The sequence below is a fragment of the Fimbriimonadia bacterium genome, from assembly GCA_039961735.1.
Taxonomy (GTDB): Bacteria; Armatimonadota; Fimbriimonadia; order Fimbriimonadales; family JABRVX01; genus JABRVX01.
Genome location: JABRVX010000018.1, coordinates 1 through 57,671, shown reverse-complemented (window position 1 = coordinate 57,671; position 57,671 = coordinate 1). Strand labels below are relative to the sequence as shown.

Annotated in this window: 45 protein-coding genes, 2 tRNA genes and 1 pseudogene (1 of these 48 running past the window's edge); 26 read left to right on the top strand and 22 right to left on the bottom strand. The window is 61.7% G+C overall.

Annotated elements, in window-relative coordinates:
* A protein-coding gene (locus tag HRF45_06590; protein ID MEP0766195.1) for an ADP-ribosylglycohydrolase family protein crosses the window boundary here: on the bottom strand, positions 1 to 1,760 show its 5' portion. It extends 205 nt beyond the left edge of the window; 1,760 of the gene's 1,965 nt are visible here — the first part of the coding sequence; its start codon is at positions 1,758 to 1,760; its stop codon lies off the left edge, out of view.
* Positions 1,761 to 2,019: 259 nt separating this feature from the next.
* On the opposite strand from HRF45_06590, the gene HRF45_06585 reads away from it, so the two are divergent.
* The 4 genes from HRF45_06585 (at position 2,020) to HRF45_06570 (ending at position 8,306) form a co-directional block, all read left to right on the top strand.
* Complete coding sequence (locus HRF45_06585; protein MEP0766194.1) at positions 2,020 to 2,601, top strand: response regulator; 582 nt, start codon at positions 2,020 to 2,022, stop codon at positions 2,599 to 2,601.
* A 57-nt stretch (positions 2,602 to 2,658) separates the two neighbouring features.
* Entirely contained in the window at positions 2,659 to 4,368 is a 1,710-nt protein-coding gene (gene tadA, locus HRF45_06580; protein MEP0766193.1) for a Flp pilus assembly complex ATPase component TadA, read from the top strand.
* Between the two features lie 172 nt (positions 4,369 to 4,540).
* A complete protein-coding gene (locus HRF45_06575; GenBank protein ID MEP0766192.1) occupies positions 4,541 to 5,797 on the top strand; it encodes a hypothetical protein in 1,257 nt (418 codons plus the stop codon).
* 118 nt (positions 5,798 to 5,915) lie between these two features.
* The gene (locus HRF45_06570; GenBank protein ID MEP0766191.1) at positions 5,916 to 8,306 is read left to right on the top strand and encodes a glycosyl transferase family 36; all 2,391 of its coding nucleotides are present in this window, start codon (positions 5,916 to 5,918) and stop codon (positions 8,304 to 8,306) included.
* A 19-nt stretch (positions 8,307 to 8,325) separates the two neighbouring features.
* On the opposite strand, the gene HRF45_06565 is transcribed toward HRF45_06570, so the two are convergent.
* The gene (locus tag HRF45_06565) at positions 8,326 to 8,520 is read right to left on the bottom strand and encodes a hypothetical protein (GenBank protein ID MEP0766190.1); all 195 of its coding nucleotides are present in this window, start codon (positions 8,518 to 8,520) and stop codon (positions 8,326 to 8,328) included.
* A gap of 190 nt (positions 8,521 to 8,710) precedes the next feature.
* Here HRF45_06565 and HRF45_06560 point away from each other — a divergent pair, with 190 nt between their 5' ends.
* From HRF45_06560 to HRF45_06525, 8 genes are all read left to right on the top strand, one after another.
* Positions 8,711 to 9,739, top strand: coding sequence for a LacI family DNA-binding transcriptional regulator (locus tag HRF45_06560; protein ID MEP0766189.1), 1,029 nt, complete (start codon positions 8,711 to 8,713; stop codon positions 9,737 to 9,739).
* A gap of 19 nt (positions 9,740 to 9,758) precedes the next feature.
* Positions 9,759 to 10,505 (top strand): prepilin-type N-terminal cleavage/methylation domain-containing protein, encoded by a 747-nt coding sequence (locus HRF45_06555; GenBank protein MEP0766188.1) that lies wholly within the window; start codon positions 9,759 to 9,761, stop codon positions 10,503 to 10,505.
* 51 nt (positions 10,506 to 10,556) lie between these two features.
* Positions 10,557 to 11,882: a hypothetical protein gene (locus HRF45_06550; GenBank protein MEP0766187.1), complete on the top strand. Its 1,326-nt coding sequence runs from the start codon at positions 10,557 to 10,559 to the stop codon at positions 11,880 to 11,882.
* 97 nt (positions 11,883 to 11,979) lie between these two features.
* On the top strand, positions 11,980 to 14,478 hold the full coding sequence (locus HRF45_06545) for an extracellular solute-binding protein (protein ID MEP0766186.1): 2,499 nt from the start codon (positions 11,980 to 11,982) through the stop codon (positions 14,476 to 14,478).
* Positions 14,475 to 15,335 carry a carbohydrate ABC transporter permease gene (locus HRF45_06540; GenBank protein ID MEP0766185.1) on the top strand — a complete coding sequence of 287 codons (861 nt, stop codon included), beginning with the start codon at positions 14,475 to 14,477 and terminating at the stop codon, positions 15,333 to 15,335. The genes HRF45_06545 and HRF45_06540 overlap by 4 nt, the downstream gene beginning before the upstream one ends.
* A gap of 8 nt (positions 15,336 to 15,343) precedes the next feature.
* Positions 15,344 to 18,448, top strand: coding sequence for a discoidin domain-containing protein (locus HRF45_06535; protein MEP0766184.1), 3,105 nt, complete (start codon positions 15,344 to 15,346; stop codon positions 18,446 to 18,448).
* A 129-nt stretch (positions 18,449 to 18,577) separates the two neighbouring features.
* Positions 18,578 to 20,287, top strand: coding sequence for a hypothetical protein (locus HRF45_06530; GenBank protein ID MEP0766183.1), 1,710 nt, complete (start codon positions 18,578 to 18,580; stop codon positions 20,285 to 20,287).
* A gap of 199 nt (positions 20,288 to 20,486) precedes the next feature.
* Positions 20,487 to 20,563: transfer RNA gene (locus tag HRF45_06525), tRNA-Met, on the top strand.
* A gap of 5 nt (positions 20,564 to 20,568) precedes the next feature.
* On the opposite strand, the gene HRF45_06520 is transcribed toward HRF45_06525, so the two are convergent.
* Positions 20,569 to 24,351, bottom strand: coding sequence for a DUF4981 domain-containing protein (locus HRF45_06520; protein MEP0766182.1), 3,783 nt, complete (start codon positions 24,349 to 24,351; stop codon positions 20,569 to 20,571).
* A 202-nt stretch (positions 24,352 to 24,553) separates the two neighbouring features.
* Here HRF45_06520 and HRF45_06515 point away from each other — a divergent pair, with 202 nt between their 5' ends.
* On the top strand, positions 24,554 to 24,850 hold the full coding sequence (locus tag HRF45_06515; GenBank protein ID MEP0766181.1) for a hypothetical protein: 297 nt from the start codon (positions 24,554 to 24,556) through the stop codon (positions 24,848 to 24,850).
* Positions 24,851 to 25,195: 345 nt separating this feature from the next.
* Here HRF45_06515 and HRF45_06510 read toward each other — a convergent pair whose 3' ends face one another.
* A complete protein-coding gene (locus HRF45_06510) occupies positions 25,196 to 25,591 on the bottom strand; it encodes a hypothetical protein (protein ID MEP0766180.1) in 396 nt (131 codons plus the stop codon).
* 238 nt (positions 25,592 to 25,829) lie between these two features.
* Between HRF45_06510 and HRF45_06505 the strand changes: the two genes are divergently transcribed.
* The 3 genes from HRF45_06505 to HRF45_06495 all read left to right on the top strand — a co-directional run bounded on the left by HRF45_06505 (position 25,830) and on the right by HRF45_06495 (position 28,317).
* A tRNA-Ala gene (locus HRF45_06505) sits at positions 25,830 to 25,905 on the top strand.
* Between the two features lie 556 nt (positions 25,906 to 26,461).
* The gene (locus HRF45_06500; protein MEP0766179.1) at positions 26,462 to 27,907 is read left to right on the top strand and encodes a right-handed parallel beta-helix repeat-containing protein; all 1,446 of its coding nucleotides are present in this window, start codon (positions 26,462 to 26,464) and stop codon (positions 27,905 to 27,907) included.
* Between the two features lie 107 nt (positions 27,908 to 28,014).
* Complete coding sequence (locus HRF45_06495) at positions 28,015 to 28,317, top strand: NmrA family NAD(P)-binding protein (GenBank protein ID MEP0766178.1); 303 nt, start codon at positions 28,015 to 28,017, stop codon at positions 28,315 to 28,317.
* Positions 28,318 to 28,322: 5 nt separating this feature from the next.
* Here the strand turns inward: HRF45_06495 and HRF45_06490 are convergent, their stop codons facing one another.
* Both HRF45_06490 and HRF45_06485 read right to left on the bottom strand, forming a co-directional pair.
* Entirely contained in the window at positions 28,323 to 29,072 is a 750-nt protein-coding gene (locus HRF45_06490; GenBank protein ID MEP0766177.1) for a hypothetical protein, read from the bottom strand.
* Between the two features lie 1,586 nt (positions 29,073 to 30,658).
* Positions 30,659 to 31,078: a VOC family protein gene (locus tag HRF45_06485; GenBank protein ID MEP0766176.1), complete on the bottom strand. Its 420-nt coding sequence runs from the start codon at positions 31,076 to 31,078 to the stop codon at positions 30,659 to 30,661.
* Positions 31,079 to 31,257: 179 nt separating this feature from the next.
* Here HRF45_06485 and HRF45_06480 point away from each other — a divergent pair, with 179 nt between their 5' ends.
* Positions 31,258 to 32,646 (top strand): tyrosine phenol-lyase, encoded by a 1,389-nt coding sequence (locus HRF45_06480; protein MEP0766175.1) that lies wholly within the window; start codon positions 31,258 to 31,260, stop codon positions 32,644 to 32,646.
* 106 nt (positions 32,647 to 32,752) lie between these two features.
* Here HRF45_06480 and HRF45_06475 read toward each other — a convergent pair.
* Positions 32,753 to 33,660: pseudogene (locus HRF45_06475) on the bottom strand (pirin family protein).
* A 296-nt stretch (positions 33,661 to 33,956) separates the two neighbouring features.
* Here HRF45_06475 and HRF45_06470 point away from each other — a divergent pair.
* The gene (locus HRF45_06470) at positions 33,957 to 35,120 is read left to right on the top strand and encodes a hypothetical protein (GenBank protein ID MEP0766174.1); all 1,164 of its coding nucleotides are present in this window, start codon (positions 33,957 to 33,959) and stop codon (positions 35,118 to 35,120) included.
* Here the strand turns inward: HRF45_06470 and HRF45_06465 are convergent.
* The 4 genes from HRF45_06465 to HRF45_06450 form a co-directional block, all read right to left on the bottom strand.
* Positions 35,105 to 37,531 (bottom strand): alpha-galactosidase, encoded by a 2,427-nt coding sequence (locus HRF45_06465; protein MEP0766173.1) that lies wholly within the window; start codon positions 37,529 to 37,531, stop codon positions 35,105 to 35,107. The two genes, HRF45_06470 and HRF45_06465, sit on opposite strands and share 16 nt — an antisense overlap.
* Positions 37,532 to 37,659: 128 nt before the next feature.
* On the bottom strand, positions 37,660 to 38,112 hold the full coding sequence (locus HRF45_06460; GenBank protein ID MEP0766172.1) for a DinB family protein: 453 nt from the start codon (positions 38,110 to 38,112) through the stop codon (positions 37,660 to 37,662).
* 85 nt (positions 38,113 to 38,197) lie between these two features.
* Positions 38,198 to 39,964, bottom strand: a complete 1,767-nt coding sequence (locus tag HRF45_06455; protein MEP0766171.1) for a dynamin family protein — start codon at positions 39,962 to 39,964, stop codon at positions 38,198 to 38,200.
* 108 nt (positions 39,965 to 40,072) lie between these two features.
* A complete protein-coding gene (locus tag HRF45_06450) occupies positions 40,073 to 40,684 on the bottom strand; it encodes a hypothetical protein (protein ID MEP0766170.1) in 612 nt (203 codons plus the stop codon).
* 27 nt (positions 40,685 to 40,711) lie between these two features.
* Between HRF45_06450 and HRF45_06445 the strand changes: the two genes are divergently transcribed.
* Positions 40,712 to 41,128, top strand: coding sequence for a HEAT repeat domain-containing protein (locus tag HRF45_06445; protein MEP0766169.1), 417 nt, complete (start codon positions 40,712 to 40,714; stop codon positions 41,126 to 41,128).
* A gap of 8 nt (positions 41,129 to 41,136) precedes the next feature.
* On the opposite strand, the gene HRF45_06440 is transcribed toward HRF45_06445, so the two are convergent.
* The 3 genes from HRF45_06440 to HRF45_06430 all read right to left on the bottom strand — a co-directional run bounded on the left by HRF45_06440 (position 41,137) and on the right by HRF45_06430 (position 42,795).
* On the bottom strand, positions 41,137 to 41,778 hold the full coding sequence (locus HRF45_06440; GenBank protein MEP0766168.1) for a hypothetical protein: 642 nt from the start codon (positions 41,776 to 41,778) through the stop codon (positions 41,137 to 41,139).
* Positions 41,775 to 42,218 (bottom strand): hypothetical protein, encoded by a 444-nt coding sequence (locus HRF45_06435; GenBank protein ID MEP0766167.1) that lies wholly within the window; start codon positions 42,216 to 42,218, stop codon positions 41,775 to 41,777. The genes HRF45_06440 and HRF45_06435 overlap by 4 nt, the downstream gene beginning before the upstream one ends.
* Positions 42,219 to 42,351: 133 nt before the next feature.
* On the bottom strand, positions 42,352 to 42,795 hold the full coding sequence (locus tag HRF45_06430) for a DsrE family protein (protein ID MEP0766166.1): 444 nt from the start codon (positions 42,793 to 42,795) through the stop codon (positions 42,352 to 42,354).
* A 129-nt stretch (positions 42,796 to 42,924) separates the two neighbouring features.
* On the opposite strand from HRF45_06430, the gene HRF45_06425 reads away from it, so the two are divergent.
* Complete coding sequence (locus HRF45_06425; protein MEP0766165.1) at positions 42,925 to 43,533, top strand: YceI family protein; 609 nt, start codon at positions 42,925 to 42,927, stop codon at positions 43,531 to 43,533.
* A 6-nt stretch (positions 43,534 to 43,539) separates the two neighbouring features.
* Positions 43,540 to 43,971 (top strand): hypothetical protein, encoded by a 432-nt coding sequence (locus tag HRF45_06420; GenBank protein ID MEP0766164.1) that lies wholly within the window; start codon positions 43,540 to 43,542, stop codon positions 43,969 to 43,971.
* Positions 43,972 to 43,993: 22 nt separating this feature from the next.
* Here HRF45_06420 and HRF45_06415 read toward each other — a convergent pair whose 3' ends face one another.
* From HRF45_06415 to HRF45_06405, 3 genes are read right to left on the bottom strand one after another with little or no spacing between them, the layout of a single operon-like run.
* Complete coding sequence (locus tag HRF45_06415) at positions 43,994 to 45,283, bottom strand: hypothetical protein (protein MEP0766163.1); 1,290 nt, start codon at positions 45,281 to 45,283, stop codon at positions 43,994 to 43,996.
* 45 nt (positions 45,284 to 45,328) lie between these two features.
* Positions 45,329 to 46,675, bottom strand: coding sequence for a hypothetical protein (locus tag HRF45_06410; protein MEP0766162.1), 1,347 nt, complete (start codon positions 46,673 to 46,675; stop codon positions 45,329 to 45,331).
* Positions 46,676 to 46,729: 54 nt separating this feature from the next.
* Entirely contained in the window at positions 46,730 to 47,512 is a 783-nt protein-coding gene (locus HRF45_06405) for a histidinol phosphate phosphatase (protein MEP0766161.1), read from the bottom strand.
* 55 nt (positions 47,513 to 47,567) lie between these two features.
* Here HRF45_06405 and upp point away from each other — a divergent pair, with 55 nt between their 5' ends.
* The 4 genes from upp (at position 47,568) to HRF45_06385 (ending at position 52,911) form a co-directional block, all read left to right on the top strand.
* Positions 47,568 to 48,188 carry a uracil phosphoribosyltransferase gene (upp, locus tag HRF45_06400; protein ID MEP0766160.1) on the top strand — a complete coding sequence of 207 codons (621 nt, stop codon included), beginning with the start codon at positions 47,568 to 47,570 and terminating at the stop codon, positions 48,186 to 48,188.
* Between the two features lie 68 nt (positions 48,189 to 48,256).
* The gene (locus HRF45_06395; GenBank protein MEP0766159.1) at positions 48,257 to 49,885 is read left to right on the top strand and encodes a hypothetical protein; all 1,629 of its coding nucleotides are present in this window, start codon (positions 48,257 to 48,259) and stop codon (positions 49,883 to 49,885) included.
* Between the two features lie 132 nt (positions 49,886 to 50,017).
* Positions 50,018 to 51,940 carry a methionine--tRNA ligase gene (gene metG / locus HRF45_06390; GenBank protein ID MEP0766158.1) on the top strand — a complete coding sequence of 641 codons (1,923 nt, stop codon included), beginning with the start codon at positions 50,018 to 50,020 and terminating at the stop codon, positions 51,938 to 51,940.
* The gene (locus tag HRF45_06385; protein MEP0766157.1) at positions 51,940 to 52,911 is read left to right on the top strand and encodes a KpsF/GutQ family sugar-phosphate isomerase; all 972 of its coding nucleotides are present in this window, start codon (positions 51,940 to 51,942) and stop codon (positions 52,909 to 52,911) included. The genes metG and HRF45_06385 overlap by 1 nt, the downstream gene beginning before the upstream one ends.
* Before the next feature lie 51 nt (positions 52,912 to 52,962).
* On the opposite strand, the gene HRF45_06380 is transcribed toward HRF45_06385, so the two are convergent.
* The 4 genes from HRF45_06380 to HRF45_06365 all read right to left on the bottom strand — a co-directional run bounded on the left by HRF45_06380 (position 52,963) and on the right by HRF45_06365 (position 55,130).
* Positions 52,963 to 53,085, bottom strand: a complete 123-nt coding sequence (locus HRF45_06380) for a PEP-CTERM sorting domain-containing protein (protein ID MEP0766156.1) — start codon at positions 53,083 to 53,085, stop codon at positions 52,963 to 52,965.
* A 211-nt stretch (positions 53,086 to 53,296) separates the two neighbouring features.
* Positions 53,297 to 53,530: a hypothetical protein gene (locus tag HRF45_06375; protein ID MEP0766155.1), complete on the bottom strand. Its 234-nt coding sequence runs from the start codon at positions 53,528 to 53,530 to the stop codon at positions 53,297 to 53,299.
* A gap of 131 nt (positions 53,531 to 53,661) precedes the next feature.
* The gene (locus tag HRF45_06370; protein MEP0766154.1) at positions 53,662 to 54,210 is read right to left on the bottom strand and encodes a hypothetical protein; all 549 of its coding nucleotides are present in this window, start codon (positions 54,208 to 54,210) and stop codon (positions 53,662 to 53,664) included.
* A complete protein-coding gene (locus tag HRF45_06365) occupies positions 54,207 to 55,130 on the bottom strand; it encodes a PQQ-like beta-propeller repeat protein (GenBank protein MEP0766153.1) in 924 nt (307 codons plus the stop codon). Before HRF45_06365 ends, HRF45_06370 begins: the two co-directional genes overlap by 4 nt.
* A 381-nt stretch (positions 55,131 to 55,511) precedes the next feature.
* Between HRF45_06365 and HRF45_06360 the strand changes: the two genes are divergently transcribed.
* Positions 55,512 to 56,216 (top strand): type II secretion system protein, encoded by a 705-nt coding sequence (locus tag HRF45_06360; GenBank protein MEP0766152.1) that lies wholly within the window; start codon positions 55,512 to 55,514, stop codon positions 56,214 to 56,216.
* Positions 56,217 to 56,524: 308 nt separating this feature from the next.
* Here HRF45_06360 and HRF45_06355 read toward each other — a convergent pair.
* Positions 56,525 to 57,671: alpha-L-fucosidase (locus HRF45_06355; GenBank protein ID MEP0766151.1), on the bottom strand; the 1,147-nt coding region annotated here is incomplete at its 5' end.

The window sequence follows — 57,671 nt, the reverse complement described above, 5'->3', positions numbered from 1 at the left end:
TTCTCGCGGTTGACCCATAACACCAGGCCATCGTCTGTGGCGGCGACGATGCGCACCGGTCTCGCTTCTCCGCTAACCACGATGGTCCGGAGGTACACGACTCCGGGGCTATCGCCGAAGTCCTCGGCCAGCGGTATCCAAGGCCCTTCCACCCAGCGCGGCTGCCATTTGCCGGGCAGGTTCGAGCGAAGCATGAACACCTCGTCCCGACCGTACACGTCCTCGGCGCGATAGTGCTTGTCGAAGGCCGTGCCTTCGGGGTTCGGAAACGGTCCGACAACCATCCACCCGTTCGGACGCAGGAGTGTTGCCTCGAACGAGCAGTCCCCAATTCGCATCGCAAGCCTTCCCGGCTGCGGCGTGTGACCCGAAGGCGATTGCGCCACGACGCAGAACTCGTAGGCAGACCCGGGCCGCAGCAATGCGGGCTGTGGCCGGCAGGCCAATGTCCAATTATCCGGTGCCGTGACGTTGGGCTCGGCGCTGACGTCCTGGTCGCCCAGGTTCTCCACCGTTATCCTCGCCTTGTTGGATCTACCAGGGTACACGATGGGAGGCTCCTGGAAGTCGAAGACGACTCGCAACCCACAGCACTCGACGATCTGTGAATTCTGGTTCAACGACCATACGGGTCGGCACAGCGCGCTATCCTTCATGAGGGCCAGCGGATCGGGTCGCTCCGCATGTGGAACGGCCCTGTCACCGGTCGCCTCGTCTGTGGTGGCGGGCACAGACTCCTCAGCGGGGGCCTCTCCCACGATAGCCGGCGCTCCCTCGCGAACGAATCTCTGGGCAACCTCGTCCATCCGATGAGCAAAGGCCTCGAAGGTGATTGCATCTTCGGGTCGCTGCATGTCGGAAGTGCTCAGCAGGCGGTTGCCGAGTGGGCGTTTCCAATCGTCCGAGATGCCGTCTACGCCCACGAGGACACCCATCGCGCCGCCCACCGCCACACCGAGCGAAGCCGAGTCTCCGCCGAGCGAGGCTGCAAGGCACACGCTCTCGCCAAAGGAGCCTCCTCCTGCCAGTAGTGAGTAGACGAAAAACCCAGCGTTCAGCGGGCCGAATGCGTGATGGGGTTCTTTGGCTGCCGCTTGGATGCGCTTGCGAGCCTCAGCCGGAGCCGCGGGCACCTCGAGAGCCGCGTTGATCCCGGCCCGCACGCAGGCCGCGGTATTGGACTCGGCCGGCACCATTTTGAGCGCAACCCCCACCGCTTCCGACAACCGTTTGGTGGCGAACAGCGCAGAGCAGGTTGCCGCCACGAACATCGCGCAGAGCACCCCCTCGCGCGCGTGGTCTACCGTTGCTGCGAGTCCTGCAAGCCGGGCGGCCTCGGCCGGGTCGCCAGGGCAGAAGCAACCGAACATCGCACCCGAGGCAGCAGCACCGAAACCTTCAGCCAGAGCATTACCCACCGACCCACTCGCTGGGGCCGTGAGTCCCATTTCGAGGTTCCGGTGTGCAAACACCGCGGCTGATGCCCTCGTATTCACAGTGTCGCGATAACGAGTGCAGAAGGGATGCGGCGAGTTCGGCCTGCCGTGGTCGGCAAGAAGCGACAGCCATGTGAGTTGCAGATCGAGAGCAGGCAGCGGCCTCATCGTCGGCGGAATGGGGTTGAAGCCCCTGACAGGAAGGTAGTCGCCGCCTCCGGCTCGCTGTGCACCGAGAGTCCCGCCCGCCGCGGTTCCGTAGAGGAAGCCGAGACGGCTTTGCGAGACCTCTTCACTTGGAATGTAGAATACTGTGCCTACCATAGTAGTTCCAAGGCCATAGGGTCGTAGCTCGATGGGAGGCTAGCCAAGTTGACTTTGACGCCCGGCTGTGCCACACTTTGCCAGCGGAGCCTCATGATGCGATTCGTCATGATCCGCGGGCACCTCCACGCTCGTCGGAACGGGCGAATGAAGGCAGGTTACCTCGGAGGGTGATGAGCCTCCGGAATCTTGGGTCCGAATCCCCCCAGGGCACGTCATGGTGAGCCTCGGGGTACCACTGAGAGTGTGTTTATAAAGAATGGCCAATTGGAGAATTCTGATAGCGGACGATGACGAAGCCGTTCGTCAGGTACTGAGGGAACATTTGGAGAGCCTCGGCCACCACGTCGTTGCCGAGTGTCTGAACGGTCTGGAGGTAGTGGACCAGGCCGCACAAGTGTCACCCGACCTCATGATCTTAGACATTCGCATGCCCGAGATGGACGGCATCGAAGCGGCCAAGAGAGCTCAGCTCGTGAGCCCTTGCGCCGTGCTGTTCCTTACTGGCTATGTCGAGGATGAACTGATTCAGCAGGCGGGAGAAGTCGGGGCCGGCGGTTACCTGGTAAAGCCCATTCGGGGTGAGGAGATCCGCCCTGCCATCGAAATCGCCGTCAAGCGCTTCCGCGAGCGCGTGGCGACCGAGAAGGAAGCCGAGCACCTTCGCGAGGCACTGGAGGCACGGAAGCTGGTGGACCGGGCAAAGGCGTACCTCATGAACTCGAAGGGGATGACCGAAGAGCAAGCGTTCAAGACGATTCACTTCGGGGCGCGCAATTCGAGCCGTACGATGAGGGAAGTCGCGGTAGAAGTGCTCCAGCAGGCCGGAATTCCGATCTAGTTTCGGCACAACCTCCCTAAACTGACCGATAATCCCTCCGAGGAGTAAGGCAGTTTAATGATTGCACGACGGCGCCTGGGCGAAATACTGGTCGCGGCGGGCCGTATCACCGAATCGCAACTCGAGGCTGCGCTCGAGGAGTCGCGCAACTCCGGCCGACGCCTGGGCGAGGTGCTCGTTGCATCTCGGCTGATCGGCTTCGACGATCTTGGGCGCGCCATAGCCGAGCAGTTCGAGGTTCCTTACGAACCGATGTGCGATACCACGCCCACTCCAGAAGCCCTGGAGATGGTCCCGGCGAACACCGCCTCCGGTTTCCATCTCTTCCCCCTCAAGCTCGATGAGCATGCGTTTGTAGTTGCCATGTGCAACCCGGACGACTTGGAGGCTCAGGACTGGCTCCAAGCACGAACCGGCAAGCCTCTGGATGTTCGTTACGCTCTGCCTGAACGCATCGAGCGAGCGATCTCCTACTATTATGGCGTCGGCGGTGGGTGCCCGGAGGCGGCCGAGGCAGACGCGGCGCCTGTCGAGGAAGATTCCGACGGGTTCTCGGTCGAGAGCATGCGCAAGGCCGGGCAAGAAGCGCCGGTCATTCGGCTAGTGAACGACATCCTCGCGGAGTGCGTGCAAGCGGGAGCCAGCGACATCCACTTCGAGCCTCGTCGCACCGGATTGGAGGTTCGCATGAGGGTGGACGGCGTGATGCGGCGCATGCGCCAGCTCCCCAAGGCGCTTCGACCCGCCATCATATCGCGTTTGAAGTTGATGGCGGACATAGACATTACAGAACGCAGGAAGGCGCAGGACGGCCGCATCTCCATTCGTTTGAGCCAGCATCGAGTAGACATCCGCGTGAATACTCTGCCGACCCGGTGGGGCGAGAGAACGGTGCTTCGACTGCTCGACCAGGAGGCCGGCCCGCGTCCACTCTCCGAGTTAGGTATGACGCCGGAAATCGAGCAAGCATTCCGCGCCGCGCTTGCTCATCCGCACGGGCTGATTCTGGTGACTGGTCCCACCGGAAGCGGCAAGACGACCACGCTCTACTCCGCTCTGCGCGAGTTGAACGACGAGAGCATCAACATCCTCACGTGCGAAGACCCGATCGAGTACGAGCTGGAAGGCATTGGGCAATCTCAGGTCAACGAGAAGGTGGGCCTGACCTTCTCGGCCCAACTTCGTGCGGCGTTGCGCCAGGACCCCGACGTGGTTCTGGTCGGAGAAATTCGAGACCTCGAAACAGCAGAGGTCGCTGCCCGAGCCGCCATGACGGGGCACCTCGTGCTCTCGACTCTGCACACCAATGATGCACCGAGTGCCATCCCTCGTCTGATTGACATGGAGGTACCACCTTACCTTATCAACTCCGCGCTCATCGCCGCAACTGCCCAGCGCCTGCTCCGCCGCCTGTGCAAGGAGTGCCGGGTGGAGCGAGCCGTATCTCCGGAAGAGGCCGCCGAGCTCGGTCTGCCCTCCGGTGCAACGATCTGGGACGCTAAGGGTTGCAGTACCTGCATGAACTCGGGCTATCGGGGGCGCGTCGGCGTGCACGAGGTGCTCACGATGAACGACGACATCCGAGCGCTAACGCTGCGACGCGCCTCGGGCGCGGACATACGCCTCGCTGCCGTGCGCTCCGGGATGGTGACCATGCAAGAAGATATCCGCCGCAAGCTGATGGCGGGCGAAACATCTCCCGCCGAAGCCGGCCGCTTCCTCCTGGCGCACACGGAGGAAACCGAGACCGAGGAACTGGCAGCGTAAAAACGCAGGCTGGGCCTCATCCGGAGAACGGAGAGGTTATCGAGGGACGTCGCAACGCAATCCAGGTACAACGTGTTCGCGATACCTCCGAATGCCCGTTCGCGATGTCCCGGCCCGGGCTTGCCCCTCCGCAGCGGTGCTAATGCGCAGAACTTGCCGTACAATAGACAGTATGACCCTTGCTACGCTTCTTGTCTTCCTCGGTGTCTGCGCTCAAGTCAGCGCGCAAGACCAGGCGCTTCTCGACGAGCTGTCCTACAAAGCCTTCCGTTTCTTCTGGGAGCAGTCCAATCCCACCACGGGGTTCACGAAGGACCGGGCGGCCAATTTGGTCGGATCGGACCCTTACACCGTATCTAGCGTCGCCTCGACAGGCTTCGCGCTCGCAGCGAACGCGATCGGTGTGGAGCGCGGCTGGATCACGCGGAATCAGGGGCTGGTGAGGACGCGCATCACGTTGCAGAACCTCAACACCGTCGCACCGCGTGTCAATGGCTGGTTCTACCATTTCATCCACTGGCAGACGGGCGCTCGCATGTGGAGCAGCGAAGTCTCCTCCATAGACACCGCTATCCTGCTGTCCGGCGCGGTAATCGCCGAGCGCTACTTTAGGGACGCCACGGTAACGAACGAGTTCAACGCGATGCTGGACGCGGTGAACTGGCAGTGGATGCTGACAGATGGCGGGACGAAGCCCGGCTCCCTCTCGTTTTGCCACGGGTGGACCCCGGAGGCCGGCTTCCTGCCATACCGTTGGGACAGCTACGCCGAGCACATGGTGCTCTACATCCTTGCGCTGGGCGCATGGGAGGCGATGCCCACGGCTTCGTGGACGGCTTTCTCGCGGCCTGTGGTGAACTACTTCGGTTACAAGCTGTTCGGGGGTGGGCCGCTTTTTCTACACCAGATGTCGCAAAGCTTCCTCGACTTCTCCCGCACGCGGGACGTTCTGGGGCTCGACTACTGGACCAGCGGGAGAAACCACACGCTGGCGAACCGGCTGTACTGCATCAACAATCCGAAGGGATACGCAGGCTATGGACCCAATTTCTGGGGGCTCTCTGCGGGCGACACCCCGGACGGCTACAAGGCGCTCGGCGCGCCGGGATGGGGCGATGACAACGGTACGGTCATCCCGACTTCGGCCATTGCCAGCATGATCTACACGCCGACCGAGAGCATGGCGGCCGCGGAGCACTTCCGCAACAACTACGCCAACGCATACGGGCGCTACGGTTTCAGTAACGGCATCAATCCGTCGCGGTCGTGGGTCGGCCCGGACGTGATCGGCATTGACCTCGGCATGATGTTGCTGGCGCTCGAGAATTACCGCAGCGGGCTTCCTCATCGCCTCTTCCACTCGCACCCCGTGGTGGAGCGCGGGTTCAAGCGGGCGGGTTTCTGGCCACGGAGTCAGGTGCTAGATTGAGGCCGGCGTGGGCTACAAGACCGCCTTTCGGGCTACTGGATTGGTGCAAAGTCCATTCAGCGAGTAAACTGGCGGACGTGATTCCTGACCACTCTCGCGTGCCCCCCGGATAAAAGTATTGAGCAACCCCGTCCGATTGCTCCCAAACCACTACGGCCATTTCGACCCCGACACTTCGGAGTTCGTCATCGCGGACGTGCTGACGCCGCGCCCATGGGTCAACGTGCTTGCCAACGAGCAGTACGGCGCGGTGGTGAGCCAGGTCGGAGGCGGCTTCTCTTGGTTCGGGAACTGCCAGTTATTTCGGCTGTCGCGCTGGGACCAGGACCTCTCGACTGACGCGATGGGTCGCTTCGTGTACGTTCAGGATGCAGACAAGCCGAAAGCGATCTTCTCCACGACGTGGCAACCTACGAAGCTGTCGCTGCCGGGAGACAGGGTGAGACACGGACTGGGCTACACCGTGTACGAGCGCGAATTCGTCGGGCTGGCAACCTCGCAGACGGTGTTCGTGCCTCTAGACTCCGCCTGCGAGGTTTGGCTGATCGAGGTGCAGAACCGTGGAGCCAGTCCGCGCCGCGTGCGGCTAACAACCTACGTGGAATGGCACCTGGGCGGGGTTGGCGACTGGCACCGCGAGTTCCATCGGCTTTTCATCGAGACGCGCGTGCGCGGGAATGCCCTCATCGCACGCAGACACCCTGGTTTGCACCCCCACTCGCGCAACGTGGTGGACGGGTCGGTCGGCGCGGTGTCGGCCATTACCGGTGTGGGCGATGTGGAATGGCTGACCGACAAGCGCACGTTCTTGGGCAGGCGGGGCGACATGGCCCGACCCGAGGCGCTATGTGGCCCATCGCTTCATCCCGGTCCGCAAGGGCGGGGAGACGGATGCACGGGCCGCTGGGATGACCCCGTAGGCTGTGGGAGCGTTCTGTTCGAGTTGTCGCCAGGTGAGAGCAAGCGCGTGGTAGTGATACTCGGAGCCGGCAGCTCGGATGAGTCGAACCTGGCGATGGCACAGCGCTTCGACGCAGATGCCGCCGAAGACGCGCTCGCCGAAGTGAAGGCGCACTGGCGCTCGCTGTGCAGTGATGTCTCGGTGCAGAGCCCCGAGCCCGCGCTCGACGTGCTGTGCAACGCATGGCTTCCCTATCAGGCCGTCGCGGGCCGAATGCTGGCGCGGTGCGGCTATTACCAGCAGAGCGGGGCGTACGGTTATCGAGATCAGCTGCAAGACAGCCTTATCCACCTGCTCAGCCAGCCGTCGCGCTGTTTCGAGCAGATCCGGCTCCATGCGGAGGCGATGTACGAGGACGGGGGAGTTAGACACTGGTGGCATCCGGGGACCGACATCTACACCGAGAGCCGGCACAGCGACACAGCGCTGTGGCTTCCGTTTGCCGTTCTCGCGTATCTGGACGAGACTGGAGACGCCGAGGCACTAGACGAAGATCTCGGATTTCTGTCCAGAAATTCGTACGGTTGCTCGGGGTCGCTCCTCGAGCACTCCACGCGAGCACTGGACCGGTCCCTCGACCGGCTGTCGCCGCGAGGACTCCCGCTTATCGAGGCGGGCGATTGGAACGACGGCCTTAGCCACGCCGGAATCGAGGGACGCGGTGAGTCCGTTTGGCTCGGGATGTTCCTCTACACGATCCTCGAACGCTGGAACGGCTATCTGAAGCAGCTGGGCCGCAGCCAGGCGGCTGAGCGCTACGCCGGCTGCGCCGAGTCTCTGCGGCGCGCGGTCAATGAATGGGGATGGGACGAGGACCGCTACGTTGCAGGCTATCGCGATGACGGCAAGCCTTTTGGCGCGCGAGAGTGCACAGAAGGAAGTCTGTATCTGAACCCACAGACGTGGGCGGTAATCAGCGGCATTGCACCTCCGGAACGGGCACAGCGCGCGATGCGAACAGCCCGTGAGCAGCTGCTCAAACCTTATGGAGCACTCTTGCTGCGCCCCGCCTACACAGCACTCGACCCTTACATCGGATACATCACGCGTTATGCACCCGGTTTGCGGGAAAACGGTGGAGTGTACTGCCATGCGGCCATGTGGGCAGTGCAAGCCTTCTCAATGATGGGAGATGCGGACACGGCACTAGCTGTGTTCCGTTCGCTGTGTCCGCCGCTACGGTCGAGTGAAAACCCAGATCGGTATGCCGCCGAGCCGTACGTGATGCCCGGCAACGTGGATGGACCCGACTCGCCACACGAAGGCCGCGCCGGATGGACTTGGTACACGGGCTCGGCGGCTTGGATGAAGCGTGTGGCCTTCGACTGGCTATGTGGGGTCCGAGCAGAGCCCGAGGGACTACGGGTGCGCCCAATCCTGCCGTCCGGATGGGATAGGTTTCGGATCCGACGCCCGTTCCGCGGCGATGTGTTCGAGATCGAAGTGCGCAAGCCGAAGGGGTATGGGGGGCCGGCAGATGGTCCGATTGCCGATGTCCTGCTGTACTCGAGCGGAAGCGGCAAGACGCAGCATGTCGGCCTCCCCTAAGCGCCCTGCGTGTCCCCTCTCAGTTGCCCTGGCCGGATGGCGACGGGCCTTGGGGCGCGGTTCCGCCGCCCGGAATCGCGGGCTCGCCGATGCCTAGTTGTTCGGGCGTGCTGCCGCCGTCTCGGAAGAAAAGGGCCCAAGCGATTACCGCCAGGATAGCCAACACGATGGCGATAACGACGCCGGCCGTGCGTCCTGAGACTTGCATGCTCATCCTCTCTCACCGCCTTGCTGAAACGGTTATGCAGCAGGTTCGCGGGGGCGCCGGGGCCTTCCTGTCGCGTAAAGCAATCTAGGTCACTTTTTATACCCAGTAAAAACGCCTGATTATGCATCGGATGGCAGCTCGGCGTGCCAATCGAGACACAGTGTGTTACACTACTAGGTGAAAGGTTTCAGCAACGGTGTCGAAACGCAAGACCATCGAAGATGTGGCACGCCTGGCCGGGGTGAGCAAGGTGACCGTAAGCTATGTGCTAAACGGTCGAGCGGCACAGGCTAGGATCAGCGACGATACGGAAGTCCGGGTGTTAGCCGCGGCACGGGACCTCGGATATCGCCCGAATGCCCTCGCCAAGATGTTGCTGCGGCAGAGAACCGACTCGCTGGCCGTGGCGTTTCAGTACGCGACCTTCTTTTCGGCCTGGTCCAGCTTTACGTCGGAAGTGATGCGTGGCGTGTGCGACGCATGCGTGCAGACCGGTATGGACCTGATGCTGCATACGAGGGGAACCGAAGGTAGCAGTGCCGACGCCGATACCCTGTCGGACGGCCGGGTGGACGGTGCCCTCATCCTGCGTGATGCGGACGACCCGACCCTTCTCGAGTTGATTCGGCGCAAGTTCCCTTGCGTGCTGTTCTTCACGCGGTCCACCGACGCCGAAGTTCCGTTCGTGGACGCTGACAACTACGCAGGCGGGCGTATGGCAACGCAGCACCTGCTGAAGTTAGGCCACCGGCGGATCGGGATGATTCGAGGATCCGCGAGTTCCATCAGCTCGAATGACCGGTTCAATGGGTATCGCGACGCGCTCGAGATGAAGAAGATTGAGGTAGACCCTGCCCTTGTCCTCACACTCGAAACGCCCAGCGCCGACCCGACTGCATTCATGGACCTAATGCTGAGCGACGAGCGACCCACTGCCCTGTTCGTGTGGTCGGACGACGTCGCGTTCGCGTTGCTGCGGCGGCTATCGGAGCTAGGACTATCAGTCCCGGGCGATGTGTCCATCGTCGGCTTCGACAGCACCGAAGCCTGCGAGCGCGTGTCGCCGGCGTTGACGAGTGTGCGGCAACCCATTGTCGAGATGGCACGCGAGGCCACGCTGCTATTAGTGTCTCTCATTCGCCAGGAGTCCGTTCCGCGGACCCAGATCATCTACCCGCCGTCATTAGACGTACGGCAATCCACCGCGCCACCGAAGACGCGGTAGCTCAGTGCGGAGGTTACATATGAAGCAAACGAGTCTTGCGTTCACGTTGATCGAGCTACTTGTAGTCATCGCAATCATTGCCATTCTGGCGGGAATCCTGTTCCCGGTTTTCGCGCGTGCGCGCACGTCGGCACAGATCACCACGGCCCTCTCCAACATGAAGCAGATTGGGATCGGCGTACACCTCTACACCGAGAATCACGACGGTGTGCTCTTCAAGATCCGACACGAGAATGGCCGCAAGAGCTGGAAGCACGCCATTCAGCCGTATCTCAAAAGCGCCGACGTATTCCGAGACCCCATCAATCCTGCGGCCAAGTTGCCGGACGAGCAGGCTGCACAGACCAACCCTGTCAAGCCTACGTTCGTGAGGGGATACTTCTACTATCGCCCATTCTTCAAGACCGGTAACTGGCAGGACATCGCCAACTACACCATGCGCTCGGTTCACGAGCCGGCGAGAGCGCTGCTGATTGCCGAGAACAAGGACGTGTATCCGGACTACGGTCCGTGGATGCAATACCTGTACAACGGTCAGAACGGATGGAAGATTCCTAACTGGGGAGGCTTCAAGCTGGAGGACAAGAAGATGGTCGTGATCTTCATGGACACCCATGCGAAGATCACGGGCCTTCGGGAGACATGCCTTCCGGACGACGGCGAGAACATGTGGCAGTACACTCGTGGCAAGTATGTCTATCCGATCGACGGAAACGACACGAACATGCCGTGGCTCGACACGTTTTGCTCGACCCTACCTTTTTAGCCGGTTCGGCAGGACACATCGGACGTGTTCTCAGTCGCGTTAGGAGCAATCTTGTGGGCAAGCGTCGCCGGTGCTCGCGGCGACCTTGCCCTTCTCGATTCACTCTCGCACTCGGCCTTCCGATACTTCTGGGAGCAGTCCAATCCGGCCACCGGCTTCACTAAGGATCGAGCACGCAACTCGGCTGCAGGAGACCCGTACGATATCGCCAGCGTGGCTGCCACCGGCTTTGCGCTTGCTGCGTATCCTATCGGCGTAGAGCGCACGTGGGTGAGTCGTGAGGCAGCTCTTGCGCGCACGCTGCTTACGCTCAGGGCGCTGCGAGATGTAGCGCCCAAGGAAAGGGGCTGGTTCTACCACTGGTTCCATTGGGAGACGGGTGAGCGCATCTGGCAGTGCGAGGTTTCCAGCATTGACAGTGCCATTCTGTTTGCCGGCATGCTAGCCGCGGAGCGGTACTTCGCGGATGAGGCTGTCACGAGACTGGTAGAAGTCATCCTGGGTGATGTGGACTGGATGTGGATGCTTACGGACGGCGGCGAGAGACCGCAGTCCCTAACCTTCAGTCACGGATGGACTCCGGAGAAGGGGTTCTTGCCGGTTCAGTGGGGCTCGTACTGCGAGCACATGATTCTTTATATTCTAGGCCTCGGCTTCGATGACAGGGTGCCGACCGGCGTCTGGGAGGCGTGGACGCGCCCCGTGGTGTCCGTTGAAGGGTACGACATGCTGGCTGGTGGGCCTCTGTTTATGCATCAACTCTCACACGTGTTCTCGGACTTTCGAAACCGCCGCGACCGACTTGGGTACGACTATTGGGTGTCAAGTCGGAACGCTACGTTGGCCAATCGAGCCTACTGCGCCACCAATCCGAAGGGCTTCGTCGGCTACGATAAAGATGTGTGGGGCCTATCCGCGAGTGACCACCCCGACGGATACACATCGCACGGCCTTCCACCCTGGGGCGACGACAACGGAACCATAGCACCCAGCAGCGCAGTCGCATCGGTATTCCTGTGCCCAGAAGAGAGCATGGCGGCGGCACGCGCGATTGCCGAACGGTATCCTTCGACTATCGGCAGGTATGGGTTCACTATCGCATTCAACCCGACCCGCCGGTGGGTGTCGCCCGACGTGATAGGAATCGACCTCGGCATGATGCTTTTGGGAGTAGAGTGCTACCGCACCGGTCTTCCGCAGCGCCTGTTCATGAGCCATCCGGTCGCACGGTTGGGCATCGAGCGAGCTGGGCTGATGGTGACTGCGGAAGGTCCGGCAGCACTTCGTGCCTTGCGAGTTGCGCCCTCGGCGCCTGCCGGGAGGAAATCACCAGCCCTGCACCGCCTCCGACCTCGGGCGACCTTCGGTGGTTGGTAAGGTGGGCACCGGCGTGTCGGCTCCCTCGTGCACTCGACAGGGATGCTACTATCAGGCTCGCTACGATTCCGACACCACCATGCTAAGTCTGTCTAGAATGGCTGACCACCCGGTTCGGCCCGATTCCGTCATGCCGAGCCCGTCGAAGCATGGTATCCCGGGGCCGAAGGCTCAGAGCACACGGCAGAGTGCCCACCCTTCCACGTGCTTGGTTCTCAGGCTCCTCGCACTCGTCGTCATGTTGCTACTCGCCTGCGCAGTCGCCGCGGAGGTGGTGCACCTTCGACTCGTCGTGTACGATGGCGACCAGGGCCTGCGTGTGTTGCGCGAGGTGGTCCGCGAGTTCGAGAGGGCTCATCCCGGGATCAGTGTCAGCCTGGAAAACGTCCCCTACGGTTCGTATTTCCAGAAGCTGCTAGCGCAGTACGCTGCCAACGTCGCCCCCGACGTAGCGATGATGGACTTCGTCAACTTCCAAAAGCTGGCACGACGCAAAGCCATCCTTCCCCTCAATCCGTTCTTCGATCAGACGCCGGGGTTCGACATCCATGAGTACTACCGACCTATCGTGGAAGCACACTCGTTGCGGGGGCAGCTATACGTGTTGCCACGCGACATCGCACCCATCGGCCTGATCTACTACAACAAGAAGATGTTCGACGAGGCCGGCCTCCCCTACCCGGACGGGAGCTGGACTTGGGACTTCGAGCCCCGTCCGCAACTTCGGGAGAAGTGCTTCACCTGGACGATGCAGCACCTGACCAAGCGAGACGCACGTGGGCGCATCGTGCATTGGGGCTTCACGCCCGGATGGATGACGGCGTTCGCCGACCTGTGCACCTTCTCGACCGGCGGGCGATATGCCGATGACAACGAATCGGCCCGTCGAGTGCTCTACGACGATCCGAAGGTTATACGTGCTTACCAGTTTGTTGCCGATTGCGCACTGAAGTACCACTGGATGCCGACACCCACCGAGATCACATCGGTGATGCAGTCCAATGCCTCTCAGCTCTTCCTGAGTGGCAAGGTCGCGATGTTCCAATCCGGCATCTGGGAGGTGCCGCGTTTTCGCGAGGTGCTACGACCAGGGGAGGAGGGCTTCTTCGAGTGGGACATCACCCTCGCACCAGCCTTCAAGGACGGAACGCGCGCGGCGCCTACCGGCGGATCCGGATATTCGATCATGTCATCCACGAGGCACCCGAGAGAGGCTTGGTTGCTTGTGAAGTGGATGGCCGGAGAGCCTGGCATGGTAGCGATGGCGCGTGCCGGTCTTGCTCAACCTGCCATTCGTAGGTTGGCCATTCGCGAGCCATGGATACCAGGACCTAATACACCTCTCGAACAACGATACCCCGCTAACCGCATTGCCACCGACAAGGCAGTACCCTACGTCGTGTTTCCACCCACCTCGGACAAGTGGCCGGAGGTGAGCAGCTACGTCGCGAGCGAGATCGAGCGCATCTTCAATGGGACATCTACCGCAGAAGAGGCGCTGCGCCGTGGTACCGCACGGGCGCAGGCGCGACTGGATGCACTGCTAAGAGAGGAGCGTCTACCCAAACTCGACTGGTGGTGGGGAGGGGCTTTGTGCGTCGGGCTGCTGGGTGTCGCCATCGGCTGGGTGTACTGGCCGGAGCGGGGACATCGGCTGACACGTAGGGAGAAAGCCGACAACCGCGCCGGCTACCTGCTGATCAGCCCTTGGATCATCGGCATGGTAGTGTTCACCGCAGGGCCGATGGTGCTCTCCCTGCTGATGAGTCTGTCGGACTGGGACATCATCCAGCCTGCGAAGTGGCGTGGCCTACAGAACTACACCGAAGCTTTCGGAGCAGATCCTCGCTTCTGGATCACGCTGCGAGTCTCCGCAGTGTACACCCTGGTCTCGGTTCCCCTCGGCATCATAGGGTCACTGATGCTCGCGCTGCTGCTGAACACGAAGGTGCGCGGCATGCCGCTCTACCGCACCTGCTTCTACCTCCCTGCGCTTGCCAGCACGGTAGCATCGGCCCTCATTTGGAGACGCATCTTCCAGCCCGAGGGTGGATTGCTCAATCTACTCATCTACGGTGCAGACGGCAAGGGCAACTTTCTCGGACTGGCCACACTGCTGTCGCCGTTTTCATCCGACGGTCAGCCAGTAAACTGGCTGGGGAACGAGCACCTAGCGCTCCCTGCGCTCATCATCATGTCGCTGTGGGGTGTAGGTGGTGGAATGGTTATCCTCCTAGCGGGTTTGCAGGGCATTCCGGAGTTCTACTATGAGGCAGCGACCTTAGATGGAGCCGGCTGGTGGGCACGGTTCCGCGCAATCACCCTACCGCTCTTGAGCCCTTCCCTGTTCTTCACGCTCGTGACAGGGGTGATTGGTAGTTTCCAAGTGTTCACCCAAGCCTTCGTCATGACCGGCGGGGGGCCGAACGACGCTACACGTTTCTACATGCTACACCTTTACGAGCAGGCATTCGGCTCACTACGCATGGGATACGCCTCTGCTCTCGCGTGGGTGTTGTTCGTAGTGATCCTGGGCTTCACCCTACTGCAGTTCCAGCTCAATCGAATCGTTTACTACGAGGCGGGTGGACGATGAGCCGGCGACGCGACAAGCCACTGCTACTGATGTCGCACGTAAGCAGGCTGCTGGTGCTCGCGTTGCTCGTCGCGGGGTCGTTAGTGTTTCTCACGCCGTTCTACATCTCGGTGGCCATGTCACTCAAGTCCGCGGCCGAGCTGGCCCAGACATCGGTGTGGTCGTGGCCGAAGTCCGTGACACTGGAGAACTATCGGGAGGTGCTGGCCAACCCGAACGTCAGCTTCCTGCTTTTCCTCCAAAACACCGTAGTGATCGCGGGGTTCTCCACACTGGGAGTGGTACTCAGCTCCAGCATGGTGGCCTACGCGTTCGCGCGGGTACAGTTCCGAGGGCGCGACAGGCTGTTCATCCTCTTGCTCAGCACGATGATGCTGCCGGGCATCGTCACGATGATTCCTACCTACGTGCTATATAAGTATCTGCACTGGGTGAACACTTTCTACCCACTCACGGTACCCGCGTTCCTGGGTGGAGGCGCATTCAATGTGTTCCTGCTGCGTCAGTTCTTCCTCAGCGTGCCGGTCGAGTTGGATGAAGCGGCCAAGCTGGACGGCGCATCTCACTGGACGATATTGACTCGCGTGATCATGCCGCTGTCCGGACCGGCACTGGCCACGGTGGGTGTGTTCACCTTTATCGGCAGCTGGCGGGACTTCATGGGACCTCTCATCTATCTAAACGATGTGAACAAACAGACGCTGGAGCTCGGTCTCAGCACCTACGCGTCGCTGCGTGCGGAGCAGTGGCACCTGCTGATGGCCGGTAGCGTGCTCGTAACGATCCCGCTTATCATCATCTTCCTGATTGGCCAACGTTACTTCGTCAAGGGGATCGTGATGAGCGGCATGAAATAGGTGTTGTCATGCTCGCCTTCCTCCTCGCCTTCTCAGCCAGTGTAGTCGCACAAAGCACTCTCCTGCTCGATGACTTCGAGGACTTGTCGCCGTGGAAATCCATCACTTCCGAGGGAGTCTCACTTCGCATCTCTCATGCTGAAGGGCGGACAGGGAATGCCCTGCGCATGGAGTACGACTTTCAGGGTCGCGGCGGATTCGTGATTGCCGAGAAGCGAGTCTCGCTGCCTCTTCCGGAGAACTACGAGTTCAGCTTCTGGATACGTGGAGTGTCGCCTGCCAACAACCTCGAGTTCAAACTCGGCGACGAGAGCGGCGCGAATGTGTGGTGGAACAACCAAATCGGCTACGAGTTTCCCACCGAGTGGAAGCAGGTGCGCCTGAGAAAGCGACACATCCGCTTTGCCTGGGGGCCGCGAGGCGGGGGCGACCTGAAGACCGCTGCCACCCTGCAGTTCGTGGTTGCAGCTTACACAGGCGGCAAGGGCGAGGTGCTGTTCGATGACTTGCAGTTCCGCGAACTCCCACCTGTAAGGCCCTACGCCGGTATGCCCGTGGTTTCCGCATCGAGCGAGGTGCGAGGCTTCCAGGCACGCAGCATGGCGGGGGCTGGTCGGGGCTGGCGCTCCACCAAAGCAGGCGAGCAGTGGGTCGCGTTCGATTTCGGAGAGCCCCGCGAGTTCGGTGGCCTAGTGCTGCGATGGGATGAACAGAGATATCCCACTCGATTCCGAATCGAGGTCTCTGACGACGGAAGGGCTTGGAGCATGCTGGAGGAGGTAGCACAGGCGACAGGCGGAACGACCTACCACTATCTGCCCGACTCGGAGGCACGACACCTACGCATAGCGATGCTTGAAGGTCCCGGTGATTGCTACCACCTGAATGCGCTGGAAGTGAGGGATCTGCTCTTCGGTGACGGGCACAATGCCTTCTTCGGAGCAATGGCAAAGGATCAGCCACTAGGTCGCTTCCCGCGAACGATACGTGGCGAGGCAGGATACTGGACGGTGGTCGGCGCCGTGGGCGGCCACCGCGAGGCACTCATCAGCGAGGATGGTGCAGTCGAGCTGGACAAGCACAGCTTCTCGCTGGAGCCCATGCTGTTCGCAGACGGCAAACTCTGGACCTGGGCGGATGCACAGGTCACCCAGGGTCTGGACGGCGACACACTGCCTCTGCCCTTAGTAACGAGGCACCACGGATCGCTCGAGCTGCGAATCGCACCATTCATGACCGAGGACGGCAGCGAAACACTGTGTGTTAGCTATGAGATCGCGAACCGAAGCCCAAAATCTCGTAAGTGCACTCTTTACGTCACAATACGACCTTTCCAGGTCAACCCGCCATACCAGACGCTGAACGTGATAGGTGGTGCCACACCGATCCGCGAGTTGTCGCTCTCCCCCGATCGCGGGCTGGTCAACGACTCGGTCGGTTTGGTCTCGATTCCCTCGGCCACACGCATCGGCACCACCCCGTTCCATGCAGGCGACATCACAAAGTACCTCGTTAGTAACGCACTGCCCGAGAGCATGGAAGCGGCCGATAGCTTCGGATTCGCCTCTGCAGCTTTCGCCTACGACCTCGATCTGGGACCGTGGGAGCACCGAACCATTACTCTCGTGTCGCCTGGTTCCGACAAGCCGACGGCGCTTCACACTCAGAGAGACATAGACCTCCAACGCATGCGGGCCCGCGCCGCCTGGCGTGCGAAAGAGAAGACCGTAGCGGTGTGGCTGCCTGATGCCGTTCGCCATTACGAGCGGCTGCTAAAGGCCAATCTGGCTTACATCCAAGTGAACCGAGATGGTCCGGGCGTACAACCCGGCTCGCGCTCTTACGAGCGTTCTTGGATGCGCGACGGCGCGCTAACATCGGCCGCGCTGTTGCGCTGGGGCTGCACCGAGGAGGTCCGGCAGTTCATCGAGTGGTTCGCGTCGCACATCCCGCCGAGCGGCGCGGTGCCATGCGTGGTGGACCGCCGTGGCGCGGACCCAGTGCCAGAGCACGACAGCCATGGTCAGTTTCTCTACATCGTAGCGGAATACTACCGCTTCACCAAGGACCAGGAGTTTCTAACCCGCATGTACCCCACGGTGCGACGAGTCGTCGAGCATATTGTATCGCTGCGCGCGCAGCGTATGACTCCCGAGTTCCTCACAGAAGAGAGACGTGCCTACTATGGACTGGTACCAGAGTCGATCAGTCACGAGGGCTACTCGGCCAAACCGATGCACTCCTATTGGGATTGTTTCTTCATCGCGAGGGGACTGCGAGACGCCGTGGAGATCGCTCGAGCATTAGGAAAGCGCGACGATGTGGAGAGATGGGCGCAACTCGCAACCGACTTTGGCCAGACACTCCGTGCTTCGTTGGAGCTGACGATCCAGAGGCACGGGATCGATTACGTCCCCGGTTGTGTGGAACTAGGCGACTTCGACCCGACGTCCACCGCGATAGGGGTCTTTCCGTGTGCCGTCTCAGACGTGGTTCCCGCAGAGCCACTGGCGCGTACCTTCGATAGGTACATGGAGTTCCACCGTGACAGGGCAGCGGGCAGAAAGCAGTGGGAAATCTACACCCCTTACGAGATCCGGATTGCGAGCGCCCTCCTCTTGATGGGGCGACGGGACGAGGCGCACGAGATACTGGACTTCTTCTGCCGGCACGTCCGACCCCCGGCGTGGCTCCACTGGGCCGAGGTCGTGCGTCGCGATCCTCGGCAGCCGGGCTTCATCGGCGACATGCCACATACTTGGGTCGGCTCGGAGTTCGTGAAGTTTGTGCGAAACTTGCTGGTGTACGAAGACTACGAACGAGACGGATTAGTTCTCGGGGCTGGGATCTTGGCTACGTGGTTCGAGAATGGTCAGCGACTGGAGGTGAGAGGGTTGCCGACGCACTTCGGCAAAGTCGCCTACAGGGTGACCTGCGATGGTGACGCCATCGTTTTCACCGTGAGCGAGGCTCCCGCCACACCTGGCGGCATTGTCGTCGTGAGCCCGTTCGAGCAAACGGCCCGGGCCGTGGTGAATGGGCTTCCGGCAAAACTGCGTGACAACGGCGTGACGATAAGCGGCTCAGCGGAAGTGCGTTTCTGGCGCCGCTGATCCCTTTTCGCGCGGATTCTTTGCCGATATTGCCAACAGGCACTTGCCGTAGAGCGGAACCTGTGTTATCATAAGAGAGTGCTGCTGAAAGCATTCAGCAACCCAATCTAGACGTGGAGCGAGAGGACGATGAAGTCACGCATTCTGGGCGCTTTGGCCCTCGCCGCACTGAGCGCCACCTTAGCCAACGCCCAATTCTCGTCAATCAAGATTATCGAAAGGGTTTGGAACGACAATCCCGGTTCGGGGCTGACGGTCACGAACAATTACCCGGTCAGCGTTCAGTTCGCGGAGACCGGGCTCGACAAGTTTGCCAACCGCCATATTTTCTACTTCTCCGGAGATGGTGGGGCAACCGAGTCGACGTTCAACAACAACGACTACTGGCACATAGCCATGGACGTGAAGCTCGAGCCGACGCCTGCCAACACGCCACGACAGGAAGCCGGCATCTATTTCAACTACTCAGGGTGGGACGGCGTGATGATGGTGGCTTCGGATGGCGAGGTCGCCTGCTTCGGATACATCCTACCGTTCTGGTCGGTACCAGGGGCTTACACCGCTGGGACGACGATTCGCATCGGCATCCGCTACTTCTATGATCCGGTTGAAGGCAAGAACAAGTTCGAGTACTACGCGGGCAACAACCGTGTGATTCTCACGCCGGACAACCTCGAGCAGGGAATCATCGACGGCACCAAGCTCGGTGCATACGTCCAGCATCAGGGTTCGCTCGGCGATCCTCGAGACGTCACCACGACCTTTAGCCACATCGTGGCTGGCATGGACGACACCGACTTCTCTTCGGTTCGGATCATCCCGAGGGTTTTCAACGATAACCCGCTCTCGATCCTGAGCATTACCAATGAATATCCGAGCTACCTCGAGTTCCTGGAATCTGATTTGAACGTGTGGATCAACCGCCATCTGTGGTACTTCTCGCCGGACGCCGGTGGCACCGATTCGGCATTCGATAACAACGAGTACTGGAACATCGCGATGGACGTCACTATCGAACGCTTGCAGGGCTCGGTGTATCGTCAGGAAGCCGGCATGTACTTCAACTACTTCGGTTGGGACGGCCAGTTCATGGTGGCATCGGACGGTGAGGTGGCAGTCTTCGGTTACATGTTGCCTTTCCACACATTCGGTAACATCTACACCGCCGGAGACACCATCACCATTGGCATGCGCTACTTCTTCGATCCGAGCGATGGCAAGCGGAAGCTCGAGTACTACGCGGGTGACCAGGTCGTGGTGAAAGTTCCTGACAACGTCGAGCAGGGATTGTTGGATGGGACGAAAATCGGTGGCTACGTACAGCACTGGGGTTCGTCGAGCGATCCGACCGCGACGAAGACGACGATCAGCCATATCACGGGCGTGAAGCTGGATGCGCCGCCACCCGCGACGCTGGAGGGAACCGTGTTCCTGGACCTGTTCGTGGGCGATCCTGCCACGCAGTCTGCAAACCTGGAGCTTCGCTCGCCGGGGACGCAGACGGTCCTTTACAGCTACCCAATCACTCTGTCCGGTTTCAGCGGGTACTCCATCCCGAGTGTCGCGACGGGCACCTTCGACATAGCGCTGAAGTTCCCGCACTTCCTACGGTCGGTGGCGACCAACGTAGTGCTGGCTTCGGGCGCGAACTACCAGGACTTCACGGTCACTAATGGTGACGCCTTCCCCGACAACGAGGTTGGACTGTTGGACTTGAACGCCGTGCTGGTCAGCTTTGGCGGAGCGGATCCTCAGGTGGACCTCGACGGAGACGGCACGGTCGCCATCGGCGATCTGAACGTCGTCCTGATCAACTTCGGCAAGGTGGGCGACCTGTAGGCCTTCGCGCTGATAGATGCTCCTAAAGCGGCCCCGGCGGTAGCGCCGGGGCCGTTGTTCTTTTGGCGACGCAAGTACGCGCGCCAACTCCACCTCCACTGCAGAAGCGCGGTACCAGCCACAAACCCGGCCGTAGCCCCGCCCTTTAGCAGGCCCGATGTTGACATCCGAAGCATTCCGAGCCAGAATCATATGCGGTGGCGAAGTAGCTCAGTTGGTTAGAGCAACCGGTTCATACCCGGTAGGTCGTCGGTTCGAGTCCGACCTTCGCTACCAGATGCTTAGCGGTCCGCTATTTTCAGCACCGACAACTCCGCCACGGAGGTCCACCGGTTGCCGTTCACCTCGGAAAGAGCCCGGAGGCGGAGGAAGCGGGCCGTGGCGGGGGCGGAGAAGAAGACGCGCTGCATCTCGTCCACGTTCGGGAAACGGCCGGTGGCCACCGGCGGGCCCCAGGATTGGCCATCCCGACTCACATACACCTCGTACTCCGCGATACGACCGTTCGGGTTGCCACCTTGACGTGGCAGGTAGGCAAGCCCTACCAGCGACTGTTCGACCCCGATGTCCAGCGTGATCTCGTGCGGGTGTGCGGGCGCGTCGCCCGACCAAGCGGTGTGCCAATAGGTGGCAGGGTCTCCGTCAATCGCGTGCACCGCCGCGCCCTCGTCCGGCTCCTCGCTGTCCACCGACACCACGCGCAATGCCGCACCGCCGATCTCTTCAGTGGACACGATCTCGCCGAGCACCACACGTGTCAGCGGGCTGGCAAGCAACCTCTCGCCGACCGCCTGCACGTGCAGCTCCGCCGCCTTTGGGTGCGCGAACGGGCTTCGGAAGATAGGCGATGAAGCCGTCGGCGTAGTCCCATCCAACGTGTAACGCAAGCTCGCTCCAGGGGTCGCGCACGACATGCTAACCACACCCTTCTGGTCGCGCGTCACCACGGGCACAGCAGCGACCGGTGGTAGCATCCGAGCATCGCCCGCGAAAGGACGAAGCGTTACTCGGAAGTGCGAAGGCTGCGCGCGCAGAGTGTACTTGCTCATGGGCGGCGGACCGCAGCTAGCACCCCCCAAACCCATCTGCGCGTAATCCACCCACAGGATCACCTCGTCCCGGGGAATGAGGCGGTGATAGCGCTTGTTTTCTCCCGGACGGTGTCGTGCGTTCTCCAAGTCGTCCGACGCGAAGCGAGAGACGGCGACTGCCATGGGTTCTTCCGGCTGGATCAGCAGAGAGCTCCCGTCCGGACGAGAGAGCACCGCCCACCGCACGTCTTGCTTGCTTCCGTTATCTTGCGGGCGCACGTACTCGGTGAACTGTTCCATCACCGTGCCGGAATACACACCTACGTCGGCGCTCCTTTTCCTGTCCGGATAGCTCTCATGAGGTCCCCGTCCTAGCCACGAAAACTGATCCAACGATGTAGTAAACCGGAACTCCAGGCCGAGACGGGGCAGCGGTGGTAGTGTGCCGAGGGGCCGCACGTCGTTGTCCATGACGATGGTCCCATCGGACAGCGCGGTATAGGTACACTCATGCAGAAAGCCCGAGCCCTTGAAGCCCATGCACTCGACTTCCGCCCGGATGCGTATGGCAGTATCACCTAGTCGTCCCCATGACACGCTGCGGGCACGATACGACATCTGTGTCAGGCCGCTATCGTACAAAGCCCCGCGGAACCACACATCGTTGTCGGTGAGCGCACGCATCACGCTGAGCTTGGGACTTGGCTGAGAGAAAACGTCGCGCCCATCCACGAGCAGTCTGGTGAACATGCCCTTCCGCAGGTCGAACTCGGCAGTGAAGCCCGAGCCACGAAGCTGCAGGATCCCGCTTGCCTCCTTCACTTCGAGCGGTTGTGCGGGAAGGGGCCGAGTGGTCGGTGTCTGCAACGCACCAAGCTCGAACTGTTCCGACGCAACTACGTGTCCCTTATCGGCCCACAATGTGTCGTCTCGCAGCAGAAAGCGGACGCTAAGGAACGCCTCGCTGCCGGGCGCGCCTCGCCTAGCAGGCAGTGAGATGTTGAGATCGGACTCTGCCCCCGGAGGTACGTTAACGGGTACCAGCAATCCCCTGCCGACCTCTACCCCGTCCTCGGTCATCACCCACTCGATGTCATAGACGTCCAGGTTGGTGAAGGAATGCTTGTTCCGTACCCTCAACTTCCCGGCGCCCACATCTACTGCCGAGATGCCGATGGGTTGATACACTTTCTTGACTTCCAGCAACTTCGGAGTGACCTGGCGGTCCGGGGGGATGACACCATTGCAGCAAAAGTTTCCGTCGTTCGGTTTGTCGTCGTAGTCACCGCCGTAGGCGTAGTACCACCTGCGCTTGCCGTCGGCTCCAGGAGGCTCGTCCGTGTACTTACGCAGCGCCTGATCCACCCAATCCCATATGCAACCGCCGATCAACCGCGGATGGGCGTCAATCACGTTCCAATACTCCTGCAGGTTGCCGCACGCGTTGCCCATGGCATGTGCATACTCGCACATGATGAACGGCTTAGGTGACTTCTCCTTGCCCACTTGTGCCAGCCATTCGACAGAGGGGTACATCACGCTATCAATGTCCGCCACCGAGTTCATGCGCTCATAGTGCACCGGTCGCGTCGTGTCCAGCTGGCGCACCAGATTCGAAGTGGCTTCGAAGTTCACACCGCTGCCAGCCTCGTTGCCAAGCGACCATATGATCACCGATGGGTGGTTCTTGTCCCGCTCTACCATTCTCCGTGTGCGGTCCAGGTGAGCAGTCTCCCATTCCGGCTTGTTACCCAGCGTCTTGTTCAGATCGTAACCCATGCCGTGCGACTCGACGTTGGCCTCGTCTATCAGGTAAATGCCGTAGCGGTCGCACAGGTCATACCACTTCTCGTCGTTAGGGTAGTGGCTGGTGCGCACGGTGTTGATGTTGTGACGCTTCATCAGCAGGATGTCTTGCAGCATCCGCTCCCTGCTCACGTAGCGGCCGCTGTCCGGGTCGTGTTCGTGTCGGTTGACACCGCGCAGCTTGACCGACGCACCGTTGATCAGGAGCTGGGAGTCTCGTATCTCCACCACTCGAAAACCGAAGTTGGTCCTCGTGGTGTGAACGACGTTGCCGGTAGAGTCCTTCAGTGTCAACACGAGATTGTGAAGATATGGCTCCTCGGCTGACCATTTGCGCGGCACGGGCACGGGTGCTGACATGCGAATGAGGGCTTCCTCGCCAGCCGAAATCTCCTTCGTCTTGCCGGTTGCGAGCGGCGTCTTACCTACCACTTGCCCAGAACTGTCATACAGCGTGATCTCGGCGGTGTGCTCGGCAGCCGTTCGGCCCGAGAGGTTGCGCACCTTGACGGTCACATCCAATGTGGCATCGCGGTAGTTAGCGTCGAACGAGCTGGTGGCGAAGAAATCCCGAATGTGCACCTGCGGCATCGCAATAAGCCACACATCGCGGAAGATGCCACCGAACCGAAACATGTCTTGGTCTTCCAGGTAGCTGCCATCACACCACCGATACACCTCGACCGTCAATAGGTTCTCGCCAGCGGTCACGTACGAAGTGATGTCGAACTCCGCGGGCGTCTTGCTCTCCTCGCTATAGCCCACCTGCTTCCCGTTCAGCCACAGGTAAAAGGCCGAATACACCCCGCCGAAGCGCACGAACACCCTGCGACCCGACCAGTCGGGAGGCACGGAAAAGGTTGTTCGGTACGAACCGACCGGGTTGTACTCGTGTGCGATGTATGGGGGATTCGCGGGATGAGGATAACGCACGTTGGTGTAAATGGGGATGCCGTATCCATGCATCTCCCAGCAGGCAGGTACAGGAATTGTGCCCCACTTACTGTCGTCGTAGCCCGGCTGCTCGAAGCCCACCGGCCTATCAGCGGGCTTGCCCACCCATCGGAACTTCCAGTCACCGTTCAGCGAGCGAACGAAGGGTGACACCTCGTGCCTGCCCTCCACCGCCGCTCGTAGGTCGGCGAAGGGGTAGGCCGTGGCTCGCGGAGCTTCCTTGTTGCGTCCGACGATCTGGGGGTCTTCCCAATCGGGTAGTTGCAAAGTCATTCGGTCACCTGTCTGCAATGCGAGGATGAGCGCGAGGGCCTGAAAAGCCAAAGAAGCCATCATAGCGTGACAGGATTCCCCAACGGGTACGTCTCGTCCTGCAGCGGCGAGCGTGGCGGGACAAAGGAGTCAAGAAGGCGCGTGGCGAAGGCTGGGCCGAGGGGTTCTGCCTCCAGCGCGAGCCCCGAAGGGGGAACGCAGAGTGGCCGAGTTCATCTACGTGGTTCGACCGCCCAGGCCGACGTTCGTGGCGGACGCGACGCAGGAAGAAACCAATGCAGTCGCCTCGCACTTCGCCTACCTGCAGGAGCTAAGGGCGGAGGGCCGGCTGCTGCTAGCCGGACGGACCGAGGGCGGGGAGTTCGGTATCGTCGTATTCGTGGCTGAGGACGCCGAGCACGCCGACCAAACCGTCCACGCGGACCCCGCCGTGTACCAAGGCGTCTTTACAGCCGATTGCTATCCGTTCCGGGTTGCCCTGTTCGCCGGGCGCGAATAGTATCATGAGTGCACAATAGGGTCTCTTATTGATACCGCGTGGTCAGTGCTTTTGTGGAGAGTTGGTCACACTCCAGGAAGTCCGTTCTGGTTGTGCTCGGCGATGACGGAGCGGGGCATGGCGAACGCGGTACGGTTCATGCCTCAGCAAGACCGTGCCTGACCCTCCGCCTAAGTCGCCTCGGCCCGAGGTACGGGCCGCAGATCACTCCTGGCTCCTTGACCGCGCTAGTGCTGCCCACGGCGTCGCAGGACCCACCGTTGGATGCTAGTCAACCGGCACGTACGGAACCATCTCGTCGAGGTGCCCCGGCATGGGCTGCGGCTCAGGACAGGTAAGCTCGCCCTAGCTCGACTGCAGCGGCTTGGTAGGGTCCCAGTAGTACAGGTGGAACGCGATCTTGCGGTCGCCAGGACCTGAGGGCTCATCATAGTGCGGAACCGCAAGAGCCGATCCATCCAGTGTTAGGTAGCGCTCGTCGTCGGCTACCTGCCACCGGTCGCGTGGCAAATCGTCGCGGCACCGGTAGAAATCGCCGATGTCGAAGCGACCGCCCGGGCCAAATACGAGAACCCCGATGAGGACCACGGACTCCGGCTGCTCTCGGACCTCTTGCTCCGCCGGACCGGGGTGCTGCTCTCGAGGCGGTGTGCCATGGAGCAATTCGGGTTGCTCTCTGAAGAGATCCTCGGTAACTGGGAGCCTGGGCACGCCCGGCACCTCGATTGATCGCTCAGGCATGTGCGCGTCTCCCTTGTTATGAGAAGGCTCCCAGCGCGAGGCTCCCTTCGCCGAGTTGCCATATGTCATCGGCAGCCACGGATCGTGCGTCGTCGCCGCATTCCATGCGACCCCTGAGCCGAAACGCGATGCCGGCAAGGCCCGTCTGGTATACTGCCTGCCAGTCCCGGGGGACCGACACCGACGCACGCCAATAGGCCTTTGCGCTCGGGGAGAGCCCTTCGGACTGGACTTCCGTGGGGATGTAGCTCAGCTGGGAGAGCGCTGCAATCGCACTGCAGAGGTCGGGAGTTCGAATCTCCTCATCTCCACCACTCCAGAATTGGCTCGGGAGGATATGCCCGTCGAGCCCTACAGAGCACGGGGGTGTCTCCAGTGACCTCCACGCTCGGGGCCGCGAGGACCGGCAGTCGCGCTAGTAATTTGCAGCCGGAGCTCTTCGGCATGGATGCTTACCCGTGGCGGCTCCGCGATCGTCTTGCACTCAGCCTGTCAGCCAACCTAGACCTCGCTAAGACCGTGGGCTTACCCTGTACGGCGCAAGCCTAAGAGATGGGGGTGGCTGTTTTCAGCGCGTGGACCAATTGAAGTCGGCAGCCACGGAGGGCCAGGCTCTGGAGAGGTGGGAGTGAGCGCACACCGGTATTGGCTTGCCACTCCGTCGGAATGCGGAAGGCTTTACTTAGTGTATAATAGCTAATCATATCCTATCCCCTGGGGAACTGAACTTCCAAAATGCCTGCCGCACTATCGAAGCTAGCAATTCTCTCGTTCAGCCTTTTTCTCGGTTCCGTGTGCGATGCCAAGGTAATTCACGTCGATCGGGCAGCGCATGGCGCCAATACCGGCGTGTCTTGGAAGGATGCATACGTGAGCCTCCAGGACGCGCTCCTAGTGGCGCAACCGGGTGATGAGATACGAATTGCCAGAGGCACCTATTGTCCAGGACCTCCCGGCGACACCACAGCTAGTTTCCAACTGAGGGATGGTGTTACGCTTCTGGGCGGTTACGTCGGGGGTGACATGGCAACCAATATTCGCGACCCTAGGGCGAATCCTACTATTCTGTGCGGTGATATTGGCTATGACGATGTGTTCGGTTCTGGCTGGTGGCGCACTGGTTGGGCGGTCAATAGCCCTAACAGCCAGCATGTCGTCTCGGCAACCGACGTCAGTGGAGCAACCCTGGATGGGCTCGTCGTCTCCCAAGGGTATGCCATTCAGTCCAGCGGTGCAGGGATTTATGCCGAGCGTAGCGACCTTCACATCCGGAACTGTGTTTTTCGGCGCAATGCCTCGTACCAAGGGCGTGGGACCTGTGCTTACATCCTCGACAGCCAAGTGCAGTTCGAGGGCTGTAGGTTCGAGGAGAGTTATGGGCGGCTCTCTAGTGGCGTTGGAATTGGGGCTTACGGCGCAAGCGAGGTCACAGTAGCGGGCTGCGCGTTCTACGACTTGGAAGCGGATGGTGATGCATCGAGTGGAAATGGCGGGGCCATCGAGTTCTGGACCGTCCTTCCGGCTACCGTGGTTCAGTGCAGCTTCGACCGCTGCAAAGCATTTCCGTTCGGTGGGCAGTACGCACAGGGTTCCGGCACCTATGGGGGTGCCATCCACAACTTCGGGGCTCCTCTGAGCGTCGCCAGATGCTGGTTCACGAACAACATTTCGATGCAGGGAGGCGCAATCTATAGTTGGAAGGACCTCACGGTAAACAATTGCGTGTTCTCGGGCAACCAAACCTATGCACTTCCAACGAGCCAGGGCCAGTCAATCGGGGGCTTTGGCGGCGCAATCGCCACCTATTCGTCTCAGAATTACACACTTATGGTCGTGGGCTGCACTCTCGTCAACAACGAGGCTCACGAGACTGGCGGCATCTGGTTCAACGGCTACGGGACGGTGTCCGCACTCGTCTCGGGCTGTATTTTGTGGGGGAACCGTGACCAGGACGGCGTACATTGTCAAGCTCAGGTAAAGAAAGCGAGTTACTGCTGCATCCAGAACCTCTGGGTCCCACGACCCGGCGAGGACCCCATCGATCCGGCCAAGTTCCCACACTGCTTCGATCTAGACCCGCAGTTCGTCGCGTTTCCGACCGACCTACGGCTAGGCCCCAACTCGCCCTGCCTCGACGCGGCGGACAGGACCGCTCACTTCGCCGGGCAGTTCTGGGATATCCTGGGCAGCCCGCGCTTCGTAGACATCGTCTGGGCACCCGACACCGGTCGTGGCTCATCTCCCTTGCCAGACATGGGTGCGTTCGAGCGTCAGCTAGACGGCCCGCCTGTTACAGGGATACCCGTTCGCCGCTGAGGACTTAACCCAGCGCCCTGTCGTTGTGCCGTAGAAGTCATCAGAGCTGCCCTAGAGGCTAACCCCCTGGCCGGGCAGAAGGGGGGAAACGAGTAGCAGCCAACAGATTGGTCGCAGTGGTTGGCGCGACGGGGGCGCAGGGTGGCGGAATGTGCCGCGCCACTTTGGAGGACCCGTCCGACGGTTTCCGGGTGCGCACGTTGATGTGCATTCCCGACCCACCCATGGCAAAGGTGTTCGCTGAGCGTGAAGGCGAAGTGGTCGGAACTGACCTGGACGACGCCGAGATCCTCGGCGGAGCCTTTGCGGGTGCATACGACATCTACGGCGTCACGAACCTCTTGGAGCACACCTGTCAGCCCGCCTTTCGTACTAGGGAGGTCGGCAGGTCGGCGCTCCAGTACAGCTGACAGGGTTAGTGGCCGGCAACCTCGCAGACGACCCGGAGCGGTGCTCGGAGCCCCGTTAAGTCCACTGCACCCGTGTCGTCGATCGCCAGCGTCTGACCGATCGCTGTGGCACGGACCGCCCGATACCCATCGGGGAGACGAAACCGCAAGAGCAGCCTATATGGCCTTCTGGGTGCGGGGGAGATGTCGGCTATGAGCTTGCCCTGAGATATCTGCGACTCGATGCGATACGACACAAGCCCGAAGGCCGTGGGTGCATTCTTTACACTTACCACCTGCCCGTCACGCATCCAGTGCCGCGGCACCGCGAATCCCAGACGGAGGGTCTCAGGTACCCCGTCGTCGTTCAAGTCCCAATCCTGTATCAACATATACCGCAGCATGGTGAGGAAGTAGCCAGTGGAGGAGGAGTTCGGCGGCAAGTACGTCGGTCGGCCGTGGTTATCGAGCGGTCGCAAGCCCGTGCCCTCGGCGCCGTAGAACGTGTCACGTGTCAGCGTTTGAGCGAGCTTTCCGTAGAGGGAGACCGCCGCGAGGTTTGGCTCGTCCCGACGCAGAACTTCCAGCACGTACCGCAAGCCATAAAGATCGTTGAGGGCATCCGTATTCGCGAACCACGCGACGTTGGCATCGAATCGCAGCCGGCCCATACACAGGCCGCCTTGTTCCCGCACATGGCGGATGATCCACTCGTTATACTCCGGTCGTGACAGCAGAGCGCCAGACTCGAGCGTATAGGGGCGATGAGGTTCCAATAGGCACTCAGACCCGTAGATGTGATGGGAACAGCGCGTTTCTCGAATCCGAACAGCGCCATCGGGATGAACGGCGGATCACTGGTTCGGTCCGCGCTTCTATCTACGGCATCTAGAATCGCGCTCCTCAGCTTGTCGGCTGCCGTCGCATACTTCTCGGCCAAGGGCTGGTCTACTCCGCCTTGCAGGCAAGCACCCAGATCTCTCAGCGCCCTCCACGCAGCGCAGTTGGAGTTGAGGCTGTTAACGGGAGTCACGATATCGCCACAATATCCGGACTTCGGTAGCAGCCCCGTCTCCGGCTCTACTCGAGCGACTAACTCGTCGGCAGACCTCTGCCAGTGTTGACGAGTTTCTCGCAGAAATCCGTCGTCGCGCGTTAGCCGGTAGAGGCCGTGCATGAGACGGATCTTGTAGGCACGGTCGTGGTCTTCCACACCATGCTGCAAAGGTCGTTCCAGCATGGGAATGGCATACCGCGTTGCCGAAGGAACTCCATACAACCCCAGAGCAAAAACTGCGTCTCCACATTCTGCCTCGAACGTACAGGCATATTGGTTTAGTGCACTGTACATCATCGTATCGCCGTGCAGTAGTGTTAGTAGTGTGACTAGAGACGTCCGCCACGCACGATTCACCACGGCGTCCGGCGTCTCTATCTGCACACAACGCTTCAATTGTGCCTCCCAGAAGCGCTGCGCGTCTGCTAGATCACGGTGATAGTCGGGGCTCCTTTCTGGGCCAAGATGAGGAGATTCTCCGGCTCCGAAGAAGAGACAACGGGCCGCCGCACCCTTGTTCAGCTGCGCAGTTAACTGCGCGGCTGCGGTGTTCCACTTCCAGGACCCGTCGTGTACGACTCGCACGCCCCCCGAAGGCTCTGCCAGCTGTTGGCTCGCCGCCGCCAGCGACAGACTGGGAAAGTTGAGAGTAGCCCTGCCCGAACTCCCAGAGACGAGACGTATTTGGACACAAGCAGCTTCGGCCCCTCCGACCGGTCTGGGAGCCGCAAATGCTTCGAGGTGGTACTTACTTGCACCCACGCGATACTGCCAGCGATAGATCGGCATCCAGCCGTCCGCTAGATGCGGTCCAACCCACCGGTCCAGGTCGGCGCCGAATCGCTCGGGCGGATCGCCGACCCAGACTTCCATGGGGTGAAGGTTTGCGTCGTGCCAGTTAGGGCGGTTGGCCCATAGATTGACCCCTGAGCCATCACTCGCCAAACGCTGCTTCTGTTGCCCGTGAAGAGAGCCTACGACGATCGGATAGCGACCGAACTCCGCATCCACGTAGCGGAGCGGGGGGAGGAGATCGGCAAAGAAGCGATACGATGGACCGTCCGGCTGTCGGATTGCGGCCTCGCCCCATAGGTCGGTACGAGCTTCTAGCACTTGGTCTAGGATAGGCACCTGAGCTTCGGACGACGCGCACGCAGACATCAGCCAGAAGGGTAGGAGAGCCATGAGTATCACGTCCGAATCCTACTCTTGGCTGATCCCGTTTCTTCGAGGCCCGAGATGGGTCGCTCTTGCATCATCGTCTCGCACCCAGATTATCAGACTCCTTGGGTCTCGCTGCTGCCACTACGCATCCTGATACCAGGCCACCCAGTCCGAAAAGGGGATGTCACTCCGCGGCTCGGAGCCCAATCGTATGACATGGCCGTCCGGGTCCTGCACGTGCATTTCGTAAGCCCAAGGATAGTTCGTAGGCGGTAGTGGAATACGAGCGCCCTTCGCCATGTACTCCTGATGCAGTGCGGCGGCATCGCCGACGCCGATCCACACCCAGGTGCCGCTACACCCCTGGGCGCCCTCGCACAGCATTAGATTGGCGTGCTTGCGCGAGACTGATGCGATGCGCCCTTCATAGTTCCAGTCAACCGAGAACCCGAGAACGCGCGTGTAGTAATCCAAGCTGCGCTCCAGGCTTTCGACCCGTAGTATCGGGCTCGACGCGTGGAAGTGAATGTCGTGGTTCTCCCCTTCGATTGCGTCGATCACTGTTCGTCCCCCAAGAATGCGTGCGGATGGGATCGCGTTATACCCGGCACGGCGCTGAACCGCGGGCACCCTATGGCTTGGGGTATCTTTCGGAGAGCCCTCGACGGGTGCGAGCGCGCACGGACGCAGTGCTGCGGTGCAACTCCGGCGGGCGGGTGCTCGGGGGCTGAGGGAGGAAGATGACGAAGAAGATGCGCAGACGCTCCTGGGCGGAGCCTTTCAAGATCAAGGTCGTCGAACCGCTCCTGATGACGACTCGGGAACAGCGCGAAGTAGCGCTGAAGGAAGCGGGCTACAACACCTTTTTGCTGCCCTCGCGGCTCGTGTACATCGACCTGTTAACCGACTCCGGCACGAACGCGATGAGCGACTGGCAATGGGCCGGCATGATGATGGGGGACGAGGCCTATGCCGGAAGCCAAAATTTCGAGCACTTGCAGGAGGCGGTGCGCAAGTACTACGGCTACCGATACGTAGTGCCGACGCACCAAGGCAGAGGAGCCGAACACCTACTCAGCAAGAGCCTCATCAAACCAGGCGACTTCGTTCCCGGCAACATGTACTTCACTACCACCAGGCTCCACCAAGAGCTAGCCGGCGCGACGTTCGTGGACGTGGTGATTGACGAGGCACACGATCCGGAGAACTTACACCCATTCAAGGGCAACGTTGACCTGGACAAGCTGGAGGGACTGATCAAGAAGGTGGGTGCCAAGCGGGTGCCCTATCTGTGTCTTGCAGGAACAGTCAACATGGCTGGCGGACAGCCCTTCAGCATGGCGAATCTACGCGAGGTTCGAGATCTGACCAAGCGATACCGCATACCCATCTACGTGGACGCCACGCGACTGGTAGAGAACGCCTACTTCATCCAGCAGCGCGAAAAGGGATGGGCCGACAAGTCATTGGCGCACATAGTACGCGAAGTTGGAAAACTGACCGACGGATGCACGATGAGCGCGAAGAAGGACTCGCTCGTCAACATAGGCGGTTTTCTCGCCACTAACTCTAAGAAGTTGTACGAAGAGGCTTGCAACCTGGTGGTAGTGTACGAAGGTCTGCACACCTACGGCGGTCTTGCGGGCCGCGACATGGAGGCCATGGCTCGAGGCATCGTGGAGAGCATGCACCAAGATCACATGCGAGCACGTATCGGCCAGGTCGAGTACCTGGGTAACAATCTGTTGCGCGAGGGCATACCCATCGTTCTCCCCATCGGCGGTCATGCTGTGTTCATAGATGCACGCCGGTTCTATCCGCACATTCCGCAAGACGACTTCCCGGCACAGACGCTGGCGGCACAGATCTACCTGGAGAGCGGCATCCGTACGATGGAGCGCGGGATTGCTAGCGCGGGTCGAAACCCGGCGACCAAGGACCACTATCGTCCCAAGCTCGAACTGACACGCCTGACAATCCCTCGACGGGTGTATACCCAGGCGCACATGGATGTTACGGTAGAGTCGGTGGCCGAGGTGTACTCGCAGCGGAAGTCGGTGAAGGGATTGCGCATGGTGTACGAGCCGAAGCATTTACGCTTCTTCCGCGCCCGCTTCGAGCCGAAATAAGCAACGCACGCGGTCCAAGGCTCGCCCACCCCGTCATGCTGAGCCTGTCGAAGCACCCGTCATGCTGAGCCCGTCGCACGTGGCAGTGGTCTATGCCGCCACCCACCTACGTACTGGGTTCCAAGAACGTACCGTCCTGAAGCTCGCGGTACGCTTGGCGCAGTTGTTCCTGAGTGTTCATAACGATAGGGCCGTACCACGCTACCGGCTCCTTCAGCGGCTCACCACTCACTAGCAGGAACCGAATCCCCTCTTCGCCGGCCCGAACCCGTACCTCGTCCCCGCTATCGAACAAGACGAGTGACCGATTGTCTGCTTCGGTCGGTGGCGAAGTGTCAGCCCATCCGACCGACTCAGTGGGCACAGAAAGCGGTTCGACGCGTTGCAGAACTTCCCGGACCCTTCGAAGACGTAGGCGAATGCGTTACGTCCCATCTCGACGCGAATCGTTTTCTCCAATCCGGGCGGCACTGAAATGTCCACATACACGGGGTCTGCCGCGATCCCCTCGACCGGCCCCTGCTTGCCCCAGAAGGAACCGCACACGATGCGCGCACGCGTGCCGTCGTCGTCGGTCTCTTCCGGGATCTCGTCGGCCTTCACCTCCTGGTATCGCGGTGCAGTCATTTTCAGCGCCGCCGGCAGGTTGGCCCAGAGTTGGAACCCGTGCATACGGCCAGAAGCGTCGCCCTTAGGCATTTCCTGATGCAGGATTCCGCGGCCCGCCGTCATCCACTGTACGTCTCCGGCCGCGACTGTACCGCTGTGCCCCATGCTGTCGCCGTGCTCTACGGTTCCTGCAAGCACATAAGTGATGGTCTCGATGCCCCGGTGTGGGTGCCACGGAAACCCTGGTAAGTACTGCTCCGGGTCGTCGCTGCGGAAGTCGTCGAGCAGCAGAAACGGATCGAAATCGGATGTACCACCGAATCCGAATGCACGGTGCAGGTGCACTCCCGCACCCTCGAGTGTCGGCTTGGCTCTGCCGAACCTCTTGACCGGTCGTATGGACATGGCTCACCCCCCCGGTTTCGTACGATGAAGGCGATTCTACCGGCACCACACATCTGGAGTTCGGCTACAATACGCCTGTGAACTTAGCCGCGGAGCCATATGTCCCGCAGCGGGTCGCGCCGAGTTTCGCGTGGCTATGGCTTTATCTCCTCTACTGTATGCTTCACATCGTCCTCTCGCCGGTGCTCGCCCTTCGGTCCGCCTTGCGGGCGAGGCGACGCGACTATGCGCGATCATGGTGGCTGCGTCTCACGGGCGGGGCGCGACCGCCGCACTCGGGCCCGTGGACCGTCTTCTTGGCACCCCACATCGGCGAGGCGAAGGTGGCGTCGAGGCTCGCGCAATCGGTAGCTGAGATGGGTGAACCGCATGCTGCCGTGCTGGCGACGGTAGACAGCGCGGTCGAGGCCGTGCGCGGGACCGGCATATCCGGTGCCGCCCCCTTTAACAACCCGATCTCTTGCCTACTCTTTCTCCTGCGCTGGCGCCCGCGGGTGTTGGTAGCCATCGGATCGTGCGACATGCCGCATATGACAGCGCTATGTGCGCTTTGGGGAATCCCGATAGTAATCCTCAACACGGCGCTGACACAGTCGCAAGCCGTCGGAATTGCGCGTAGTGGAATGCGGCGATGGAGATGGCAGGTGCCGGTGCTCTACGTCGCTCCGACGCATCAGATTGCTGCCAGGCTGGCGCAGCTAGGCGTGCCATCACGGCGCGTGCTCGTAGCAGGGCCGTTAGGTTCGTGGCCGGAGCCGAAGGTGGCTGATGACAGCATGCGCAAGGCTTGGATGAGCCGACTCGGCTTGTCGCCCACCGATGGGCCGATTATCCTCGCAGGTAGCATCCATTCCGAGGACGACGACGTGGTCCTTCCTGCGTTCGGGCTACTCCGCAGGTCCGTGCCCGATGGGGTGTTAGTGCTGGCCCCGCGCAGACTGGACCGCATCTCGGCGCTGCTTCAACAGCTAGCGAAAAGGAGTATCTCCTACAAGTTACGCTCCGACGAGGACGCTCCGCTACCCCCGGGTAGGGTTATCATTCTGGACACGTACGGCGAGCTCGAGCACCTGTATGCGATCGCCGACGTGGCGCACGTGGGTGGGACGTTCAGCGCTGCACAAGGGGGACACACACCCGCGGAGGCACTCGCTTGGGGTGTGCCCATCACGGTCGGGACGCACTTCGAGCAGCAGCGAGCCACTATCGAACCGCTGCTCGCCGATGGCATTGCACGAGTCGCCTGCAACGAACACGAGCTGTCCCAGGCTTGGGAAAACCTGCTACCGGGTCGGAATATTCGAGAGCGGGTAAGGCAATCTTACGCCCGGCTCCGTTCGCCTGAAGCCGACGCACTGGCAGCAGTGTGGCAGCAAGTGGGAGCGATCACTGCCGGCTCGTCTGGGACGACGATGACAGGATACGCGACTTCGAGTTCATCGCGTCACAGTTTGCGGTAGAACCACAGAACCGCGCCGCGCTGTGGGAGCTTGATAGGGAAACCCTCCGACTGCAGCTTCTCCCCGGTAACCTCTACGGTCTCACCATTGTCACTGCTCTCGAAGATGTATCGAGCCTCGGGCGCTACCCCTTTCGGCCTAGCCACGAAGGTCTCCTCCGAGTTCTTTGGCAAACGTACCGCCTGGATCACCCCTCGTCCGGTTGTCGGCTCGTCGAACTGGCGCACCACCCATTGCGTGGCATCACGATGATAGGGCGTGAGCGGATAGTAGTCGCCAAACAGTAACAACTGTGACGCGTTGCGCCAGATCGCGATCAGTTTGCGAGATAGCTCGAAGTCGTAGTCGTCCCGTCGGATGTCCAGTGTCACGAACAGCATGGGTGCCATTGCAGTATAGTAGGCGAACGGATCCACCGAGGCATCGAAGCGCGAGCCACCCGTCAGGTCCCATGACAGTGTGAACTCCTTGAAGTACGGAATCCACTCGTACAGCGTCCGCTGGAATGCCAGCTTGACGGGGTGGTCGCCATATCCATAGTCGCTGTAGTGCAGCGGAACAGAGCGCCGCATAGTCTCGAGGTCGTTGCGCCTCCCACCACTCGCACAGGAGTCGATCCACAGCCCCGGATTGTGCTCGATCAGGTCGTCCCAATAGCGCAGGTACCCCTGCACGTACAGGTTCTCGTTCATCCCCTGCCGACCTTCTGTCTCGTTTTCTCGCCAGTGCTGCAAAGGCGAGAAGTTGTGGTCCTGCCGATAGATGCGTATGCCGTTGTCACGGATGAGCTTACACACGTGGTCGGTCAGCCACTGCCTGCAGTCGGGGTTGCCGAGATTGAACAGCGCATTGTCGCTCTCCTTGGCTCGCAGCAGCCAGTCGGGATGATCGCGCTCGAACATCGTGCCGGCCCGCACGCGTTCCGGCTCGAACCACACCAACAGCTTCGCACCGGCACTCTCTGCCGCCTCGGAGATAGCTTTCATCCCGTTGGGAAACCGCTCGGGATCTGGGTACCAGTTCCCCGTGATCGGCCACCGCCGCCGTTCCTCGTTGTCCGAGCAGGGATACCACCCCGCATCAATCCACCACACATCGAAAGGGATCCCATGTTCCTGGAACTTGGCCATGTAGCGCAGTTGGTTCTCTTCCGTCGCGGCTGTGAACTCCTCGCCCTCATCCGTGGCTGCCAGAGCAATGAGCGGCTGCAGGGGCCGTCCGTTCGGTCGCGGCAGTAGGTGCGCGAGGTACCACCGCCGCCACAGGTTGATCGCACGCGTTTCGTCACCCTTCCATGCCAACACCGTCATGCGTGGCGTCCGGATGCTCTCGCCGGGGTCGAGTCGGAGGTGTGTCTTCTCCTGCCCGGCCTTCACGTGCACTCCATCGCTCGCGCCCTCGACCGTCAGCGACCACTGCCCAGGCCATCCGAGCGCCCAGGTTAGGCCGCGACCTTCGAAGAGAATGCGGAAGTAGGGGAACCACCCATCGCAAGGGCGTCCGCCGTTGGGAGCGAGATGAACCTTCGTTCCCGGAGCCAAGACCGCCTCTTGAGGCTCATAGCCATGCTCGTCCCAGAAGTCGCCTCTGTAGTGGTGTAGGACTGGTGCCGAACCTACCAGAGTCGCATCGAGCGCTTCGATGTCACTTAGAAGCGGGGTGGGTGTGGTGCCACGGTTGGCGAACCAGGCGACCCATTCCAGCACGGGATAATCCCTGTAGACCAGGCACTCGATCCGGATTTCCAGTCCAGTCTGTGGGGCACGGCCCGTCCACACCAGCTCTACCATGTTCGCGTCCAGCAGTCGAGTCTGGGTCACTGGCTGCCAGTCCCTCGGGATGCCCCTCTGCTGCTTTCCGTCGAACAGATAGGTGATAGGGAGCTTCGAGGGGTCGGTGAAAAACTGCTCGTACAGGGCACGGCTCTCGGCCATGTCTTCAGAGGTCGGTATCGGGGGTATAGATGCAGGCTTCATCGTGCTCGCCTCGTGCTGTCCGTGTCCGGCAACCGAGGGCTCGCATTCATCGGGTTGTCGGTCCAGTCGTTGGGAGGTTGCAGCCTCGGGTTTGCCGGCCATATCGGGTTCGCCGCGTTGAGCCATTCCTCCCGTCGCGAGCAGCAGCATGCCCGCCACCATCGTCGCGATTCCCAGCCACTGCACGGGAGCCACCTTGGAACGAAACGCCACGGCGATGGCAATCCGACTAAGCAGGAACGCACCACCCGCAGCGACGCCTAGCGCGACGTTGGGGTTGATCACGCGGTACACCAGCATCAACAGCCATATGCTGGACAGGCCGAGGGCGTTCCCGCCCCAGAACCCCCACACCCAACGAGAGTCCGAAAGGCTGCCCCACTTGAACAGCACCTGCGCCACGATCTGCATCACCCAAAAAACGATTAACAGCACTCCAACTCGGCCCACCCGCAGCGATCCTCCAGGGCGTCCTGTCTGCGTCGAATCGAACGCCCCTCAAGGCTTCTCGCCGGCGCATCGGATTTCCTGGACGAAATAGCTGCCGATCGTGTCGGGGCTCTTCAGGCACGCTTGGCCGATGAAGCCATTCGTCTCAGCAGGTTCATCTGGCCGAGGTGGTACGAGACGTGGATAAGGATGCGGATCAGCGTTTCGACGGCTTCCTGATCCGAAACCAGCTTGTGGTCGAAGGGTTCACTGGCAGCGATACGCCGAGCCTCCTGCAGCCCATCGAGCAATCGTTTCTTCAGCGCGTGCCACTCGCTCGGGTCCGGCACACGAAAGTCGTTGTTCCATTCCGGCGGGCCCGCCTTCCGTCGTCCGCCTGCGAGCTTCTGCAGCCAGAAGTCCTGCCACAGAACGGTGTGCGCGAGGTTCGTCAGAATCGAGTAGGCTGCTCCCGCCGGTACCGCCGCCCGACTATCCTCACGCACTCGCAACACGCCTGCCGGGGTCGGGATGTCCCAGCCTTCCAGAATCTGGTCGAACTGCATCACTAAGAGCGCACGGTCCATTCCTGCAGCATAGCAGACTGGATTTCGCTACTGCGCCGACCTGGCACCAGGCGTCTGGTTATCTCGAGGTCGGCGAACGACGAAATCAAGCTATTCCGACAGCAACCGCCCTGCTCGCGCGCTCTGCAAGCTGATGGAGGAGCACCCGTTCGCGTTCGAGCGCGGCAAGCTCCGCCTCCAGAGCGGAGGACCTGGCCTGCCTCTGGCGAGCAAGTTGCTCCACTGCCTCGGTGATCGCCTGTGCAGTCTCGTCTGCCCGCTCGGCGAGCTCCTGTGCGCACTTCTTCACCGTGGGTTCTATGCGTCGCACGAAGTCGTAGCGGATCTGGCCACAACTCATCTCGAACATCTCCCAGAGCTTCGCCGTCACCGTGCGTTCGATCCACCTGCGTACGAACCGGGCCGGCAAGAAGCGCGCAAGGATCCAGGCCTCTGGGCTGAGATGAACTTCGGCCTGCCAGCGGGCAAGCGAGAAGCGACTTCTGTCTGTCAGGCCTTCTCGGATGGCGAAGGACTTTAACTCCACGCCGAAGGCGTCGGACGCTGCTTCGTGAATCCCCTGGAGCGATGAGGCCATCTGTTGCGAGAACTCCTCCAGAACGCCTTCGAGACGGGCGTTGATCCTAACCTCTTCCTCCTGCCGCCAGACGCCAAGGATGTTGTCTATGGTGTCGGCAATGCTTCTGCTTGCCTGCTCGAACGCTTCAGCCGCCGTAACCCTCGGCCCCACGTTGTCGAGAAAGGCCTTGAGACTCACCAAGGCACTGGGGAACTCCGCCCGCTTCAGTGCCTCCAAGTCTTGCTCCACGGAAGCAATCAGGTCCTGACGGCTCTTCTCGCGCAGCAGGAATAGGTTGCGCTCGCGCTCGGCACGGAGCTTCTCGAGGCGCGTTGTGAAAGTGCTGAGACGGCTCTGAATCTCTTCGAAGGGCGTGGTCAGCACAGTCTGCTCGAGTGACAGCCTGGTACTCAGCACTTCCTCTGCTGCAGTAACCGTCCGCCGCGCAGACTGCAAGGCGACGGCAGTGCGATCCGTCTGCAGGAAATCTGTTACCACAGCGACCAGCTTGCCAAAGCCACTCGCTTCGACCAGATCACCGTTGTTCTTAGCAGAGGCCTCGAGGGCACGCTTCGAGGAAACTGCCATTATGGGCAGCGTTAGGTCGAGGCGCCCACGGATCGTCTCACGGGTGAAGTTCAGGGCCTGCTCCAGCTCAGTCGGCGTCAACCTGTCAGACTTGTTCACTACCACGAACACACGCGGCACCTGTTCACACACTGTCTGCAGGAACGTTGCTTCGGCCTCGCTCATGGGGGGATCCGACGATAGCACGAAGAGAGCAGCGTCGGCACTCGACAAAAACCCGCGCGCTGTCGCGGTGTTGTGAAGAAAGATGGAACCGGTGCCCGGCGTGTCGATAAGTTGCAGGCCGTCCGCCAGAATGGGGGCCGGCACCGAGACGACGGCGTGGTCTACCCCCTTCTCGTTGCCTGGATTGCCCAGCTCCGTGATGTAGTGCGGCAAATCCTCGACTGCAATCTCCGTGACGGTCCGGTCCAGTTTCACTATGCGAGCCGACGGCTCCCTCCCGTAGCGCACGACGGTGATCGCGGATGTCAGGGGGGTCAAGGCTGTTGGCAGCACTTCGTGACCGATGAGGGCGTTGACCAAAGTGCTCTTGCCACGCTTGAACTCACCGAAGACCACCAAGTTGAAACGGTGTTCGGCGAGCCGAGCACTCGTTCCGCGAAGGACCTCCGCTACATGGTGCTCGGTGTGCCGATCTGCCAGGCATGCGAGCTGGTCGAGTACTTCCCGAAGCTCTCCCGCTGCGGCTGCGTGAGCCCCCATTATGGCGGACCGCCTCGTTCGGCGAAGGCCAGGTGCCGACCCGAAGCCATCGAGATGTACGCTAACATTAGCTACCGCTCCTATGCAATCGTACTCGTAGACAGACACCTAGGAGCCATCAGCCTCGGGGGCGGTTCTCCCCACGGAATGGGAAGGCAGTCCTCCATTGCCTCTACCTTCATTGTACGCCCTGTCGGCTCCCCTCATCAGCCTCGACCCATGGGGAGCCACGCACCAACCTAAGCTCCGAGCCGGGCAAGGCGAAAGAAAGCTCCGAGGCCCACTGCGAGAGCACCAGACGGACTGCCCACCAACGCACACGAGTGCGAACAGAGTGCCCAGCAGCACCGGCACGATGCACCCCCGCATGCCCGAGGTCCGAAGAATCCAGTATGCACCCGACGTCAGGTTCTCGACCACCACGACTCTGTCGTTGCGAAAGGCGAGCAGTACCAAGTCGCCTCGACCCAGTTCGATCTCGCTCCCTGCATCGTCTCTGAACAAAAAGACCCTTCCCAAGCGCGAGCCGCTAAGAAGCACGGCGTGCGTTGACTTGTCTCCCGCTCGCCGCTTCCACGCCATGGCCACGGTGCCTGCGTAGGTAGGAAACACAGCATCGCACTTTCCGCACCGGTAATAGGTCAACTCCCTCGGCACTACCTCCGCTGCCATCTCGGCATGGCACTCGGGGCACACGAGCCAGCTATCGCTTGCCGCCAAGAGATCCCCCGAGATTCGGTGGCCTGGGTGGCGGCATCCGTCTCCGTGAGCGTGGTATCACGTACTGTGCCTCTGACATGGTTCTGCCCCTACTGCTGGCACGAGGTGTCCGAGGGCGACGCAGTGTGCCCGCACTGCAGCGCCAATCTTCGCACGCATCTCGACCTTCCGTACCAGCAGAAGCTCGTACTGGCTCTCGAGCACCCGCTGCCGCAAACGAGGATGACCGTCATTCGCCTGTTGGGAGAGCTCGGAGCGAAGGATGCCGTCCCTGCTCTGGCGGAGCGCTTCGTCGAGACGAGCGATTACTACGAGCTTCGAGCCATCCTGACTGCGGCCCATAGGATCGGGGGAGACGAAGCCAGCGCACTGCTTCGCAGCGCCCTCGATCACCCTTCGGCCCTGGTTCGTAGAGTGGTGCAGGCACTGCTCGAAGGGGAGTGAGCGATTCATCACCTCCGTTCCTCGTCCGCGATGGTTCTGGGCTGTCCACAGAGCTTCCTGAGCGCCTGCTTCCAGCTTCCCACCTCATCTCCCCAAGGCTCACTCTGGAAACGGTAATCATGGTGTCGGATCACTAGATCGAGAGCCTCGGCCAACGCATCCATCTTGGAGATCTCGATGCTACACACCCACACTGCGGTTGGCGCATCACAGAACCTCAGCAGACCTGCAACATGGAGCATACAGAGCCCTGAAGAGGCGCTATAGCGTTCCTGCCAATCCGGCCGTGCGAGCAGTCGGGCCATGTCGGCGCAGGTGCGCTTGGCGTGGTCCTCCATGTCGGCACATGCGGGGCATCTCCTGGGTTTTCGCTGCCCTCGGCCCAACTGGCGCGCCTCGCTCTCGAGCAAGTCCTTGGCGATGATGGAAAGGCCGAGCGGGTCGCCTAGCCTGATGTAATCCTCACAGTGTTCCGGGCACAGACCGCCCGAGCGCCGCAAACGCGCTCGAAAATCGCCGTCATTCACCAGTTCGTGAAACTGCGATTCGATGCGCCGGTGGGCAGCAGCGCGTATCACCGTACAGACCGGGCACCCCTCGTCCGCCATCGCCTGCAGCAGATCGTCGCGCAGGGGGGCGGAGTCCGTCATTCATTCCCCCGGTCAGCCAGCAGGGAGGCCAGCCTGGTCGCAGCCGCCCCGAAGCTGTCCACCGCCCGCTGCAGCCGCTCGCAGGCCTGTGGGGGTGGGGACCCGTAATGCTTCGCAACATGTTGGGGAAGCAGCTCGGCATCAGCCTCATCACGCAAACCCTGTATCAAGACTCGAAGCCTTGCGCGGGTGACTTCTTCGGGCGGCGCTGCACTGCCTTGGTTGCCGAAGAGGGCGCGAACAAGCCGAGTGAGTTCGCCAGAGAGCTCTTCGAGCATCTCGACGCACGCACGCGGATCGCTCAGGGGAGTGAGGGTGCGGCTCCCATTCAGGCCATACCCGAGCGTAGCCATCAGTTCCGTCTGCTCGAGTCGGCTCTGCAGGTACCTGCACGTGCTGAGAACGTGCAGGGCCCAAGGCTCGGAGATGCTCTCGCTCATTATCGACCCCGCATCTTGCCTTCTGCAGGAGCTATCAGCAGGATCGCGGTTCAGCACACGGCTCGGCGAGCTCCATCACCGGGTACAGGCCACGTGTATTGTACTCGACTTGCGCCCAGGCATGGCCGCCGGTCTAGTAGCTCATCACCTTGGTCCCCAGGTCCATCATCTTATCTACCATTCCGGGATCGCCCGGCTTAGTGCCCTCGATCCAGCCGCTCATCGGCGTGATCCCTGCGCGCGTGCTGCACATGCCGCACACGTACACCTCGATCCCGCGGCTCATCGCCTTGCGGAGCCGCTGTTGCGCCTCGGCGAGCCCGCTCGGCACCTTCTTGGCGGCAGTACGCACTCCGCGTACCTGGTAGAAGAGGGTGACGTCGTAGCCTCGGCTCTTGGTGGTCTCGGCGTAGCTGATGGCCATTTCGTTCGCCCATGGGTCGTCGGTCGTGACGGTTATGAAAAGCCGTCCCTTCCCGGATCCTGCGCCCTGGGCCGTTGCCCCTACCACGATTGCCAGCGTGATCGCAGCACACGCGAGCATGCCCAGGATAAAAGGGGTGAGTGTCTTCATCATGCTTCCCTCTTTGACAATCGCTCAGAACCTCCTCCACTCCGAAGTTGGTGCTACGACCCCATGACGAAGTCTTGACAGTCCGGCTCGTTTACATCGGTATAGCCAAACACTAGTTCTAGGAGGCACTCCATGACGAAATACCTCTCCCTCATCCTCGCTTCCGGGGTGGCCATCGCCGGTTCCCAGGCCTTTGCACAAACCCGGACGTTTACCGTCGGGGATGGCGGTGGCAAGGTGACTCAGTCCGTTGTCGTAGAAAGCGTCGCTCAGTTCGAGAACTTCACGGGCAAGACCAGCAAGGTAACGGGAACTCTGAAGATCGATCCGGCCAAGAAGACGGGCAGCGGCAAAGTAGTTATTGACCTCGCCAGCATAGACACGGGAATCGCATTGCGGAACGAGCACATGCGCAGCGAGATGTGGCTGGACACAGCTAAGTATCCACAGGCCGTTTTCGAGGCAACCAGCGTCAAGCACAAGAGAGGCGACGTCTACACGGTGACCGGAAAGCTCACATTTCACGGTGTGACCAGGGCGATGACCACTGAAGTGACCGGCCAATATGTCGAGGCGAGCGAGCAGACCCGCAAGGCCGGTTTCCGAGGGGACGTGGTCAGGTTACGCGGAGCATTCGACCTGAAGCTTGCAGACTATGGGGTGAAGATCCCGGAGCGAACGCGAGGCAAAGTGGCCGAGACGGTCAAGCTGAGCTTCGACATCTACGGATACACGGGCTAGCGGGCTTTGAGGTTTCTGTCCCGGCTCACCGCGACCCTTGCGATCTTGTGCGCCGTAGTATTGGCGCTCGTCCTCATCGTGCTGCCCCAGATGAGCTCGCGAGCAGTCCTCGCGCAGCGAGTGCGTGTTCCGAGCGGAGAGATCGCCACCATCTTCGGGGATGAGCCGACCCCGGTCGGCTCTCCCCAGATGCTAGTCCTCACGGACGAGAAGGCGTACCTGCCAGTAAGGGGTGAGAACGGCGTTCGCTTGGTCGACGAGGCTTACTTAGAGCGCACCGGCACGTATCCTCTGCAGTTGAAGACTGTTCAGTTCTTGGGCAGCATCGTGGGCTGGAGCAGTGCCGCCGGTGTCATCGTGTTCGGGTTGGCATCCTACGTCGCGAGCCGCAAGGCTCGGCGCACGGCCATGACTGGCCGAGCCCCTGGTGCTACGTAATGCCAGGTGCCGAGTGCGACGACTAAGATCCCGGTCCCGAGGCTCCGAAGTCGGTCAGCACCGTGTTCAGGTCGTACAGGTCGGTTGTACGCGTGGCGTCGAAGTCGTCGAAGTAGCGTAGCTCCTCGGATACCGGGGCGCTCGTCGCGCTCAACCCGAAAGTCACCAGGGCCCGGTTCAGGTCCGAGATGTCCACCGAGCCGCTCAGGTTGCTGTCGCCGGCGATCAGTACGAATGTGCCGAGCGCCTGCGAAGCACCTCCCACGCTGACGCCGTCCATCCGGACGCCCAGGAATGGCACACCGAAACCGTGTGCCTGCGACTGCTCCGAAATCACGCTGTCGGCGGTGCCATAGATGCCGAACCGTCCGACGATGTAGCTGACGGGCTTCAACACCATGTCGTAATTCCCGGCCTGAACCGGACCAACCGAGAACCCGCCGTTCGCGTTCACCGGGAAGGTGAAAACGTTGCAGATCTTGCCGTTTTCCTTGTCCAGCAGGCGCAGCTCGTACACCTGCGGCTTGCCGTCTGACAACGCCTTGGATGCGCCGAGCGACCAGCCGCTGAGGGCAATCGTGCCGGTGAGTGTGGTGCCTCCACCACCTACGTTCAGCAGCGTGAAGTACGGCTGATACAGGTCGTTAGGGTGCGGCCCCGCGGCCGGATAGACGGTCGAATACAGTCCGCCCGGCCCGAAGTTGGGCATTCGGGTGTCGTCGGGCGAGATGGTCTCTGCGGTCCACGCCGAGCCGCTGGTCGTGCGCCGGTAGTTGTAGGGCAGCTTCGGCCCGCCTGGTGCGCCCGCGTACCACACGATCTCGCCTACGAGTGAGTAGAAGGTGAACCAGTAGTCGCCCGCCGACAAGTTAACGGCGGTTATCGGGACGCGAACATAGCTGTCGGCAACGAAGCCATTGGCAAAGATCTGCCTACGCGGATAGAGGCTGCTGAGTGTGCCGCTTCCACTCGCCACTTCCGTGCCAGGCGCACCGCCAGGCCCATCGGCGCGGTAGATGCGCCAGCGATAGTCCGTCGGGGTCGGGGTGCCTGCATAGTACGCCACCTCGAAGGCATTGACCGTATCGGCCTTCGCGAGGTGGAAGGCACCCGCGGTCCATCGTTCGGGGTAGTTGCCCCCCTGAGTCTGTTTGCCCGAGATGAAACCGAAGCGCAGCAGCGTCGGGTTGGTCGGGTTGACGGTAGTGGCGTCCAGAGCCGGTGTCGGCGCCCCGGTCGAGTACACGATCCGATCTTGTGCCAAGGCAGAGACAGCCGAGTACACGATGATCGCAACGGCAAGCAATCTCATCACAATCAGCCTCCAAACGTACGGTTCGCTCGCGAGAGCGGTAGCCTAGCGGCTGGGGCCCGTCAGCGCGAAGTTGACCAGAGTCGCGCTGAGGTCCTGCGTTCCCAGCATTCCGTCCCCATTGCAGTCGCGAACCAGCACATAGTTGTCCCACAGCGGCGGGCAGTCGCCGAAAATGGCTTGCCCCCAATGGATAACCGCAGTATTGAGATCGGATATCCCGATTGTGCAGTCTAGATCGGTATCGCCGTTGCGCAGCACGATATCCCCGAGGTCCCGCGTCCCACCGGTCAGCGTCACTACGCCCAAGCTGGCCGGAACGAACGGATGAGCCATGCCCGCCACGTACGGTTGCTCATACGTGTTCTGGCCGTCGCTGCACGAGAAACGCCCGATGACCCAGTGACGCGGATACACCCGAATCTCGTAAGTTCCGTTGCGCACCTTCGAGGTAGTGAAACGACCGCTCGCAGACAGACCGACTGTTTCGACGATCTGAGCCTCGCCTCCAGCCGGGTCCACGAAGACGATATCGAACGCCTGGGGGTTCGCGGTCGAACCCGGCAGCGTATACACGGGAGGCTCGGGCCAGAAAGGAACCTGGATCCGGCCGGTCACGACCGTACCGTCGAAGCCCGAGGTGTCCACCAAGGCGAAGCAAATGTGGTAGAGGTCGCGGCCTTGCTGCTCGTTCGCGGTCCAGCCCGAATAGTCATAGGGCGCCGAGGAACCCAGTTTGTTATAGCCCGCCGTGATGTCGACTCCGAAGGACGGCATGCAGAACATCTTCGTTTCGAACTGCGAGTAGGCCGACCCGGCGGTCGTCTTCCGCCACGCGAAGTTCTGCTTCGAGCCACCTGGCGAGCCCACGTACTGCGGAATGTTGCCGTCGGTCCCGTACACCGTGGCCCAATAGCGTCCCGCGGGCAGTTCGAGCTCGGAGTCGAAGACGATCATGCCGGCACGTGCAGCCTCGAAGGTGTTGGCGAAGGTGCGGGGAGAAGACTGCGCGAGTAGCGAGGCGTAGCTTCCCCCTCCTTGCGCAAGCACGGCTCCCGGTCGTCCGCTATCATCGGCGTACACCTTCCATCCGTACCCTGTCGGAATCTGCCCCTCGCGCTCGAAAAAGAAGACTTCGATCGCGTCGAAGTGGTCGGCTGCCGACAGCACGAACTGGAACGCCGTCCACCGCTCGTCGAAGCCCGGCACCTTCCCCGAATCCATGCCCACCTTCGTTACGATGGGATCAGTCCTATCCGGTGGGCCCGAGCGGGCGTCCAGGACCATTGCCGGCGCCCCTGACGAGGCAACGACCGTCCTCTGAGCCTGTGCGCCCATGGCGGTCAAGGCAGCAATCATGACCACCAAACATCTCGACAGCCGTCGTCTCATGCTTCACCGGCTCGCGCCGCCCTGCACTTGCAGCGCGATCCCCCCAGCTACATGTTACAGCCGATCTGGTGCAACGGCCAGGGTGCGGAGCACCGAAGCCAGTAGTTTTCCGTTGGTGCTAAGGGCTTCTGGCCGGAAATAGGCATCCGATCCCTGCCAATCGGTAATGGTCCCGCCAGCCTCGCGCACGATCGGCACGATGGCCGCGATGTCCCAGCGCGTAACCACTGGGTCCGCCATGATCTCTGCCCGTCCGCTCGCGACCAACACGTGTCCGTACGCGTCCGGAAGCGAGCGGCTCTCGTAGCAGGCATCCCGCAAAGCGTCGTAGCGTGGTCCTTTGCCACATGCGTACACCAGCTTGTGGTCGCCGGTGAGCAGTAGGGCGCGCCCGAGGTCGGCACATTCGGACACCCGAATCGGCCTGCCGTTCAGCGTCGCTCCTCGGCCCTCGGCGGCCGAAACCATCTCATCCAGAGCTGGGAAGTAGGCCGCACCGACACGGGGCAGTCCTTCCACCTCACACGCCACCAGCACCGCATAGGTGGGTATGCCGCGCATGAAAGCCTTCGTGCCGTCTATCGGGTCCACGACCCACCGTACCGGTGCACCCTCTCGAACCTCGCCGAACTCCTCGCCGCAGATGCCATGGTCCGGGTAGAGACGCTGGATGCCGTGCCGAATCAGCTTCTCTGCCGCTCGATCCGCTTCGGTCACCGGTGTGCTGTCGTCCTTAGTCTCCACAGAAACGTTTCCGAAGTAGCCCAAAGTGAGCCGCCCGGCTCGATAAGCCAAGTCAGCGGCAACCTCGCGAAGCTCAACAAGGTTCACGGACATGCCCAAGCGTACCGCAGCCGAAGGACCACACAATCCGGTGTCGAACCGTGGGCCCATGCCCATCCATGTCGTCGAGCACCCGCTCGCTCGCCATCTGCTGGTGCTCCTTCGTGACCGCCGAACGCAGCCGGACGCCTTTCGGCAGTACTCGGTGCGCCTCACCACGCTGCTCGCCTTCGAGGCCACGCGCACGTTGGAGACGTGCGAGGTGCGGGTCGAGACACCGTTGTGCGAGACATCAGGCGAGGTCCTGCGTAGGCCGATCGCTGTCGTACCCATCCTTCGGGCTGGTCTCGGGATGCTAGAAGCGATTGCCAACCTGTTCCCCGAAGTGTCGGTCGGGTACATCGGCCTCGAGCGCGACGAGCGGACCGCGGTGGCCAATCACTACTACTGCAAGTTGCCTAAGCTCGAGGGGAAGGCCGTTCTGCTGTGCGACCCGATGCTGGCAACCGGCGGCAGCGCGTGCCAGGCGGTTCGGCTACTTCAAGACGCAGGCGCGGCCTCGGTGCGAATGCTATGCGTGGTTGCGGCCCCGCAGGGCGTCGAGAAGCTGCTGAACGAATGGCCGCAGGTCGAAATCTTCACCGCCGCGCTGGACGAAGGGCTGGACGAGCGCAAGTACATCGTCCCCGGTCTCGGAGATTTCGGCGACAGATTGTACGGGACGATGTAACGTTTTCGCCCCCCTAGTACTCCTATTCAATGGGGCATGCCCGCATGTCCGGAAAGGAGTATCCCACCATGACCATCAACCCCGTAGACCTGCTCTCGAGCGCCGAAGAGGTCTTGCGCGACCTCGACGAACGGATCGCTAGAGCCGAAGAAGAACGCAAGGCCAAAGCCTTTCTCGATGGGTTGCTCGCCCGACGCGAGCGCGCAGAGGCTCTCGGCCTCGACGACATCATCGCAGAGATTGACGAGCGGTGCAGGGCGGTGGAGGCCTTTCTTGCAGGGACCACCGCACCCGCGCCGGTAGCCGAGGCACCGCCGCCGGCCGAACCTGCCGCGCCTGGCGTTGCCCTCGTCGAGATGGAGCCCGAAGCCGAAGCCGCCGTCAAGGAGGCGGTCGCGGTGCCGCCCGTCACGGAAGTGGCTCCCGATGTAGAAGAGGTCGCGGCCTATCGGCAGGCGCTCGATGCCACCATCGCCGAGATCGAGGTTGTCGCCAAGCCGACGGAGTGGGACGGGCGTGCAATGGCTGCCCTCAAGGCGGTTGCCGCAAGACTTCGAGCCGTGGAAGCTTGGGGTCGCGAGCTCGGTCAGAACGGTCTCGAGGTCGGTAAAGCCGTCAAACGGGTGCGCGACCTGTTCAATCGCCACTATCGCGGCAAGTACCACACCCACGGCTTTCCCATGCACGAGACGCGCACGGCCACTCGCGGCCGATGGGAGATGCTGGCCAACGCCTATTCGCTGCTTGCGAAAGCCGAACAAGCCTACTGGCTTGCGCTCTATGACCAGCAAGACCTCACGGAGCAGGAGCGGAACGATACGCTCACCGCGATCGCCGCGACGGAGGCGCATGTGTATCGCGTGCTAAGGGACGAGTTCGACGGAGCCGCCGACCAGCAGCAGCACGACTTCCACCAGATGCTCGAGCCTATCACCGAGGAGCGGCAGTGGTTCGTCCCCGTGTGGAACCAGAACATGTCCAACTCCGAGGTTGCGCGGCTCGCTGCGGCACTCCCCGAGCACCTGCAGAGCCGTGCAAAGCTGCTGCAGGCTCGCAGACTCCGTGCCCCTGCACTCAAGGCGCTGACCGATCTGATTACCGAGACTCCGGTGCCCGAGGACTTCGAAGAGCGGTTGTGTCAGGTGGTGGCCGAGTGCCTGAAGGCGGGGGTCAAGGTGTCCGATAAGGAGATGCGCACCCACCTGCTTCCGTACTGTGCCATCCTCGAGGAGGCGGAGGACGAGGGAGTGCGGCGAGTAGCGGCGGAAGTCGCCAAGGAGCTGAGTCGGCTCGAACGCAAGCGCATCCCCGAGCCCCCGGAGCCGGAGCAACCGGATGCCGAGCACGATGCCAGATTGGCCGAAGTCGTCGAGCACACACGTGGCAAGGTCATGCTCTTCATGGGCGGCAAGAGGCAAGAGGAACGCAGGCGCCAACTCGAGACGCTACTCGAACTGAAGGAACTCATGTGGCCCGACTTCGAGCACGACTCCAAACCAGCGGAGTTCATGGACGAGGCGCTCAAGGCAGACATCCTGTGCTATCTGATTCGTTGGAGCAGAAAGAACGTGAAGGAAGTGGCCAGAGTGTGCAAGGAGAAAGGCGGCAAGGTGGTTCGTCTGCCCGCTGGCGTGGGTATCCATCGCGTGGTGCAGGACCTCCACGAGCAGCTCGTTGCCAACCGACGAGACGGTTAGAGCCTCGTTGCCGCCCTGGCCCGCTGCCGACGCAGCGGGCCAGGGCGGCTCGGTTACCGGCGCCTCGCGCCCCCGAGGTCGCAAGGTAGAATCCGCCCCGACGGCAAAGCCGCCCGGGAGGTCCTCGCACGGATGTCTGGTAAGCGATATTACATCACCACGCCCATCTACTACGTCAACGCTCGTCCGCACATAGGGACGGCGCTAACCACCCTGGCCGCAGATGTGACGGCTAGGTACAAGAAGATGCGCGGGTTGGACGTGACGTTCCTTACCGGCACCGATGAAAACGCGCCGAAGGTGGCCGAGGCCGCCGAGAAGGCGGGCCAAGCACCGCAGCAGTTCGTTGACGAAGTGGCCCAGGAGTTCCAGACCATCTGGCAGGGGCTGGGCATCCGGTACGACGACTTCATCCGCACCACCGAGGAGCGGCACAAGCGAGTGGTCGCAGAGGTGTTCCGTCGCCTCCAAGCGAAGGGCGACATATACACCGACGACTACGAGGGTTGGTACTGCGTGTCGTGCGAGACCTTTTGGCGGGCCAGCGAGGTGGAAGAAGGTCTCTGCCCGAACCCCGAATGCCGTCGGGCGGTCTCATGGGTGACCGAGACCAACCACTTCTTCCGCCTGTCGGCCTACGCGGACCGCATCAAAGACTACATCCTGGCCAACCCGAACTTTATCCGCCCCGAGTCCCGGCGCAACGAAGTGCTCCGCTTCATCGAATCGGGGCTGCGCGACGCCTGTATTACCCGCGCCAACTCCGGCTGGGGCGTGCCGGTCCCCGGAGACGAGTCGAAGGTGGTGTACGTATGGTTCGACGCACTCATCAACTACCTGTCGGCCACCGGATGGCCGGACGCCTGGAACGAGAGCAATCCATCCGACCTGTGGCCGCCCGACGTCCAGTGGATGGGCAAGGACATTCTGGTACGCTTCCACGCCACTCTTTGGCCTGCCATGCTGATGGGCCTCGGGCTGCCGCTTCCCCAAGTTCTCGTCGGCCACGGATGGATGATGATCGGCGGCGAGAAAATATCTAAGTCCAAAGGCAACACCGTGGAGCCGGTGCAGCTTGCGCGAGAGCTGGCCGATAGGGCGGGCTGTTCGCAGGAGCTTGCGGTGGACGCGGTTCGTCACTACATGGCCCGCGAGATGCCTTTCGCTGCAGACGCCCTCTTCACCATGGAGTCCTTCGACACTCGCTACAACACCGAGCTGGCGAATGACCTCGGAAACGCCGTGCATCGCTCGGTCAGCATGACCCACCGCTATCTGGATGGTCAGGTGCCGGATGCGGAGACCGACCCCACCTTCGTGGAAGCGGCCATGGAGCGAGTTAGGGAGTACGAGCAGGCGATGGATGCCTTCCTGTTGGACAAAGGCGTCGAAGCCGCGTTCGGGCTCGTCTCACAACTAAATCGCTACATAGACGAGATGGCGCCATGGTCCCTCGCCAAGAACGGGGATATCGTGGCACTCCGTGCGGTGATGCGCACCATGCTGGAATCGTGCCGAGTGATCGCCGCGCTATGCGAGCCGGTGATGCCCAGCGCCGCCGCACACATCCGTTCGCAAATCGGCCATTCCAACCCTGCTGGGTGGGAGGAGACACAGCGCTTCGACCTTCTTAAGCCAGGCACGAAGCTCCCGGAGCCGCGACCCGCTTTCCCACGCCTTCAGACTAAGGAGCCTGCTCCGTCTCCCGAGGCCCCGCCGAAGCCCGCCATCCCGGAGATCAGCATTGACGACTTCGCCAAGGTCGAGCTTCGGGTGGCAGACATCGTTACGTGCGAGAAAGTCGAAGGCTCCGACAAACTGCTGAAGATGACCGTGAGAGTGGGTGACGAGGAGAGAAGCCTCGTAGCAGGGATCGCCGAAGCCTACGATCCAACCGACCTCGTCGGAAAGCAGATCGTGATCGTCGCAAACCTGAAGCCCGCCAAGGTGCGGGGGGTACTTTCTCAGGGGATGCTTCTCGCAGCAGACGGGGAGAAAGGGCCGGTGTTGTTGGCGCCATCCGCCCCCACTCCCTCTGGCGCAAGGGTGCACTGATGTCCGAGGTGCGTGATCATGGGCGCGAAGTGCTTCGACTAGAAGCGACCGCTGTGGCTGCCCTCGCCGACTCCCTCGACGACAGCTTCGACCGCGCGGTGACCGCGGTGCTCGGCTGCAAGGGTCGCGTGGTTACCACCGGCATCGGCAAGGCGGGCCACGTGGCGGCGAAGGTTGCCTGGACCCTGACCAGCACCGGCACCCCCAGCCAGTTCCTGCACCCGACAGACGCGCTGCACGGCGACGTAGGGGTAGTGTCACGAGACGAGTTGGTCATCGTGTTCTCCAACTCCGGCGAGACCGACGAGATCCGCGCGCTGCTGCCCGTGCTGCGCGCCATCGGCTGTCGCACGGTGGCGGTGACCGGTAGGCCCGAGTCGGCGCTGGCGAAGAGTTGTGAGATAGTGGTGCCCGTCGTAGTGGAGCGAGAGGCCTGCCCTTACAATCTGGCTCCTACCGCTAGCACCACTGCCATGCTTGCCTTAGGAGACGCTCTCGCCATCACGGTAATGCGGGCGCGGGACTTCAAGCACGACGACTTCGCACGCTTCCATCCGGCTGGCACGCTGGGCCGACGGTTGCTGCTGCGTGTTAGCGATGTCATGCGTACGGGCTCCGAGCTTGCGACGGTACGACAAGGTGCCACCCTTATCGAAGCGATCACCGCGATCACCCGTGCAGGCGCAGGCGCGGCGTGCGTGCTGGACGATGACGGTGTGATGGTAGGACTGATTGCGGACGGCGACATCCGACGAAGTCTGGAGAGAGGTCTCGAACCGAAGTCCACACTGGTGAAAGACGTAATGACGCGCAACCCGAAGCACATCGTCGGCGACCCGTTAGCATCCGAGGCGTTCGAGATCTTCCGCACGCTGCCCGTGAAGATTGGCGAGATGCCAGTATTAGACGAGACGGGCCGCCCGTTGGGAATGCTAATGTTGAAGGATCTTGTCAGGGCAGGCCTGGGATAAGCCGCTTCGCCCTCCGAGAAGTCGCTCCATTCTGTCGCGACAAGGGCTTCCCTACCGTCGGAACCGCCATCGCAGCGAAAACGCCACAAGCCCCACACACATGGCTGCCATGCAACTCGGTTCCGGAATCGGCTCGGGCCGATTTGGATGCCCGTGGCCCCATACTTCGGCCAATCGTCGCCATATACGTCTATCGTGAGGCAGATGTCATCTACCCACACGCGCTCCAGCTCCCAGCCGCCACCGTCTCCCCACAGCACTCGGCCGTGCTCGTCAATCCCGGCGTAGTCCCCTAGGAGACCCCTGCGCCCTGGAACGGAGGTCACCTCGGTGGTGTTCAGAAACAGCTTGTCCCCCGCTCCCCACAACAAGTCCCCACGCTCGTTCAGTGCGATCGGCCCGCCTCGTGGTACGTACCGCCCAGTATCGGATAGGAGATGTTCTCCGTTGTCAGGAACACGTCCTGGCGCCTATAGTCGGGGGCGACTCGCACGTCTCTCGCCCCCCAAGCAACGTCCACCTTGTTGTTGATGGCAGGAGGCCCTGCGTGCGTCCACGCCGCGTCGCCGTACACCTCCCAACTGACATTCCTGTCGTTCGCGTACAGGTGGTTGATCAAGCCCGGCCTTTGCGTCCCAGCGCTCCGCACTCCACAGCACGTCGCCCCAGCCGTTCACGTATGCGAACAGGCCTGCTACCGCCCCCTACTACTGGTACCCAGATGTTGCGCTCGTTCAGAAAGAGCTGGCGCTACCAGCCTGTCACGTCGCCGTTCAGGCTCCACACTACGTCTCCGCTCCGGTTCGTGTCATGGTACGAGCCGTAGCAGTCCCCGCTGAGCCCCTCGCGCAGCTTCTCGTGCAGCCACTGCTCGGCTGCCGCGCCGATGTTCACAGGGAACGGTGGAACCGCTGGACCGGCAGGGCCGCGAACATGCAGGTAGCCCGCCGAGTCCGCGAAGGCGATCCACATGTTGACGCCGTTTACACCGACACATGGGGTAGCTCGTACCTCGCGGGGCTGCTCCCAGAAGTCGTGCAGCACCGTCGCCGTCCCGAACGAACCGAGGTCGTTGACCTTAAGGAACATGCCCCAGCCATCCTGAGTGCCAGCAATCCACGTGCCGAAGTATAGCTGGCCGCCGATGTCTTTGCAGGGATCGGCGAAAACGTGGCCAATGCGGACACTGCGGGTGGGCTCGTTGGGGTCCATGGGGGTCCACCAAGCATCCTCGATGCGATAGGGCTGGCCAAACTGCGTCCACTTCGAGACCAGTTGGCCCTCGTCGGTGTGCTTCACCGCGTAGATGTACCCGCCGCCTTGCTGATTGGGCCCGCTGGCGAAGTACGCAACGGTATCGGCAATGGTCTCGCCCGGGGCAAGCGTGGGCCAGCCCATGCAGGGCGGCCGTGGGCTATCGGGCCATGTGAAGGTGCGCTCAAGCAACTGGTCGAACTGAACCGATCCTCGTAGAACCGACGGAGGTTGCCTGCCAGGTCGGTCACGAACACGTAGCCGCCGACGATGACCTGGGTTTCGCCGACCTGCTCCCAGATGGGGTAGTAGGAGGGAGAGCCGACCAGGCCCGGTAGGTCGGTCCTCTCATACATGATGATCCCTGTGGGCCCGGGCGCGTTGACTTTCAGTGCGACCAACCTGCCCTGTCCCTGCGACGTGACACTGCCCACGATCACCGCAGCGGGCACGATCTCCGAGCCAGGCCCGGGTTCTGCAATGCTAAGGCCCGGACGGTAGAAGGGGCTGCCTCGAACGACGGCGCCAATGTTGACGCTCCACTTCAGCGTCCCGTTGCTCCGCAGGCAGTACACGGTACCGTTGTCGGCTCCGAATGCTAGGCCGTACCCGCCCGTCTCGAACTGAACCAGGCAGGGTGTGGACCGAACAGGGTATCCGACCCAGTACCGCCATGCTAGGGTGGCGCGCTGGCCAGGGTCCGGGTTGTCCCGGTCGATGTTCAGGGCGTAAACGTACCCGTCGTCACAGCCGAAGTACACCCGGTTCACCGGGGACCCGCCTGGGCCGGGGTTCTCGACGGGTCCGAACACCACGCCGGTGTTGATGGGCTGAGCCGAGGGAGTCGTGTAGGTCCACACGGGGCTCCCCGGCAAGATCATCGGCGGCGGCTGACCGGGTGGGGGTGGGGGTAAAACGGTCGCGTAGTCTCGGCAGGCCGTGCGCTCGTAGTTATAGCCCGCCATGTTCCAGGGCGAGTCCTTGATGAGTTCGGTCTGGGCAGTCGCTACCCCCCCCCGCACAGCGGGGCGAGGGTGACGCCCAAACGTGTGACGTCTAGGCCGACGGCCTTCTCCATTCCGTTTCCTTCCTGATGCGTGCCCGCTCCGCAGGCGGCTTGCCCGCGCTCGAGCACGGACATGTAAACGGACTAAGGATTGTTCCCTTATCCCGTAAGCACCATTCTATCAGACTTTCGACCCTCTTTCAAGGGGACCGTTCACACTACCCGCGGAATCTTACGCCGGCTGGGACATTCCCGTTCACGGACGGGGCGCCGCAACTTACATCAAACCGGATTACGCTGCGCCTCTGCCATGAACTGATCTCGGGGTAACCTAGCCGTCATGCGGCGGCCCCACGGGTTCACTCTCATCGAGCTTCTCGTCGTCATCGCCATCATCGCGCTTCTCGCCTCCATCCTGTTCCCGGTGTTCTCGCGCGCTCGGTCACAGGCGCATCGGTCCGCGTGCCTCAACAACCTGATGCAGATGGGCAAAGCGCTGATCCTGTATGCCGACAGCTATGACGGCAAGCTGGTGTGGGTGCCGGACGAGTGGCTGCAGCTCACACCACCCACGCCCACTACTAGCCTACCGGATAAGGCATACTGCCGCCTCGGATGGGCAATGTGGCTGCTGCATCCCTATGCGAAGAGCAACCATATCTACGCATGCCCCGCTGTGCCCGTCGTGAAGGAGCCGGGCGATTGGAGGGTGTGGTTCAGCGCGCCCTGGTTGGAGCGGGGAGTGGAACGCCCCGACAAAGGATGGGCGAACTACATCTCGGACAAGCTGGCGGAGAAGAACCCGGAGCGCGCCCGATACGCCCGTGCCCGTCGGCCCGAACAGGTGGCACACCGGCTCGGCACCAGCGTGTCCAAAGAGGAGTTCATCTTGGACGCCTTTTACGAGGACAGCTTTCCGCGAGACGAGTGGAGCTCCGGCGAGAGCGTGCCGCCGGTCGGGGGCTGGGCCGCACACTACGGCGGGCGGAACCAATTGCATCTGGACCTGCACGCCGCTTGGCAACGCCGCAACGTGCGGCAGTAGCCTAGGGTGAGTGAATCCCCCTGCTCGGAGCGTGTTTGGTCCGAGGACGTTAGGTAACCGGTGTTCGGATGCAGCGAGAACACCTTTGGCCGAAAGCTAAGAGCGTGGCGAGCCTTTTGCTAACTTTACATGACAATCCGGGCCGGCGGCCCACGAACAACGGTTTGCGACCTCTGGCCATCGTCCAAACACCTCGCTGGCCCCGCTACAACAGTTCCCGGAATACAAACTGTGAGCCCAAAACCCGCGCCGGGGCATGACCCCCATAATGCGTGCCGGTGGCGCCGGACGTGGGCAAACCACTCACATTACTTAGCAGCCGGCAGAGGCAACTTCGCTATACACACTGCAGGGCCGTCACGAAGGTCGGGGATGGAGAGGCGGATGCCACCCTCGCGCTCTACCCAGTACGCCCTTTCTCCAGAGTGCAGCCATACCGCACCTGGCCCGGGCGCTGCAATGGGTAGGTTCAAGACGGTACGCCCTGCTCGCCGAACGTGCACGTAGATGGCGTCGTTGGTGTGTGTGGTACCGCCGAAGTCACCAGGCGGCACTGGGCCTCCTCGTGTTCCATACACTGCCTCGCCGTACACCTTTAGCCACGCTCCCATCGCTCGCAGCAGTCGTTGCTGCTCTTCGGGAATCGTGCCATCGGGTGTTGGCCCAACGTTGATTAGGAAGTTGCCGTCACCGCATACTACCTGTGACAGTATTTCGATGAGCCGGTCCTCTGACTTGTACTTGTCACCCGACCGGTAGCTCCACTGCTCGCCGAGCGTCATGCACGTTTCCCAGGGGCGGACCGTATCGTAGGATCCGATATGCTGCTCGGGAGTCAGGTAGTCACCGAGATACCCAGGCTCGGTGCCCGGTTGGGCCGGGCCGACCCGGTTGTTGATCACTAGTTTCGGGTTCTTCGCCATGCAGTACGCCAGCAGATCTGCGGCGCGATCGGGGGTCCAAGGCGCTTCCCACTGCCCATCGAACCATAGCAGCTCAATGGGATAGCGTGTCATCAGTTCGTCGAGGTGCTTCTTCATGTACGGCACGTAGTGCTCGATGTCGGCCCCGGCTTTCGGTTTGGACCCGCCGGGACTGTCCGTCGGCCAGTTCGGATGCCACCAATCCAGTATAGAGTAGTAGGCGCTGAAGTGCAGGCCGTGCTTTCGACAAGCAGCTGCTAGCTCGCCGATGACGTCTCGTCGAAACGGGGTCGAAGCGATGTCGTATTCGGTGGTGTCGCTCGGCCACATGCAGAACCCGTCGTGATGCTTCGAGACCGGCACCACGTAGCGACACCCTGCCTCCTTCGCGAGTCGCATCCAAGAATCGGCATCGAATGCCACAGGGTTGAAACGCTCGTATAAGCGGTCATAGTCCTCGATGGGTACACCTGCCCCGCGCGACCAGCCGATTTCCTGTCCCGACAGGCTGCTAGGCCCCCAGTGGATGAAC

Excerpts from the sequence above, each read along its gene's own strand:
- HRF45_06585 (MEP0766194.1), top strand. The coding sequence starts at position 2,020 with ATGGCCAATTGGAGAATTCTGATAGCGGACGATGACGAAGCCGTTCGT.
- tadA (MEP0766193.1), top strand. The coding sequence starts at position 2,659 with ATGATTGCACGACGGCGCCTGGGCGAAATACTGGTCGCGGCGGGCCGT.
- HRF45_06575 (MEP0766192.1), top strand. The coding sequence starts at position 4,541 with ATGACCCTTGCTACGCTTCTTGTCTTCCTCGGTGTCTGCGCTCAAGTC.
- HRF45_06565 (MEP0766190.1), bottom strand. The coding sequence starts at position 8,520 with ATGAGCATGCAAGTCTCAGGACGCACGGCCGGCGTCGTTATCGCCATC.
- HRF45_06555 (MEP0766188.1), top strand. The coding sequence starts at position 9,759 with ATGAAGCAAACGAGTCTTGCGTTCACGTTGATCGAGCTACTTGTAGTC.
- HRF45_06545 (MEP0766186.1), top strand. The coding sequence starts at position 11,980 with ATGGCTGACCACCCGGTTCGGCCCGATTCCGTCATGCCGAGCCCGTCG.
- HRF45_06540 (MEP0766185.1), top strand. The coding sequence starts at position 14,475 with ATGAGCCGGCGACGCGACAAGCCACTGCTACTGATGTCGCACGTAAGC.
- HRF45_06535 (MEP0766184.1), top strand. The coding sequence starts at position 15,344 with ATGCTCGCCTTCCTCCTCGCCTTCTCAGCCAGTGTAGTCGCACAAAGC.
- HRF45_06530 (MEP0766183.1), top strand. The coding sequence starts at position 18,578 with ATGAAGTCACGCATTCTGGGCGCTTTGGCCCTCGCCGCACTGAGCGCC.
- HRF45_06520 (MEP0766182.1), bottom strand. The coding sequence starts at position 24,351 with ATGACTTTGCAACTACCCGATTGGGAAGACCCCCAGATCGTCGGACGC.
- HRF45_06510 (MEP0766180.1), bottom strand. The coding sequence starts at position 25,591 with ATGCCTGAGCGATCAATCGAGGTGCCGGGCGTGCCCAGGCTCCCAGTT.
- HRF45_06480 (MEP0766175.1), top strand. The coding sequence starts at position 31,258 with ATGACGAAGAAGATGCGCAGACGCTCCTGGGCGGAGCCTTTCAAGATC.
- HRF45_06460 (MEP0766172.1), bottom strand. The coding sequence starts at position 38,112 with ATGGACCGTGCGCTCTTAGTGATGCAGTTCGACCAGATTCTGGAAGGC.
- HRF45_06455 (MEP0766171.1), bottom strand. The coding sequence starts at position 39,964 with ATGGGGGCTCACGCAGCCGCAGCGGGAGAGCTTCGGGAAGTACTCGAC.
- HRF45_06440 (MEP0766168.1), bottom strand. The coding sequence starts at position 41,778 with ATGACGGACTCCGCCCCCCTGCGCGACGATCTGCTGCAGGCGATGGCG.
- HRF45_06435 (MEP0766167.1), bottom strand. The coding sequence starts at position 42,218 with ATGAGCGAGAGCATCTCCGAGCCTTGGGCCCTGCACGTTCTCAGCACG.
- HRF45_06430 (MEP0766166.1), bottom strand. The coding sequence starts at position 42,795 with ATGATGAAGACACTCACCCCTTTTATCCTGGGCATGCTCGCGTGTGCT.
- HRF45_06425 (MEP0766165.1), top strand. The coding sequence starts at position 42,925 with ATGACGAAATACCTCTCCCTCATCCTCGCTTCCGGGGTGGCCATCGCC.
- HRF45_06415 (MEP0766163.1), bottom strand. The coding sequence starts at position 45,283 with ATGAGATTGCTTGCCGTTGCGATCATCGTGTACTCGGCTGTCTCTGCC.
- HRF45_06410 (MEP0766162.1), bottom strand. The coding sequence starts at position 46,675 with ATGAGACGACGGCTGTCGAGATGTTTGGTGGTCATGATTGCTGCCTTG.
- HRF45_06405 (MEP0766161.1), bottom strand. The coding sequence starts at position 47,512 with ATGTCCGTGAACCTTGTTGAGCTTCGCGAGGTTGCCGCTGACTTGGCT.
- upp (MEP0766160.1), top strand. The coding sequence starts at position 47,568 with ATGCCCATCCATGTCGTCGAGCACCCGCTCGCTCGCCATCTGCTGGTG.
- HRF45_06395 (MEP0766159.1), top strand. The coding sequence starts at position 48,257 with ATGACCATCAACCCCGTAGACCTGCTCTCGAGCGCCGAAGAGGTCTTG.
- metG (MEP0766158.1), top strand. The coding sequence starts at position 50,018 with ATGTCTGGTAAGCGATATTACATCACCACGCCCATCTACTACGTCAAC.
- HRF45_06385 (MEP0766157.1), top strand. The coding sequence starts at position 51,940 with ATGTCCGAGGTGCGTGATCATGGGCGCGAAGTGCTTCGACTAGAAGCG.
- HRF45_06365 (MEP0766153.1), bottom strand. The coding sequence starts at position 55,130 with ATGGCGGGCTATAACTACGAGCGCACGGCCTGCCGAGACTACGCGACC.
- HRF45_06360 (MEP0766152.1), top strand. The coding sequence starts at position 55,512 with ATGCGGCGGCCCCACGGGTTCACTCTCATCGAGCTTCTCGTCGTCATC.